This is a genomic window from Bradyrhizobium sp. Rc3b (genome assembly GCF_900114915.1).
Taxonomy (GTDB): Bacteria; Pseudomonadota; Alphaproteobacteria; order Rhizobiales; family Xanthobacteraceae; genus Bradyrhizobium.
Genome location: NZ_FOUS01000016.1, coordinates 1 through 56,966 on the forward strand (window position 1 = coordinate 1; position 56,966 = coordinate 56,966).

Below are 56,966 nucleotides of genomic sequence, written 5' to 3' on the forward strand. Positions count from 1 at the left end.
AGCCCCGCATCGCGTTCCGTCCCAACAGACATCATCCGGAACTGCCGCCAAGGCTCAAACGCTACAACCGCCTCATCGCACGCCGGCGAGCCCAGGTCGAGACCACCTTCGCCACTCTCAAACGCCGCATGCGACTGACTTGCATCCGCTACGTCGGTCTGATGAAGGCAAGCGGGCAGGTCCTGCTCGCCTCGATCGCCTTCAACATGAGGCGGTGGGCCACGATCGCGGCCTGAACCGCCCGCCGAGGGCGAACACTAGAGACCTCGCTGGCAATTGCCGTGACCGCGCCCCTCTCTCCTCATGTCCTCAGCCTCCAAGACCGATAACGCAACAGGCCCACAAGGGGAGAAGGGAGAAAGCAATCACACCGTCGCGCCTTGCGCCTTCGGCCTTCGCAGATGCTCGTCCAGCCGCGGCATGATCTCGACAAAATTGCAGGGCCGCGTGCGGTAGTCGAGCTGAGCGGCAAGGATGCCGTCCCAGCCGTCGCGGCAGGCGCCGGGGGAGCCTGGCAGGCAGAAGATGTAGGTCGCACCCGCGACGCCGGCGGTGGCGCGGCTCTGGATCGTCGACGTCCCGATCTTGGCGTGGCTCAGCAGGTGGAACGCGATCGAGAAACCGTCCATGCGCTTTTCGAACAGCGGCTCGATCGCCTCCGGCGTGACGTCGCGCCCGGTGAAGCCCGTGCCGCCGGTGGTGATGACGACGTCGATGCCCGCATCCGCGATCCAGCGGCGAACGACGGCGCGGATCGCCTCGACATCGTCGGTGACGATCTCGCGGGCGGCGAGGCGATGGCCCGCTGCGGCAAGGCGGTCGGCGAGCGTCTGGCCGGACTTGTCATCCGCGAGCGCACGGGTGTCGGACACGGTGAGCACCGCGATGTCGAGCGGGATGAATTGTTTTGCTTCGTCGATGGAGGCCACGACTTCACTCCTGTTTCCTGCCCACCGCCGTCATCCTGAGGTGCGCGCCGTGCGGTGCAAGGGCACCGCAGGGCGAGCCTCGAAGGATGGGCCGCAGGCTCCGCCATCCTTCGGGGCTCGCCAAGTGGCGAGCACCTCAGGATGACGCCACTAATAGCTTACTACTGCCCGCCGCCGAACGTGTTGCAGGCCTGGACCGTGCCCTGCTGATAGCCGGTCATGAACCACTGCTTGCGCTGCGCGGCCGAGCCGTGGGTGAAGGAATCGGGCACGACGCGTCCCGTGGCCTGGCGCTGCAGCGTGTCGTCGCCGATCGCGCTCGCCGTGGTCAGCGCGGCGTCGATGTCGCCGGGCTCGAGGAAGTTCGGACGCTTCTTCGACTCGCGATTGACCCAGACGCCGGACAGGCAATCGGCCTGCAATTCGACCTTCACCTGGAGCGCGTTGGCCTCCGCCTTCGAGCCCGCCTGCTGCTGCAGCCGCGTCACGCGCGGAATGATGCCGAGCAGGTTCTGGATGTGATGGCCGGCTTCGTGCGCGATGATGTAGGCGGTGGTGAAATTGCAGGCGGACTTGCCGGAGCAGCCGCGGAAGCGCGTCTCGACCTCGCGGAAGAACGAGGTGTCGAGGAAGATGGTGCGATCCGGCGGACAATAGAACGGCCCCATCGCCGACTCTGCCCGGCCGCAGCGGCCGCCATTGGTGACGTTGCGGAACAGCACGACCTTCGGACCGGTGTAGGACTGGCCGGAGGCCTGGAAGATTTCGCTCCAGCGATCGTCGATCTCGCCGAGAATGCCGGAGATCATGCTCCCCATCTCGTCCGTCGGCGCCCCGCGCTTGCCTGACGAGGCCTGGCGATCGGTCTGATAGCTCGGCGCCTGGCCGCCGCCGGTGAGAATCTCGGCGCCGCCGATCAGGATGCGCGGATCGATGCCGAAGGCATAGCCGACGAGGCCGAGCACGATGATGGTGCCGATGCCGAGCCCGCCGCCGCCCATCGGCAGGCCGAACCCACCGCCTCCACCGCCGCCACCCTCGTCGCGACGATCCTCGATGTCGTCGCTGCGGCGGAAGTCATCGTAACGCATGGCGGCCTTCCCTTTGGAGCCCCCGATTCCCGGACCCCCGATTCAGTTTCGTCGGCGCGCAGGAGCGCGAAAGCTCAACGCGCCACACACGTAAAATTTCCCTTGCCTTTATCAATATCGTGGCCGGCAAAAATTGCCTAGTGCGGCAACATGGCGATGCCAGCAATTTTTTCCGAGGGTCGAGCAATTTTTTCCGAGAGAAATTTGGGGCTTTTTTGGCGCCGGGACTGCTCCCGCAACGCGAAGAATTGCGAAATACACTGTAAAACACGACGAATGCGCACGACGACCAGCGCGCCGGACGCGGTGCGGGGACTGCTCACGAAAGCGGCGGGTTAAGTCGATTTTTACTTTGCCGCTTCAATGTAACGGTCAGTCGGTTGTTTGGTCCCGCGTCGCCGACAGCGTCGCCTGAGTCAGAGTTCTTGAGTCATGGTAGAGTCGCGTCGCGGGGCGTCTGCAAGGGCGCCCCGCACAAATTTTGAGTCCGCCTCGCATCGCATCATTCTCGGTGATTGCGTCGCCGAGATGTCGAAGCTTCAGGCTGGTTCGGTCGATCTCGTGTTCGCCGATCCGCCCTACAATCTCCAGCTCAAGGGCGATCTCAAGCGCCCCGACGAATCCCATGTCGACGCGGTCGACGACGACTGGGACAAGTTCGATTCGTTCTCCGCCTATGACGATTTCACCCGCGCATGGCTGCTTGCCGCGCGCCGCGCGATGAAGCCGTCGGCGACGATCTGGGTGATCGGCTCCTATCACAACATCTTCCGCGTCGGCGCGATCATGCAGGACCTCGGCTTCTGGCTCCTGAACGACATCGTCTGGCGCAAGTCGAACCCGATGCCGAATTTCCGCGGCCGCCGCTTCACCAACGCGCACGAGACCATGATCTGGGCCGCGCGCGACGAAAAGGCCAAGGGCTACACGTTCAACTACGAGGTGCTGAAGGCCGCGAACGAGGACGTGCAGGCACGTTCCGACTGGCTGATCCCGCTCTGCACCGGCGAGGAGCGCCTCAAGGGCGCCGACGGGAAGAAAGTGCATCCGACGCAGAAGCCGGAAGGCCTGCTCGCACGCGTGCTGCTGTCCTCATCCAAGCCCGGCGATCTCGTGATCGATCCCTTCAACGGCACCGGCACCACCGGCGCGGTCGCAAAACGCCTCGGCCGCTCCTATATCGGCTTCGAGCGCGACAAGACCTATGCGAAGGCCGCGGAAGCCCGCATCGCCAAGGTCGAGCCGCTGCCGGAGGAGAGCCTCGCCCCGTTCATGACTGCGCGCGAAGCACCGCGGGTCGCATTCTCCGAGCTGATCGAGCGCGGCATGATCATGCCCGGCACGAAGCTGTTCGACGCCAAGAAGAAGCTCGGCGCATTGGTGCGTGCCGACGGCGCCATCATGTTCGGCGACAAGGTCGGCTCGATCCACCGCATCGGCGCGGTGGCGCAGGGCGCGCAAGCCTGCAACGGCTGGACCTTCTGGCACGTCGAGACCAAGAAGGGTCTCAAGCTGATCGACGAGCTCCGCGCCGAAATCCGCGCCGGCATGGCGGCGGAGTAGCCGCTTCCCACGATCTTGTAGGGTGGGCAAAGCGAAGCGTGCCCACGTCCTGCCCAATTGACGCGAAGACGTGGGCACGGCGCAAACGCGCCCTTGCCCACCCTGCGGCGCCTTGAATGGGGCGGCAGTCGGGACTAGATTTGCCCGGTCAGCTCCCGTCCTGACCGGTGGGCCCCATGCGACGACAGTCCGAGACATTGCTGTTGGTGCCGCTGCTGCCGATCTTCCTGCTCGGCATGTTTCCGATGTTCCTGATCGCCCTGCTGGGATTCTTCGGCCTCGCGCTGTTCGGCGTGCTCGTGATCTGCGTCGGGCTCGCCAGCAGCAACGAGGCTCACGACAATTTCAATCACGACGTCATCGTTCACGGCTATGCGCGCGGATCGGAGCGCGCGGCGCGGGCCTCCGACATGCATCTGGCCACGCGGCTCGGGCTGCGGCTGGAAGCGGTCGGCGCCGCGATGGTCATTACGGCGGCAATCGGCCTTTGTTACGCCGGCTGATCTGCGTGGCGCGCAGATACCGCCCGGCAAACTCGCCGGTTGCCCTCCCGCAACGGGTTCAGGCAAGACAGGCGGCGCGGCCATGACGCTGCGTTCGCGCCTTGCAACAACCATTGGGGAGATCGATGCTCAAATTCTATTTCAACGGATCGCCGAACCCGACCAAGGTTGCGCTCTATCTCGAAGAGTCCGGCCTGCCCTTCGAGCCGGTGAAGGTCGACACCCGCAAGGGCGAGCAGTTCACGCCGGAATTCCTCAAGATCAATCCGAATGCCAAGGTCCCGGCGATCGACGATGGCGGCACCATCGTGTTCGACAGCAACGCCATCCTGCTTTATCTCGCCGAGAAGACCGGCAAGTTCCTGCCCGCCGCGAGCGTGCGCGGCGAGACGCTGTCATGGCTGATGTTCATCGCCACCGGCGTCGGGCCGTATTCGGGGCAGGCCGTGCACTTCAAGCATTTTGCGCCGAAGGACCAGAACCACGACTACGCCCATAACCGCTACCAGTACGAGACCGACCGCCACTACAAGATTCTCGACGCTCACCTCAAAGGGCGCAGCTACATGGTCGGCGACAGCTATTCGATCGTCGACATGGCGCTGTGGGGCTGGGCACGGATGCTGCCGTTCAAGCTCGGCGACGACGCCTTTGCGCGCTACCCGAACGTGAAGCGGCTGGTCGACGAGATCTCGGCCCGCCCGGCGGCTGCGCGCGCGATCGCCCTGAAGGACAAGTTCACCTTCAAGGCCGAGATGGACGACGAGGCGCGCGCCAACATGTTCAGGCACATGGCGACCAAGGTCGCCTGAGCGCACCGCGCCGCTCTTCGAGGCCACGCGCATGCGCGTGGCCTTTTGCGTTTGGGATTCAGGCGGCGTGGACCGAGTTCAGGAACTTGGCCACTTCGAGCTTGAGGCGGTTGCTGTCGGCCGACAGCGAGCGCGCTGCCGACAGCACCTGCGATGAGGCCGAACCGGTTTCGGAGGCGCCGCGCTGCACGTCGCCGATGTTGGACGACACCCTCTGCGTGCCATGAGCCGCCTGCTGGACGTTGCGGGAAATCTCCTGCGTCGCCGCGCCCTGCTGCTCCACGGCGGCCGCGACCGTCGACGAAATCTCCGACAGCCGCTCGATGGTGCCGCTGATCTCCCTGATGGAGCCGACCGATTCCTCCGTCGCGGCCTGGATGCCGGACACCTGCTGGGCGATCTCGCCGGTGGCCTTCGCAGTCTGCTCGGCGAGCGCCTTGACCTCGGAGGCGACGACGGCAAAGCCGCGGCCGGCTTCACCTGCGCGCGCCGCCTCGATGGTGGCGTTCAGCGCCAACAGATTGGTCTGGCCGGCGATGGTGCTGATCAGTTCGACCACGTCGCCGATCCGCGCGGCGGCCTTGGAGAGCGCGCCGACCCGGTCATTGGTCCTGCTCGCCTGACCAACGGCCTCGACCGCGATGCGGGCGGATTCCTGCACCTGGCGGGCAATCTCGGACACCGAGGAGGACAGCTCCTCGGTCGCCGAGGCAACCGCCTGCACATTGGCCGAGGCCTCCTGCGAGGCGCTGGCGACCTCCGTCGACAAATCCTGGGCCCGCGAGGCGGTCGTGGTCAAGGTGCCGGCGGAGGCTTCGAGCTCGTTCGATGCCGACGACACGGTGTTCACGATCTCGCCGACCGCCTGCTCGAACTGATCAGCGAGCCTGACCATGTCCTTCTTGCGGCTTTCGGCCTGCCGCGCCTCGACCTCGGTCTGCTCGGCGCGCAGGCGCTCGGTCTCGACCATGTTGTCCTTGAACACCTGGATCGCCTTGGCCATGTCGCCGATCTCGTCGGCCTTGCCGCGCCCGGGAATCTCGACCTCGAGATTGCCGCCGGCAAGCCGCCCCATTGCGCTCGTCATCGAGGCCAGCGGACCGACGATGCTGCGGGCGATCAGGAAGGCGACGATGCCGCCGAACAGGATGGCGAGGCCGCCGGCGATCTCCTGAACGGTCGTCGTGCCGGCGATCACGGCTTCGGCGGTCGCACGCGAGTCCTGATAGTCCTTCTTCAGGGTCGTTTCCGCGGCCTTGAGCCTGCCGACGCTATCGACGATGAGAGGCGCGAGGTTCTTGTGGTAGATCTCGTCGGCCTGAAGCATCGCGGCGGACGTCGTCTCGAACGCCGATTTGTAGATGCCGAGCGAGGTCTTCACCGGCGCGAGCGTGGATCGCAATTCCACTGCCTGCGGGCTCTTTTCGAGAGCCGCGAGCCGTTGCGCCGCCCGGTCTACGCTCGCCCTGAAATTCGCGGGTCCCTGCGCGTCGCGCAAGGCCAGGAAACGCCAGTTTGCGACCCGAACAAGGAGGATCCTGGATTCGAGGTCGGCGACGAGGGCCGCGGTGTCTTCGTCGACGGCTGCGCGCGCCGCATCGACCAGCTTGCCCATCTTGACGGCCAGCTCTTCGCCGCTCGGCAGCAACGTGGCCTTGCCCGTTCTCGCCTCGTTGACGGCGTCGCCGAGGTTGTCACGCAAGCGTCGCATCTTGGCAATGTCGTCGATGAGGCCGTTGTAGAGCGCTCGCCGATCCTCCGAGAGCGTCCCCTTGGCGCCGACCCGCAACAGCTCGATCGCAGCGGTTTCCCGCTCTTGCGCCTCTTTCATCGCGGGCTCGTTGGCGTCGTAGACGTAACGCAGATTGGCCCGCTGGATCGCCTGAAGATGGGTCGATATTTCCAAAACCCGCGCCGTGCTGTCCGAAAGTGCGGATTGTCTCGCGACCTGATCCTGCACCGCCCGCAAATTCCAGACGGCAACCACCGCCATCGCGAGACCGACCGCCACCAAGGCCATGAAGCCTGCGTACAGGCGTCCCCTGATCCGCAAACGAAACTTCGGCATTCCCACTGTCCACCCAGATGCATTTCACTTCGAGCGGCCGAACAAGTCCGGCAAATCGTCACGACCACCCTGGCAGCCGCGCGTCTTTGCGACCCACGCTGCACCGCGACACAATGGGGGACACTCGTTAATTGAACCTTCCCATTTTTCGCGCGCACCAAAGCGGCGCGCACAATATCTGCTGATTTTATAGCCAGTTGCGCTACGCCCTTGGCGCAAGGCGTGCGACCCATGCAGATAGATACCTGCATGGGGCGCCCGGATGCATGCCTGCCTACGCGGTGGCCTGCTGCAATTGCCGCCCTGAATCCCTCCGTTCTCTCGATATTTTCAATTCCGCCGGAAGGGCTTCTTCAGCTCGTACTCAATCTCCGAACGAGACATCCCGCAGTCCAGAAGCTCCCGCTCGCTCATCATGACGAGCTGACGGCGCGCCGAAGACCGCTCGCGCCTGATACGGACGATCTCCGCCAGTCTTTGCCAGACCGACGCGACCATCGCCCACGGTGACGGACGTCGCCGGCGGGCGGACCAGATCATGCTCAAGTCGGTCAGCCCGCGGCTCTGACGCCCCCTTGGGGAAAAGAACCGAGCGCCCGCTCGGTCAGGATCGAGTCGCAGTACTCGCGGATCTCCTTGATCTTGCCGTCCTCGAGACGAAACACCAGGCAATAGTCATTGTCGTAGCGCACGCCTTCGGGCGTGACATTGTCGCCCTTGGCCTCCACGACGACCACATCTCCGTCGGCGATGAAGCGGTGGGCGACCGTGCGCGTGCGGTCGCGCAGGCGGGTGCGCACATAGGCGTGCAGATCGTTGAGGATCGACTCCTTGCCCGAGAAGGTGCGCGACCAGGAATACTGGCCGGTCACGACCCATCTGGCATCCTCGGCAAGACTTGCGGCGAACAGGGCGCGATCGCGCGCGGCCGGATCGGGATTGGCGGCGGCGGCGAAAATATCCTGCATCAGTTTCTTGTTGGCGCTCGCGTTCATGGCGGCATCTCCGTTTGGTGGGAACGCGGAGATCATCGCCGCAGCATCAAAATTCCTCAAATCGATAGAGAATATGATATCTATTCGCCTGATGAATTTGAATTCGCTTGACCTCAACCTGCTGACCGCGCTCGACGCCCTGCTGCGCGAGGCCAGCGTCAGCCGCGCCGCGCTCCGGATGGGCCTGTCGCAGCCGGCGGCCAGCCACGCGCTGCAGCGCCTGCGCGACATACTTGGCGATCCGCTGCTGGTGCGCACCGGTGCACGGATGGAGCTGACGCCGCGGGCGCAGGCCCTGCGCGCGCCGCTGGCGCAGGCGCTCGATCAGGTGCGCGGCCTGTTCGTGCCCGATGACTTCGATGCCGCACGCAGCGAACGGCAATTCCGCCTGATGATGCCGGATCTCGCAGTCGAGCTGCTGATGCCGCCGCTGATGGAGAAGGTGACGCGGGCCGCGCCCAACGTCCGCATCGACATCGTGCCATGGCGGGGATCGGCGATCTTCCATGCCGAATTCGCCCGCACCATCGACCTCGTGATCTCGATCGGCAACGCCTTCAAGGGTTTTCACCGCCAGCTGCTCTACGTCGACAGCGACGCGCTGGCGGTGCGGCGCGGCCACCCCTTGGCCGCGAAGCTGAAGCGTCGCGAGACGTTCCTGGCCGCGCGCCATGTCGGCGTGATCATCCGAGGCAGCAACGAGGATCTGATCGACACCTGGCTCAGGGCCAAGGGCATCGAGCGGCACATCTCGCTGGTCGTGTCAGGCTATCTCGAAGCGCTGCACGTCGCTGCCCGCACCGATCTCGTCGCCTTCGTGCCACGCCGGCTGATCGCGGCACTGTCGAAACAGCTCGGCCTCGTCACAGTGACCCCGCCGCTCGACCCCGGGATCGACGAGCAGTTCATGTTCTACCCGACCCGCGCGCAGATGGACCCCGGCTCGATCTGGCTGCGGCGGCTGATGCTGGAGACGGGGCGGGAATTGGAGAAGCGGAAGGCCGGGTAGCTCCCGTAGGGTGGGCAAAGCGGAGCGTGCGCACCACCTGTCGCCGCCGGAAAATGATCGTGGGCACGGCGCTTTGCGCCTTTGCCCACCCTACAAGAGCCGGGCTCTTACGCCTTCTGCGCGGCCATCACCTTTGCTACGGCGGGGCGGTCAGACATGCGCTTGAAATGATCGGCGATCTTCGGCGTCGCGTTGATGTCGACGCTGTCGCCTTCGAGCCAGGTCGAGAGCGTGTAGAGATAGGGATCGCAGATCGTGAACTGATCGCCCATCACCCAGGGCCCCCGAAACATCTTCTGCTCAATCAGGGCGAAGCAGGCGCCCATGGTCTTCGGGACCATCGCCTTCATGTCGGCGAACGAGCTCTCCTGCGTCGCCCAGCGCGGACCGCGCATCTTGTGGGCATGATTGATGTGCACGGTCGAGCAGAGGTAGGAGTTGAACGACTGCACCTGGGCGAAGTCGAAGGGATCATCGAGCGGCGCGAGCTTCGCCTTCGGGAAGGTCTGCGCGAGATAGGCCAGCATCGCCGGCGTCTCGGTGAGGACGCCGCGATCGGTCACCAGCGCCGGCACGCGGCCCTTCGGGTTGATCTTGAGATAGTCCGGGCTGTTCTGCTGGTTGTCCTTGAAGCTCAGCCGTTCAGCCGTGTAGTCGGCACCCGCCTCCTCCAGGGTGATGTAGGTTGCGAGCGCGCAGGTGCCGGTGGCGTAGTAGAGCTTGAGCATGTCGGACCTCATGGGGGAAAACCCGAGGTTAACGGCCCTCCGCCGCCCCGTCCATAGGGACCTCTTCGCAGTTGCCCACGGCCGCCCGGCCGTGCGAAGACGCCGTCAATCGGAGGGGATTTAGACATGACCGTACTCATCGCCGGTGGCGGCATCGGCGGGCTGACGCTTGCGCTCAGCCTGCACCAGATCGGCGTTCCCGCAAAAGTCTTCGAAAGCGTCGCGGAGCTGAAGCCGCTCGGCGTCGGCATCAACGTGCTGCCGCATGCAGTGCGCGAGCTGATCGAGCTCGGGCTGATGGACAGATTGGACGCCAGCGGAGTGCGGACGCGCGAGCTCGCCTATTTCTCCAAGCACGGCAAGCCGATCTGGAGCGAGCCGCGCGGGCTGGAGGCCGGCTACAAATGGCCGCAATTCTCGATCCATCGCGGCACGCTGCAACAGCTCCTGCTCGACACCGCGATCGAGCGGCTCGGCCGTGACAACATCCTCACCAGCCACCATCTGACCGGCTGGGCCGAGACGGCCGACGGCGTGCGCGCCGACTTCATCGATCGGGCGACCGGCAAGGCCGCCGGGAGTTACGACGGCGCGATCCTGATCGCCGCCGACGGCATTCATTCCGCCGCGCGCGAAAAGCTCTATCCCAATGAAGGCCCGCCGATCTGGAACGGCCGCATCCTCTGGCGTGGCGTCACGCCTTCCAAGGCCTTCCTGACCGGCCGCACCATGATCATGGCCGGCCACGAGATCCTGAAATTCGTCTGCTATCCGATCAGCAAGACGCCGGACGCGGCGGGCAACCATCTGATCAACTGGGTCGCCGAGCGCCACATGCCGCCGACCTATCAGTGGCGGCGCGAGGACTATAATCGCGCCGCGCGGCTGGAGGAGTTTCTGCCCTGGTTCGAGAGCTGGCAGTTCGACTGGCTCGACGTGCCCGGCCTGATCAAGAACTGCCCGCACGCCTATGAATATCCGCTGGTGGACCGCGATCCGGTCTCGCAATGGACCTTTGGCAAGGTCACGCTGATGGGCGATGCCGCGCATCCGATGTACCCGATCGGCTCGAACGGCGCCTCGCAGGCCATCCTCGATGCCCGCACCATCACCCGCGAGATTCTCGCGCATGGACCGACGACCGCGGCGCTGCTCGCCTATGAGGCCGAGCGCCGGCCCGCGACCACCGACCTCGTTCTGCTCAACCGCAAGAACGGCCCCGAGCAGGTCATGCAACTGGTCGAGGAGCGCGCGCCCGACGGCTTTGAGGTCGTCACCGACGTGCTGTCGCAGCAGGAACTGGAAGACATCGCCGCCAACTACAAGCGCGTTGCGGGCTTCCAGGTCGAGGCGCTGAACGCGAAGCCGCCGATCGTCAGGGGAGATGCGAAGCGCGAGCGCCTGAAGGCGGTGCGGTAAGAGTTGTCCAACCGCCCCGCGTCCGTCACGGCCCATCAATATCCATACTGTCCGGAACACACCCAATTGCCATAGGCATCGTAGCAACGGTTGTTGTAGTAGCCGTATGCACCTGCCGCCGCCGCTCCGACTCCGACTGCCGCGGCTCCGTATGCGGCTCCCCGGTAGACGCCTCTACGCGCCGCAGTACGTGCTACGGGGTACCCTGCTATCGGCCGGGAGACGTGAGCGCGGCCGTAGCGACCAGCGTGAACGGCACCGCCTCTGTAGTGCGCGCCTCCTCCGTGAAATCCCCCTCCCCGATAGGCGACACCTCCTCCGCGGCCGCCGCGGGCGAGTGCGTCATCGGGAACAAGGCTTGCGCCGACAAGAGCGGCTGCGGCCAAGCCAACCAGAGCATATCGAAACATGGGCGTCCTCCCGTCATTGGAGTGCCGGTTCTATCCGCAGGGTGATGCCGTCAACGGGACAGGCACTTGCCCCATCATTTGGCGCGCCCTGCATGTCCAATTGACCTAGATCAACGCCCGTCTGTTTCAAAGACCCGAATTGGTCCAGCGCTTTCAGGCCGAGGCTGAAGACCATGAGCGGCCGCAACCGCCCGCTGGTGCGCTTCGATCTAAGCCAATCCTTGGATGCGAGAGAAATTTGTCCATTCGATAGACGCGAATAACCGAGGCTGCGATCATGAAGTTCCGGGCGGGGTTGCTTGCGGCGGCTATCTTGCTGACCGAAATGCACGCAAGTCATGCGGCGATACGGATCGCCGGCGATCGTGGCGGGCTAATCGACGCCTATGTTGACAGATATGAGCGCCTGCGCACTTCCGGAGAGACCGTCATCATCGATGGACTCTGTGCCTCATCGTGCACCATCGTTCTCGGTGCAGTTGCCGCTGACAAAATCTGTGTGACCTCGAAGGCCGCTCTCGGCTTCCACGCTGCTTGGGATTTCGGTCGGAAGGACGATTACCGACCATGACGCCACCAATTACCTATACTCCATGTATCCCGGGCCGGTGCAGCGTTGGATCGCGGCACGCGGCGGGTTGAGGCCGCAACTCATCTTGCTGCGCGGCAAAGCACTTCAGGCGCTGTATAAGCCTTGCGCGCAGCACTCCGCGACACGGCCCCGACGGTAACGACTACCGCACCACCCTCGCCGCTTCCAGCAACCGCTCGGTCGCGCTTGCCGTTGCCAGCACCGTGCCGTTCTCCGCCATCAGCTTGGCCTCGACAAACGCGATCGTCTTGCCGAGCTGCGTCACCGTCGCCTCCCCGATGATCGGACCGGGCTTGGCGGGGCTGAGGAAATTCACGGTCATGCTGATGGTGGTGGTATAGAGCCGGCCCTCGCTCATCACCAGCACCGCCGGGCCCATGGTGTCGTCGAGCATGGCCGAGAGCATGCCGCCCTGGATGAAGCCTGCCGGATTGCAGAACTCCGGCTTGCCCTCGAAGCCGAGCTTGATCCAGCCCTCCTCGGGACGGGCATCGAACAGGCGCCATCCCAACAGCTCCGCACAGGGTGGCCTTGGAAAATTGTCGAGCGCGGTCTTGACCATTGGCAGCCTCCGTTTCGCACCCGATAGCTTAGCGCTGCTGCCAGCGTGCTGTCAGGAGGACGAGCCCGCTGAAAGGTTGAGCGCGTGCGCGATGACCTTGCGCATGACATTGGGCAGCGCCTCGTCCCTAAGGGTGGCGAGCGGCACCCAGCGCATGCCCTCGGGCGCGCGGGTGCGGGCTGCGGCTTTCGCCGTGTAGACCACCAGTTCGAGCGGAAAATGCGTGAAGACGTGGGTGATGACGCCCATTTTGCGGTGCCAGCGCGACAGCCCCTTCAGCGCCGGCGCCTGCAGCTTCGCCGCCGCGTCGTCCTGGCCGGCGAGCCAGTCCGAGCCGGGCACTTCGGTCATGCCGCCGAGCAGGCCCTTTTCGGGCCGGCTGCGGACCAGCAGCTCCTCGCCGCGTGTGACGACGAAGGCCGCTCCGCGCCTGAGCGTTCCGCTCTTCTTCGGCGCCTTGCGCGGAAAGGTCTCCTGCGTGCCTTGCGCGCGCGCGATGCAATCCTCGTTCAGCGGACACAACGAGCAGGCCGGCTTTTTCGGCGTGCAGATCGAGGCGCCCAAATCCATCAACGCCTGCGCGCTGTCGCCGGCGCGGGAGTTTGCAAGCAGCGTCGCCGCCAATTGCTGGATCAGAGGTTTCGCCTGTGGGAGCTCATCTTCAACTGCAAAGAGCCGCGACACCACCCGCTCGATATTGCCGTCGACCGGCATCGTGTGGCGATCGAAGGCGATCGCCGCGATCGCCGCCGCCGTGTACGGCCCGATGCCCGGTAGCGCACGCAGCCCCTCCTCGGTGTCGGGAAAGATGCCGCCATGCTCGCGTGTCACCGCGACCGCGCAGGCGTACAGGTTGCGCGCGCGCGAGTAATAGCCGAGCCCGGCCCACATCCGCAGCACATCATCCTGCGAGGCCCGTCCGAGCGCAGTGACATCCGGCCAGCGCGCGACGAATTTTTCGAAATAGGGCCCGACCGCCTTCACCGTGGTCTGCTGCAGCATGATCTCCGACAGCCAGACGCGGTATGGATCCGACGTCTCGCCGGGCGCGGCCCGCCACGGCAACCGGCGCCGGTGGCGGTCGTACCACTGGAGCAGGAGCGTCGGACGCGATGAGACTTTCGACTGAACTGGTTCCGGCTTGGCCTTGAGGGCAGATCTAGGGCTCATGCCTTCACTCTAGCTGCAACGCATCAGTCTCTCCACGTCATGCCCGCGCCTGTCGCGGGCATCCACGTCTTTCTTCGTGGCGAGACGTGGATGGCCGGGACAAAGCCCGGCCATGACGGCGTCAGTTCCTGACACGTCGCGCATGGTGCTATAAGGACCCATGTCCAAATTCCCTCCCAAACCCGGTCCCCTCAGCGCCAAGCCGCTGGGCATCCTGCTCAACGACGTCTTTGCCGAGGCCTATGCCAAGCAGGGGTTTGCGGCGCGCGAATTGGTGACGCGGTGGGCGCAGATTGCAGGTCCGGAGATCGCGGCCCATGCCGAGCCGCTGAAGATGCAATGGCCGCGCCCGGTGGAGGGCCAGCCGCAGGAGCCGGCGACCCTGGTGCTGCGGGTGGAGGGGCCGATGGCGCTGGAGACCCAGCATTCCGCCGACGTGATCCTGGAGCGCGTGAACCGCTTCTTCGGCTGGAGCGCGGTCGGCAAGCTCGCCTTCCGCCAGGCTCCGCTGTCGCGCCCCCGGCGGCCGGTGCGGCCCGGCCCGCCCGATCCCAAATCGGTGGCCAAGGTGGCGGAGAGCCTTGGCGACATCGAAGATGAACAACTGAAGACGGCGCTGGCGCGGCTGGGGGCCGCCATCAAGCGAAATTGAGCCTTATTTCGCGGTCAATCTGGACCCGTCTCTACCGCTCGCCATTGCCTCAAGCTACGTTTCAAGCTAGCGACAGGCCGCCCGGGCGGGAACTTCATGGACCCCTGGGGCGAGATTTTTGCCAATTCGGGAGCCGACCTTGATCATCACCCGCCGCGCCTTCACTACGATGCTGTCGCTGACCGGGCTTGCCGCGCTCGCCGGGCTCTCGCCGCTGCAGTTCGTCTCCGAGGCCATGGCGCAGTCGGCCGCCGACGTCGCCAAGCCCGTATCGCTGCCCGACATGGCGCTCGGCCCGAACGACGCCGCCGTCACCATCACCGAATACGCCTCGATGACCTGCCCGCATTGTGCCGCCTTCAACGAGCAGGTGTTCCCGAAGATCAAGAAGGAATACATCGACACCGGCAAGGTGCGTTACATCTTCCGCGAGTTCCCGCTCGACATCAAAGCCGCCGCCGGCTCGATGTTGTCCCGCTGCATCGCCAATGGCGACGGGCCGAAATACTTCGCGGTCACCGACATGCTGTTCCGCCAGCAGAACGACTGGGTGGTGAAGAACACCACCGAGACCCTGACGCGGATCGGCAAGCAGGCCGGCCTCACCCAGCAGCAGGTCGAGGCCTGCCTGAAGGATCAGGCGCTGCTCGACAAGATTGCCGCCGACCAGAAATATGCCAGCGACGTTCTGAAGGTGGATTCGACGCCGACCTTCTTCATCAACGGCGAGAAGATCAAGGGCGAGACCTCGTTCGAGGAGTTCGCCAAGAAGATCAATCCGCTGCTGAAGAGCTGATTCGCTCGTCAATATCCTGATTCGCATCTCGAAAGCCGTATCTTTCCCGGCATAAATCCCTTGGGAAAAGCGGCTTTCGCCGGTTGCCCTCGCGGCGCACCGCGGCCATTGTCCAGCCGCATGAGGCGCCTCGCGCGACTCGCCCGGATAGCGACACTGCCTTCCATGGTAGTGTCCCGGCAGGGGGATTCGCGCCTGCCAACAGAGATGCGTGCTTATGAAAATCACCCGCCTGCGCCTTCACGGCTTCAAGTCCTTCGTTGAGCCCACGGACTTCGTCATCGAGCCCGGCCTGACCGGCGTGGTTGGGCCCAACGGTTGCGGCAAGTCGAATCTCGTCGAAGCGCTGCGCTGGGCGATGGGTGAGACCTCGTATAAGTCGCTGCGCGCCGCCGACATGGACGCGGTGATCTTCGCCGGCTCCGGCAACCGTCCCGCGCGCAACCACGCCGAAGTGACGATGACGATCGACAATGCCGATCGCACCGCGCCGGCGGCGATGAACGACAGCCAGCTGCTCGAAATCTCCCGCCGCATCGAGCGCGAGGCGGGGTCGGTCTACCGCATCAACGGCCGCGACGTACGCGCCCGCGACGTGCAGATCCTGTTTGCGGATGCCGCCACCGGCGCGCGTTCGCCGGCCCTCGTCCACCAGGGCAAGATCGGCGAGATCATCCAGGCCAAGCCCGAGCAGCGCCGCCGCGTGCTGGAAGACGCTGCCGGCGTCGCCGGTCTGCACGCCCGCCGCCACGAGGCCGAGCTGCGGCTGAAGGCGGCCGAAACCAACCTGACCCGCGTCGAGGACGTGATCGGCCAGCTCGCAGGACAAATGGAAGGCCTGAAGAAGCAGGCCCGCCAGGCCGTGCGCTACCGCGAGGTCGCGGCCAAGGTCCGCAAGGCCGAAGCTACGCTGTTTCATCTGCGCTGGATCGGCGCGCATGCCGACGTCAACGAATCCGGCCAGACCCATGACATCGCCGTCCGCGAGATGGCCGAGCGCACCCAGCACCAGGCCGAAGCCGCCCGCATCCAGGCGATCCGCGCCGCCGAAATGCCGGCGCTGCGCGATGCCGAGGCGCGCGCCGCTGCAGGCTTGCAGCGCCTGACCAATGCCCGCGAGCTGCTCGACCGCGAGGAAGAGCGCGCCAAGGAGCGCGTCGCCGAGCTCGAGCGTCGTCTCGCCCAGTTCGAAGGCGATATCTCGCGCGCCCAGCAGCAGACCATGGACGCCGACGTCGCGCTGCAGCGGCTCGACACCGAAGACTCCGAACTGAAGGAAGAGATCAAGTCGCGCGTCGAGAAGCGCTCCGGTGTCGACGAGCGCGTCGGCGAAGCCGAGGCGGTGCTGACCGAAACCGAGCAGCAGTTCGCCGAGCTCACCACCGCGCTCGCCGACCTCACCGCCAAGCGCAACCAGCTCGAGGCCAACGTCCGCACCCACCGCGACAAGCTCGCCCGGCTCGACCAGGAGATCGCGAACGTCGCAGCGGAAGAGCAGAAGCTTGCCGCCGAGACCGGCGGCTTCGGCGATCTCGACGAGCTGACCGCGACGGTCGAGACCGCGGAGCAGACGCTGGCCGCCTCGGAAGCCGCAGCGCAAGCGAGCGAAGCCGCCCACGTCGCGGCACGCCAGACGCTGGAATCCTCGCGCTCGCCGCTGGTCGAGGCCGACAAGCGCGCACAGCGGCTCGAAACCGAGGCGCGCACGATTTCCAAGATCCTCAACGGCGAGACCAAGAATCTGTGGCCGCCGATCATCGACGGCATCACCGTCGACAAGGGTTTTGAAAAGGCGATCGGCGCCGCGCTCGGCGACGATCTCGATGCCCCGATCGACCCGTCGGCGCCGATGCGCTGGACCAATGTCGGCCAGACCGACGGCGATCCGGAGCTGCCCGAAGGCGCCGTGCCGCTCGCCAATCATGTGCAGGCGCCGGCCGAGCTGACGCGCCGTCTGGCCCAGATCGGCGTGGTGCCGCGCGAGCGCGGTGCCGAGCTGGTCTCTCAGCTCAAGACCGGCCAGCGGCTGGTTTCGCCCGAGGGCGACGTCTGGCGCTGGGACGGTTTTGTCGCGGCCGCTCACGCCCCGACCGGCGCAGCGAGGCGCCTGGCCGAGCGCGCCCGCCTCGTCGACATCGAGAACGAGCTGGAGCAGGCCCGCATCGACGCGCAGATCAAGCGTCAGGCGCTGGAGAACGCCGAGTCCGAGCTGCAGATGGCGGCCAGCACCGAAGGCGCCAGCCGCGAAGCCTGGCGCGCCGCGCAGCGCGAGCTCAACGTCGCGCGCGAGCGTCATGCCACCGCCGAGCGCGAGATCAGCCGCCATGCCGCGCGCAAGGCAACACTGTCGGAAGCGCACAGCCGTCTCGCCGCCGACCGCGCCGAGGCCGAAGCTGCGTATGAATATGCCGAAGCCGGCATTTCCGAGCTGCCGTCGAGCGAGGACACCGAAACCCGTCTCGCCGCGGTCCGCAGCGACATCGAAGGCCATCGCCGCATGGCCGCCCAGGTCCGCGCCGAGGCGCAGGCGCTGGCGCGCGAGGCCGAGCTCGCCGACCGCCGCGTGCAGGCGATCCTGGCCGAGCGCACCGAGTGGCAGAACCGCAAGGAGAGTGCGGCCTCCCACATCGACACCATCCAGGCCCGCATCGCCGAGCTCACGATCGAGCGCAGCGAGCTCGAAAACGCGCCGCAAGTGTTCGCCGAGAAGCGCAGCGCGCTGATCACCGAGATCGAATATGCGGAAAACGACCGCCGCATGGCCGCCGACGCGCTCGCCACCGCGGAGACCGCGATGGCCGAGACCGATCGCGTCGCCAAGCTGACCTTGGAGGCGCTCTCCAGCTCGCGCGAGGCCACCGCCCGCGCCGAGGAGCGCATGGAAGGCGCCCGGCGCCGGCTCGAGGACATCGAGCGCGAGATCCGCGACATGCTGGAAGTCGAGCCGCAAGCCGTCGCCGGCCTTGCCGAACTTGAGCCCGGTGCGGAGCTGCCGCCGCTGCACGACATCGAGGAAGACCTCGAGAAGATGCGCCGCGACCGCGAGCGCCTCGGCGCCGTCAATCTGCGCGCCGAGGAGGAGCTGCGCGAGGTCGAGACCCAGCACACCGGCCTCGTCACCGAACGCGACGACCTCGTCGAAGCCATCAAGCGGCTGCGCCAGGGCATCCAGAGCCTCAACAAGGAAGCGCGCGAGCGCCTCTTGACCTCGTTCGAGGTCGTCAACAACCACTTCAAGCGCCTGTTCGTCGAGCTGTTCGGCGGCGGCGAAGCGGCGCTGCACCTGATCGAGAGCGACGACCCGCTGGAAGCCGGCCTCGAAATCATTGCGAAACCGCCGGGCAAGAAGCCGCAGACGCTGTCGCTGCTCTCGGGCGGCGAGCAGGCGTTGACCGCGATGGCGTTGATCTTCGCGGTGTTCCTCACCAACCCTTCGCCGATCTGCGTGCTGGACGAAGTCGACGCGCCGCTCGACGACCACAACGTCGAACGGTACTGCAACCTGCTGCACGAGATGACCGGCTCGACCGACACGCGCTTCATCATCATCACGCACAATCCGATCACGATGGCGCGGATGAACCGCCTGTTCGGCGTCACCATGGCCGAGCGCGGCGTCTCGCAGCTGGTGTCGGTCAGCCTGTCCGAAGCGGTGGACATCCTCGACCAGAACGTGGCGTGACGCTGCGGTCGTTCCACACCCATTGACGTCATCATCCGCGAAGGCGGATGATCCAGTACGCTGCGGCTTCTCGGTTGACGGCACTGTCTCGGAGTACTGGATGCCCCGCCTTCGCGGGGCATGACTGCGGATGATGATAGCCCCCACCCTCCCCGCCGAACTCAAGGCCGCCCTCGACGGCAAGCTGCAGGGCTTCTCCCGCACCGACGCTGCACAACGGTCGCAGAAAATCTCGACCGCCTACCGCGCCGGCGGCGGCTCCGGCACCATCAAGACGGACTCCGATGCGCTCGCCTATGCGCTCGCGCGCATGCCGGCGACCTACGCGGCCGTGGCCGCCAGCCTCAATGCGCTCACCGAGATTGCGCCCGATCTCGCCCCGGAAACGTTGCTCGATGTCGGCGCAGGTCCGGGCACCGCGAGCTGGGCCGCTGCGGAAGCCTTTCCATCGCTGCAGGATTTTACCCTGCTCGACGCCAACGCCACCTTGAGCCGGCTTGCACTCGAACTGGCGCGCGACAGCTCACGATTGGCGGAGTGCCGCTATCTGCCCGGCGATGCCGGCGGCAACCTCACTGAAGTCTCGCCAGCCGATCTCGTCGTCGCCAGCTACGTCATCGGCGAGCTGGGCGAAAGCGACCAGCGCAAGCTCGCGGACGCGATGTGGGCAAAAGCGCGCCACGCGCTGGTCGTGATCGAGCCCGGCACGCCCGCCGGCACCGCGCGCATCCTCGCCCTGCGGCAGCAGCTGATCGCGGCTGGCGCTTACGTCGCCGCCCCCTGCCCGCACGAAAAGCCCTGCCCGCTCACCGCGCCCGACTGGTGCCATTTCAACCAGCGCCTGCCGCGCTCGCAGGCGCACCGCCAGATCAAGGGCGCCGAGATGCCGTTCGAGGACGAGCGTCTTATCTACGTCGCGCTGACCCGAACGCCGCCGACTACCCGTGCCGCGCGCGTGCTGGCGCCCCCGGATGTCGGCAAGGCCGAGATCACGGCCAAGCTCTGCACCGAGGACGGCGTCGCCATCACGAGGGTGCCTCGCCGCGACAAGGCCGCCTATGCTGGGGCACGCCGCTGGCGCTGGGGCGACGCTATTCTGTCCGAAAGTTAACCTCGTTCCGGACTTTTGCCTTGAACGCGGGCGGCTCCACATTCGACCAAGTCTTACCTCCCCTCTGCGCCGGGCTCTCATCCTGCGCCAATTTGGTCTAGGCTAGCGCCTGCCTTCTTCCCCCTTCAGGAGTTCTCCATGTCGACCGGCTGGATCGTTCTCGGCGTCATCGTCGTCCTCGCGCTGTTCGCCTTCAGCGCCTACAACCGCCTGGTGGCGCTGAGCCAGCGCGTCGGCCAGGCCTTTGCCGATATCGACGTGCAGCTCAAGCAGCGCCACGACCTGATTCCGAACCTGGTCGAGACGGTGAAGGGCTACGCCTCGCATGAGCGCGGCACGCTCGACGATGTCATCAAGGCACGCAATTCGGCGATGTCGGCGCAGGGGCCGGCGCAGGTTTCTGCGGCCGAGAACCAGCTGTCCGGCGCGCTCGGCCGGCTGATCGCGCTGTCGGAGGCCTATCCCGACCTCAAGGCCAACGCCAATTTCCAGCAACTCGCATCCGAGCTTTCCGACCTCGAGAACAAGATCGCGGCGAGCCGCCGCTTCTTCAACAACGCGGTCCAGGAATACAACACCGGCATCCAGCAGCTGCCCGCCGCCTTGTTCGCAGGCATGTTCGGCTTCACCAGGAAGGACTTCTTCGATCTCGGCGCCAGCCGCACCGAGGTCGAGGCCGCGCCGCAGGTGAAGTTCTGATCTTGAGCCGATAGGCCGGCAGGGCACCCGCGTCATGGCCGCGTATGGACTCTACACGCACATCGCCTCGAACAAGCTTCGTTCGATGCTGCTGCTCGCCGGCCTGTTCATGCTGGTCTACGTGCTGGTCTATGCTGGCGCGCTGGTCGCCGAAGTCGTCATCAACGGCAATGAGACCGTCGTCTATTACCTGAGGCGCGCCCTCCACGATCTGATCGTGGCCGCGCCGGTTGCGACGATCGTGGCGGCGGCCTGGGTCGTGATCGCCTATTTCTTCCACCAGTCGATGATCGACGCGGTGACCGGCGGCCACGACGTCACGAGGCAGGAGGAGCCGCGGCTCTACAATCTGCTGGAAAACCTCTGCATCTCGCGCGGCATCACCATGCCGAAGCTGAAGATCATGGAGAGCCCGGCGCTGAACGCGTTCGCGACCGGCCTCAATCCGCGGCAATATTCGATCACCGTCACCACGGGTCTCCTCGATGCCCTGAACGACAAGGAGATCGAGGCGGTGCTGGGCCACGAGCTGACCCACATCAAGAACGGCGATGTGCAGCTGATGGTGGTCGCCGTCATCATCGCCGGCGTGGTCGGCTTCTTCGGCGAATTGTTCTTCCGCCTGTTCACCAATTTCAACTGGAGCTCCGGCTCCGGCGGCTCATGGTCCTCGGGCTCCTCCTCGTCGTCGCGGTCGTCCTCCTCCTCGAGCGACAACAAGAGTTCCGGCGGCGGCGCGGTAATCGTGATCATCATCGCGATCGTGCTGATCGTGGTGGCCTGGCTGCTGTCCCAGGTGGTCAAGCTCGCACTGTCACGTTCGCGCGAATATCTCGCCGACGCCGGCTCCGTCGAGCTGACGAAAGACCCTGATGCGATGATCTCGGCGCTGCGCAAGATCGAGAATCGCGGCGAGCTGCCCGGCGCGACCTCGGCCGTGATGGAGCTCTGCGTCGACAATCCCCGCGAGGGCTTTGCCGATCTGTTCGCGACCCACCCATCCGTGCAGTCCCGGGTCGACGCGCTGGTCAAGTTTGCCGGCGGCCACGATCCTGGCCCGCGGCCGCTGGCCGAGGAAACGGAGGAGCCCGAGGCGCAAGCCGACCTGCAGGACGCCCCACCGCCGCTGCGTCATGGCCCGTGGGACGACGCCAGCGGCCCGGCCGCTCCTCCGCCGCCCCTGCCCGCACCCGGCCCCTCGGAGACCGCGAGCAGCAAGCCTACAGGCAATCTCATGGGTCCCTGGGGCCGTCATTAAGCACGCGATGTCCTGCCATGCGCGGCGGGTTTCGCCGCGATTGGGAAAAACTTCGGGAATTGCCGTATCGACATGCCGAGGATTTGAATTCTCCCTTGTTTCTGCCATGTTCGCGCCCAACAGCAGACTTGGGACATCCTTGGGACATCGATTTGGGGCCCGGCCGATTGCGACCTCGCGATCGGGGGCGCGTTAGGGGACAGCAATGGCAAAGCCGGCAGTGGTTGTGGTGGGCGCGGACAAGGGCGGGGTCGGCAAGACCACGGTGTCGCGGACCTTGCTCGATTATTTTTCCGCCAACAACGTGCCGACGCGCGCCTTCGACACGGAATCGCCGCGCGGAACCCTGAAGCGCTTCCACCCCGACATCACCGAGATCGTCGACATGACGACGACATCGGACCAGATGAAGATCTTCGACACACTTAACGCGGTGAGCCCGTCGGTGACCGTGATCGACGTTCGCGCGGGCCTGCTCTCGCCTGCGCTGGCTTCGCTGCGCGACATCGGCTTCCTCGACGCCGCCAAGGCCGGCCAGATCACCTTCGCGGTGTTCCACATCCTCGGACCCTCGATCGCCTCGCTGGAGGAGATCGCCGAGACCGCCGGCTTCATGACCGGCGCAAAATATTTCCTGGTGAAGAACTTCATCAACGACACCCAGTTCTTCCAATGGGACCAGGCGACCTACAATTCCTACTTCCACCGCATTAAGGACGCGACCGAGCTGACCATCCCCAAGCTCAACGAAATGGCCTATGAGCAGGTCGAAGTGTCCTCCGTCCCGTTCCTGAAATTCGTCGCCAACAAGGGCATCAGCGACGAGGCCGCGAACTATTCCTTCGTGCTGCGCGGCTATGTCCGGCACTGGCTGGCGAATGTCTGGAGCGAGTTCGACCGGATCCGGCTGACTGACATCGTGGGTTCGAAGCCCGTCACCCGAAACAGCGAAAAATAGTTGCGCAAGCAGGGCTGATACGGCTGGATTGGTCGCCAGGTTCGACTGATATAGCTGCCGATGCCCGCAACGCCCGTCTACATCATCTGCTCGCCCCGCCCGCAGGTCGGCAAGACACTGCTGGCGCGGCTGCTTGCCGAATTTCTGCTGCTCAAGAACGGCAATGTCGCGGCCTTCGACGTCAATCTGAAGGAACCGTCGCTGCTCGACTACCTGCCAAAGATCACGGAGACCGCCGACGTGATCGATACCTACGGCAAGATGCAGCTGATGGACCGCGTCATCGTCGATGACGGCATGGCCAAGGTGATCGACCTCGGCTTCCACGCCTTCGACGAGTTCTTCAAGATGACCGACGAAATCGGCCTCTTGAAGGAGGCCGCCCGCCGCCACGTCGCACCACAGATCCTGTTCGTCGCCGACACCGACCGCGCCTCGGCCCGCGCCCACGAGATGCTGCGCGGGCAGATCCCGCGGATGAACCTGATCACCGTGGACAATGAATATGTCGTGCGCGGCGAGCTGCCGGCCGCGATGGCCGGCGGCCGCCTGTTCCGCCTGCCTGCCTTGCCCGGCTTCCTCAAGACCTATGTCGACCGGCTGAACTTCTCCTTCACCGGCTATCTGCGCCAAGAGAAGGACGCGTCGACCGAGCTGCACCAATGGACCCGGCGGAATTACTTTGCTTTCCGCGAGCTCGAGCTCAGCCTGATCCTGCAGCGATCCTAGATAATTTCACCCGGATAATATTGACTGCGGGTTGAAGCGGGCTTATTGAGGCGGACATCGGTATCCCCTCAGCAAGGCCTGTCACCGTGAGCATCGACCGGAAAGCAGCGATCGCCGCCTACAAGGAGCGAAAGACCATCGCGGGCGTCTATGTCGTCCGCTGTGCGGCCTCCGGCGAGGCCTGGGTCGGCCAGGCACCGAACCTCGAGACGATCCAGAACCGCATCTGGTTCTCGCTACGCCAAGGCAGCCACACCTGCCGCAGCCTCCAGGCTGCCTGGAATGCGCATGGCGAGGCCGGCCTGACCTTTGGCGAATGCGAGCGCCTGGAGGATGAGGAAACCGCCTATGTCAGGAACGCACTCCTGAAGGAGCGCCTGCTGCATTGGCGGGATGAACTGAAGGCCGAGGCGATCTGAAGATCGCGGCGACCTCTCAGTGTCCCTCGAACGTCATCAGCGTTCGCACGGGCACGTCCATGGCGCGCAGCTTGGCGGCGCCGCCGAGCTCGGGCAAGTCGATGATGAAGCAGGCGGCGACGACGTTGGCGCCGATCTGGCGCAGCAGCTTCACCGCGCCCTCCGCGGTGCCGCCGGTGGCGATGAGGTCGTCGACCAGGATGACGCGCTCGCCGGGCTGGATCGCGTCGACATGCATCTCCATCTCGTCGATGCCGTATTCGAGCGAGTAGGCGATGCGCACGGTGGTGTGCGGCAGCTTGCCTTTCTTGCGGATCGGCACGAAGCCGGCCGAGAGCTGGTGCGCCACTGCGCCGCCGATGATGAAGCCACGCGCCTCCATGCCTGCGACCTTGTCGATCTTGTTGCCGGCCCAGGGATTGACGAGCTCGTCCACCGCGCGGCGGAACGCGCGCGCGTCAGCGAGCAGGGTCGTGATGTCGCGGAACATGATCCCCGGCTTGGGATAGTCGGGGATGGTCCGGACGCTCGCCTTGATATCGTGGTCAAAGGTCATTGGTGCCTCTCAATCGACACGCGCATCCAACCGGAACGCGTTTTCAACAATACGCAAGCCCACCTCATTGCTGAGCGACATCAGCGATTCCGGGTGGAATTGCACGCCGGCGACCGGCAGCGTCTTGTGCTCCAGCGCCATGGCGACACCGTCCTCGGTGCTGGCTGTGACGGACAACACCTCCGGCATGCTGTCGCGCTCGAAATAAAGCGAGTGATAGCGGCCGATGACGATCTCGTTCGGCAGATTGCGCATCAATCGCCCGCCGCGCACCTGCACCCGCGAGGGCCGGCCATGGGCGGGATGGGTGAGTTGGCCGAGCTCGCCGCCGAAATATTCGCCGATCGCCTGCACGCCCAAGCAGACGCCGAACACCGGCAGCTTCCTCTCCAGCGCCGCGTCGATCGTCTTCTTGATCCCGAAATCTTCCGGCCTGCCGGGACCGGGCGACAGCACCAGCAAATCCCATGTCTTCCGCTTGAGCATGTCGAGCGCATGCACATGGCGGACCACGGTAACGTCGGCGCCGACCTGGCGGAAATAATCAGCGAGCATGTGCACGAAGCTATCGTCGTGATCGATCAACAGCACCCGCTTGCCCGAGCCGGTCGCATCGGGCGCAAAGGTCGACAGCGGCTTCGGCGGATCGCCGCGCAGCGCCTGGAACAGCGCGGCGGCCTTGACCTGGCATTCGCGGTCTTCAGCGGCCGGATCGGAATCGAACAGGCAGGTGGCGCCGACGCGCACTTCGGCGAGACCATCCTTCATGCGGATGGTGCGGATGGTCAGGCCGGTGTTGATGCTGCCGTCGAAGTTCACCGCACCGATCGCGCCGGCATACCAGCGGCGCGGCGAGCGCTCGTGATCCTCGACGAACTGCATCGCCCAGAGCTTGGGTGCGCCGGTCACCGTCACCGCCCAGGCGTGGGTGAGGAAGGCATCGAGCGCGTCGAAGCCGGGGCGCAGCATGCCCTCGACATGATCGACGGTGTGGAAGAGCTTTGAATAGGTCTCGATCTGGCGCCGCGCCAGCACCTTGATCGTGCCGGGCACGCAGACGCGCGCCTTGTCGTTACGGTCGACGTCGGTGCACATGTTGAGCTCGAACTCGTCCTTCTCCGAGTTCAGGAGCTGGCGGATCTGCTCGGCGTCGCCGATCGCATCGCTGCCGCGCGCGATCGTGCCCGAGATCGGGCAGGTCTCGACCCGGCGCCCGTCCGACCGCACGAACATTTCCGGCGAGGCCGACACCAGAAATTCGCCCTCACCCAGATTCATCAGCGCGCCGTAGGGCGACGGGTTGATGACGCAGAGGCGCTGGAAGACTTCGGCCGGCGAACGATCGCAAGGCTCGGCGAACAGCTGCCCAGGCACCGCTTCAAAGAGATCACCGCGGGCGAAGGCCGCACGCGCGGTCTCGACCGTTGCCTGATATTCGCCGGGCGCGTGATCGGCAAAACCCTGCCGCGGCGTCTTCAGATACGGACTCTCGGCAGTCTCGCGGGGCAGGCCCTCGGTGGATTTGCCCTTCCAGGCAAAGTCGTACGAGAGCACCACGCCGCGGCCGGTGGCGCGGTCATAGGCCAGCAGGCGATCGGGGACGTAGAGCACGATGTCGCGCTGGTCCTGCTCGCGCGCGCGCTTCTGCACGAGGTCCTCGATCTGGAACACCAGGTCGTAGGCGAAGGCGCCGAACAGGCCGAGCAGTCCGTCGTCATTGGCGGAGAAGGCGGCGACGAGATCGCGCACCAGCGACATCACGCTGGCGCGCCGCGTACGCTGGTCTTCCTCGACCGGCGCATCGCCGCGGATGATGTGGCCGGCAAGCCGCGTCGCCGTCTTCTCGGAGATGACGACGCAGGGCTCGCGCAGCACATCGACCAGGAAGGCGATCAGCACCTGCCCACGCTCGTTCAGCGCTTCCAGCTTGAAATTGACGCCAGTGGTCTCGAGCTTGAGCGGCGGATCGGAGAAGCCGAGGTCAAAGCTCTCATAGCGGCCGGGCACGGTCGTGCCCGAGGACAGCACCACGCCGCGACGGCGGTCGAGCAGGCTCACGAGATCGTCGAGCCTGTTGGCGCCGCCGGTGAACTGCTCCGCCACGCGCGTGATCGCGAGACCCGCGCGGGTCGCGTACTCACTTCTGGCCGGGAGGGCAAAGACTGTCCTGTTCATGTGATCCTCTTGGGGTCCTCTTACGAGACTTGCCGAGGAAACGCCACACAGGACAAACGATCAGGCCGCCGCACTGCGTTGGCGACCTCAGACGATTTGGGAAAGGAAAATCGCACCGGCCACCTCGTTAGGAGGTGCGCCACCAAAAACGGGCTGGGCGAACGGCGGTGCTCATGGGGGCGATACTCACCATGGCGCGGGGGCGGCGTCAAGGGTGGCCGGGCAGTAGCCCGGATGGAGCGCAGCGCAATCCGGGGTTCGTGCCACAAGGGAAAGTCCCCGGATTACGCTGCGCTCCATCCGGGCTACAGGCTGGGTCAGGCTGCGCTGTTACCGCCGAGATGATTGGCGAAGAACTTGATTGCCCTGCCCCAGGCGAGCTCGGCGGCCTCGCGGTCATGCACGGCCTGGCGCTGCTCGTTGACGAAAGCGTGCTCGGCGTCATAGCGGAACAGCTCCAGCGACTTCCCGGCGGCCTTCATGGCCTTCTCGAAGCCGCCCACCAGCTCCGGCGTGCACCAATCGTCCTTGTTGGCGAAATGGGCCTGGAGCGGGATCTTGACGTCGGCGGGCTTGGCCGCCTGCTCCGGCGGGATGCCGTAGAACACGACGCCGGCCGCGAGCTCCGGTACATGCACCGAGCCGATGATGGTGACGGCGCCGCCGAGACAGAAGCCGGTCAGCCCGACCTTGGCACCGTTACGCGACAGATATTGCGCGGCGCCGCGTACCGTCTGCGTGGTGGCGTCCATGAAGTCGAGCGAGTTCATCTCCTTGTTGGCGCTGTCCGTGTCGTGATACGGCACCACCTTGCCCTTGTAGAGATCGGGCGCCAGCGCGTCGAAACCGGCCAGCGCGAAGCGGTCGCACAGGCCTTTGATCTGGTCCGACAGGCCCCACCATTCCTGGATCACGACCACGCCCGGCGCGTTGCCGCGCGCGGCATTGGCGAGATAGCCCGAGGCCTCCTTGCCGTCCGGACGCTTGAAGGTGATGGCGGTTCCCATGGTGTCCTCCGATGAGTTCTTGGGGGAGCGGTTGGTGGCATCTTGGCGGGTGCATGCGAATGACGCAATCACCGCGCAAACAAACTCTCGTGCCCCGGATGCTGCGCAGCGCGTTGCCCCTTGCGGCGTGATGCGCTGCCGATCCGGGGCCCCTACGAGCATTCTGGGTCCCGGCTCGCGCTTCGCGCGTCCGGGACACGGACCCAACAAAAAAGCCCCCTTGCGGGGGCTTCTTCATTTTCTCGTCGCATCAGAGCGCTCAGTGCGAGCTGGCCCAGACCTTCTTCTTGGTGAAGTACATCAGGCCCGCGAACAGGATCAGGAACACGAAGACCTGGAATCCGAGGCGCTTGCGCGCTTCCATGTGCGGCTCCGCGGTCCACATCAGGAAGGTGGTGACGTCCTTGGAGTACTGCGCGACCGTGGTCGGCGAGCCGTCGTCATAGGTCACCTGGCCGTCGCTGAGCGGCTTCGGCATCTTGATGGCGTGGCCCGGGAAGTACTTGTTGTAGTACGAGCCCTCCGGGATGGTGACGCCTTCCGGCACCTTGTCCTCGAAGCCTTGCAGCAATGCCGAGACGTAGTCCGGGCCCTGCTCCTGGAACTGGGTGAAGAAGTCGAAGATGAACCAGGGGAAGCCGCGCTTATAGGAGCGCGCCTTGGTGATCAGGGAGAGGTCGGGCGGCGCCGCGCCACCGTTCGCCGCGCGAGCGGCCTGCTCGTTCGGGAACGGCGAGGGGAAATAGTCCGCCGGACGCCCCGCACGCTCGAACATGTCGCCGGCATCGTTCGGACCGTCCTTGACCTTGTAGTCCGACGCGAAGGCCGCCGCCTGCGCCACCGAATAGCCGGGCCCACCGGGCTCGGCGAGGTTGCGGAAGGCCACATAGGACAGGCCGTGGCAGCTGGCGCAGACCTCCTTGTAGACCTTCAGGCCGCGCTGCAGCGCGCCGCGGTCGAACTTACCGAAAGGGCCGGAGAACGACCATTTGTTGCCCGGAGGCGTATCGCTGCCTTCAGACGCCTTCGCGCTGTCGACCGAGCCTGCGAACAACGAACCGGCGAGCGCCAGCATGATCGCGGTCGAAACCATCGGCGTCGATCGGCTGCCGGTCTTGGCTAGCACCGCATCCGAGATCGAGTTCGGCACCGGCCGCGGCTTCTCGATGCGCGAGAGCAGCGGCAGCACGATCAGGAAGTAGGCGAAGTAGCAGACCGTCAGGACCCGGCCGGCAATGACGTAGATGCCTTCCGGCGGCTGCGCCCCGAGATAGCCGAGCAGGATGCAGACCACGACGAAGATCCAGAAGAACTGCTTGGCCAGCGGGCGATACTTCGACGACCTCGTCTTCGCGGCGTCCAGCCAGGGCAGGAAACACAGGATGATGATCGCACCGAACATCCCGATGACGCCGGCGAGCTTGTTCGGGATCGAGCGCAGGATCGCGTAGAACGGCAGGTAATACCATTCCGGCACGATGTGCGGCGGCGTCACGCCCGGGTTCGCCGGAATGTAGTTGTCGGCGTCGCCGAGATAGTTCGGCATGTAGAAGATGAACCAGGCGTAGAGCAGCAGGAAGCAGGCGACGCCGAACATGTCCTTGATGGTCGCATGCGGCGTGAACGGCACCGTGTCCTTTTCCGTCTTCGGCTCGACGCCGTCAGGATTGTTCTGGCCGGCGACGTGCAGCGCCCAGACGTGGAGCACGACGACGCCCGCGATCAGGAACGGCAGCAGGTAATGCAGCGAGAAGAAGCGGTTGAGCGTCGGATTGCCGACCGAATAGCCGCCCCACAGCAGCGTCACGATGCTCTCGCCGACATAGGGAATGGCGGAGAACAGGTTGGTGATGACCGTGGCGCCCCAGAAACTCATCTGGCCCCAGGGCAGCACGTAGCCCATGAAGCCGGTCGCCATCATCAAGAGGTAGATGATGACGCCGAGGATCCACAGCACCTCGCGCGGCTCCTTGTAGGACCCGTAATAGAGGCCGCGGAACATGTGAACGTAGACGGCGACAAAGAACATCGATGCGCCGACCGCATGCATGTTGCGCAGCAGCCAGCCGTAGTTCACGTCACGGACGATCAGCTCGACCGATTTGAAGGCGAGATCGGCATGCGGCGTATAATGCATCGCCAGGATCACGCCGGTCAGGATCTGCATCCCCAGCATGAAGGAAAGGATGGCGCCGAAGGTCCACCAATAGTTCAGGTTACGCGGGGTGGGATAGGCAACGAACGAGGAGTGCATGAGGCCGAGGATCGGCAGGCGCCGCTCGATCCATTGCAGGGCCGGATTGCTCGGCTGGTAGTCGGATGGTCCGCTCATGATGCGATCCTGAGGAAATAGTACGACGAGACGGCGCGAAGCTTCGGACGAGGATCCGAGGCTCAGCCGATCTGGATTTTGGTGTCGGAAACGAACTGGTACGGCGGCACCGGCAGGTTCGCGGGCGCGGGCCCCTGGCGGATGCGGCCGGACGAATCGTACTGCGAACCATGGCAGGGGCAGAAGAAGCCGTCGTAGCTGCCTTCATGAGCGATCGGGATGCAGCCGAGATGGGTGCAGATGCCGATCACGACCAGCCATTGCTCGTGGCCGGACTTGACCCGGGCCTCGTCGGACTGCGGATCGGGCAGGCTCGCCACGTTGACGGCGCGCGCCTCGTCGATCTGCTTCTTGGTGCGGTGGCTGATGTAGATCGGCTTGCCGCGCCAGAACACCTTGATGTCCTGGCCTTCGGCGACCGGACTGAGATCGACCTCGATCGGCGCACCGGCGGCGATGGTCGAGGCGTCAGGATTCATTTGGGAAATGAAGGGCCAGAGCGCAGCTGCGCCCCCTACTGCTGCAGCTGCCCCCGTTGCAACGAATAAGAAATCACGGCGTGTCGGATGGTCCGCCGAAGACGCTGTCGTCACGATTCCAACCCTTTCTTCTTGTGCAACCGGTGGAACCGCTCCAGGGGGCGCCCATGAGGTCCCCGGAAAGGCTGCCGGCGCCCGCGGCCCCCCGCGGCGGCAGAACTTCGCATGTTCACCTCTAAACGGGCAAAACAGCAGTCCAGAATCGTTCTATTGGCACCCTTGCCGGGCGAGCGCAAGCCCGCTATCGGCGCGGGAGCGTGCAATGCACGAATTCCCGGGCAGGCGATGTTTTATTGAGACATTTCCGCCCCGCATCTCCCCCGAGACAGCCCTCGCACAGCCCATGCAGATAGCGCTTTTCCAACCCGACATCGCCCAGAACACCGGCACGATTCTCAGGCTTTGCGCTTGCCTGGGCATCGCCGCCCATATCATCGAACCGGCGGGCTTCCCCGTCTCAGACCGCCTGTTCCGCCGGGCGGGAATGGACTACCTCGATCATGTCAGCCTTATCAGGCACGACTCCTGGGCCAAATTCGAGGACTGGCGCACCGCCCATGGCTACCGCTTGCTGCTGTTCACCACGAAAGCTGCCACCGACTACCGCGATTTCCGTTACCAGACGTCGGACATCCTGCTATTCGGGCGCGAGAGCGCCGGTGTCACCGACGCGGTGGTCGAGGCAGCGGATGCGCGGCTGGTGATCCCGATCAAGGCGGGGCTGCGGTCGCTCAATGTCGCCATGACCGCGGCCATGGCCGCCGGCGAGGCGCTGCGGCAGATCCGGAACCCGCAAGCCTGACAGATTGAGGAGAGACGATTGAGTTACGCGGTCAAGGAGATCTTCCTGACCTTGCAAGGCGAAGGCGCCCATGCTGGGCGCGCGTCCGTGTTCTGCCGTTTTGCCGGCTGCAATCTCTGGAGCGGCCGCGAGGCGGACCGCCTTGAGGCCACCTGCAAGTTCTGCGACACGGATTTCGTCGGAACCGACGGCACCCTCGGCGGCCGCTACGGCTCGGCCGCGGAGCTCGCCGACACCATCGCCGCGCAATGGACTGCGGCTGCCGCCAACCGCTACGTGGTGCTGACCGGCGGCGAGCCGCTGCTCCAGGTCGACGCCGCGCTGATCGGGGCGCTCCACGCCCGCGGCTTCGAGATCGGCGTCGAGACCAACGGCACCATCGCAGCGCCGGACGGGCTCGACTGGATCTGCGTCAGCCCCAAGGGCGGCAGCGAATTGGTGCTGCGCCAGGGCCACGAGCTGAAGCTGGTCTATCCGCAGGCCCTCGCCGCGCCCGAGACGTTCGAGCACCTCGCCTTCGAGCGCTTCTCGCTGCAGCCGATGGACGGACCCGAGGTCATCGAGAACACCGCGCGCGCGATCGACTACTGCCTGCGTCATCCGCAATGGCGGCTCAGCGTGCAGACGCACAAATCGCTCGGCATCCGATAGGGACAGATTTGTAGAGTGGGCAAAGCGGAGCGTGCCCACCATTCAAGATGACGGTAGAAGACGTGGGCACGGCGCAAGGGCGCCTTTGCCTACCCTACGGCACACTCCGCGTGGTAAGCGACCGGGAATGAAGATGGACATGTCGACGATCGAAGACCGCAAGGGCCGCGCCCGCGCCTGGTTCGAGGCCTTGCGTGACGACATCTGCGCGAGCTTCGAGCGGCTCGAGGACGACGCCCCGCAAAGCCTCTATCCAGGCGAAGCAGGCCGCTTCAAGCGCACGCCCTGGCAACGCACCGACCATACCGGAGCGGCCGGTGGCGGTGGCGTGATGTCGATGATGCATGGCCGCCTGTTCGAAAAGGTCGGCGTGCACTGCTCGACCGTGCATGGCGAATTCGCGCCCGAGTTTCGCGCGCAGATTCCCGGCGCCGCGGACGATCCAAAATTCTGGGCCTCCGGCATTTCGCTGATCGCCCATATGCGCAATCCGAACGTGCCCGCCGTGCACATGAACACCCGCTTCGTCGTCACCACGAAAGCCTGGTTCGGCGGCGGCGCCGATCTCACGCCGGTGCTCGACCGACGGCGCACCCAGGACGATGCCGACAGCATCGCTTTCCACGCCGCGATGAAGCAAGCCTGCAACCAGCCGAACGGCGTTGCCGACTACGACAAATACAAGAAATGGTGCGACGAATATTTCTACCTGCCGCACCGCAAAGAGGCGCGCGGCATCGGCGGCATCTTCTACGACTGGCACGACAGCGGCGACTGGGACGCCGACCTCGCCTTCACCAAAGACGTCGGCCGCGCTTTCCTGAAGATCTATCCCGACATCGTCAGGCGCAATTTCGCGGCGGGCTGGACCGCCGCAGACCGCGAGGAGCAATTGATCCGGCGCGGCCGCTATGTCGAATTCAACCTGCTCTACGATCGCGGCACCATCTTCGGGCTGAAGACCGGCGGCAATGTGGATTCGATCCTGTCGTCGATGCCGCCGGAGGTGAAGTGGCCATGACTGTCTCGAGGCCGCTGCCGCGCGCCATGCTGATCGATATGGACGACACCATCCTGTCGGCCTATGGCCGGCCCGAGATCGCCTGGAACACGATCGCGAACGAGTTTGCCGAGGAGCTGGCGCCGCTGCCGCCGCCGCAGGTCGCCACCGCAGTGCTCGCCTTTGCGCGGCAGTTCTGGTCGACTGCGGAGCCGATCTGGCGGATGAAGCTCGGCGAGGCGCGGCGGCTCACGGTGCGCGGCGGCTTCGCCGCGCTCGCCGCAAACGGCCATCGCGCCCTGCCCGACGATCTCGCCGATCGCATCGCCGACCGCTTCACCACCTATCGCGAGGAAGCCATCTTCGTCTTCCCCGGCGCGCACGATGCCATCGACGCGTTCAGGGCACGCGGCATCAAGCTCGCGCTGGTCACCAACGGCGCCGCCGACGTGCAGCGCGCCAAGGTCGAGCGGTTCGAGCTGACCCATCGCTTCGACCACATCCAGATCGAAGGCGAGCACGGCTTCGGCAAGCCGGAGGAGCGCGCCTATCTGCACGCCATGGAGGCACTCGGCGTCTCCGCCGAGGATACCTGGATGATCGGCGACAATCTGGAATGGGAAGTGGTGACGCCGCAGCGCCTCGGCATCTATTCGATCTGGATCGACGTGCACGGCGATGGCCTGCCCGAAGGCTCGACGGTCAGGCCCGACCGCATCATCCGCTCGCTGACCGAGCTGGTGCCGGGCTAGCCCTGAGCAGGGCACACAACAAAATATCGAAAAACAACCCCATGCACAGTAGCGGCCCCCTGCAAGATCAATGGCTTGCGGATTTCACGAAACGACTTTGATCCGTCGGCCAAAACAGGGGTATGATGTCATCGTCGAAACTTGCGATGGACTGGTTTCCCCGCCCGCGTTTCCGCGTTCGTCGCGAGAAGATCACCGCCCTACGGCAGCTCGGGTGCGGGAAATTTCTTCGCCTGCTGACGTAACGCCCCATCAAGCCAGCACGTAGATGTCCCCTGCGGGCGCTTTTGCCCCGAGGGAGGGCGCGGCATCGTGAGTGGGGAATTGAGCATCCGTAGAGCTGAGGCGGGCGATTACGCTGCGGTTCGGAGCCTTGCGGAAGCGTTGGCGGCCCATATCGAAGAGCCGCCACCGCCTCTGACGCTCGAGCGCTATCTCGCCTTCTATGTCCACGAGCATGCGCCCGTGCACCTCTTCGTCGCACTGCTGGAAGATCGCGTTGCGGGCCTGATCGCCTGGATCCTGACCCACGAGCTCTATAGCGCCCAGGCGGGCATGTACATCAGTGACATCGTGGTGCATGCCGAGGCGCGCAGGAAGGGCGTCGGCAGAGCGCTGATGACGAAGGCCAAGGAATGGGCTGCCGATCACGGCGTCACGAAGCTCGGCTGGGATGTCTGGAAACACAACGCGTCAGCGATGCAATTCTACGCTCGCCTGGGCGCGACCGTCGACACCGAGGCCCTGCCGCATCTCCTGCTGCTGACGAACCGCTAGCTTCATCATGGCCGATTGGTGACTGCGGGCGTCGCACGCGATCCTCATCCTGAGGGCTCGCCAACGGCGGGCGTCTCGAAGGATGGCCACGGAGGAAGCCGCTGCCATATGCGATTGCCCAGCGTGTCGACCGGGATCGCCACCCGCCGCTGGAATTTCCCGGCACGGCCGGCCGGCGTGATCGGCCTGTCATGACCGCTTGCTAGGCTCCCGTCCGGATCGATCGCGCGAAAGGACAATCCATGGACTTGAAAGCCGGTGATGTCGTGATGCTGAAATCCGGCGGCCAACCGCTGACGGTCGCGGAAGTGAGGCAGGACGAGGTGCTCTGCCTCTGGATGGGCATGGAAGGCGACCTGTTCCGCGAGACGCTGCCGCTGGCCACGCTCGTGCAGGTGGAAGAGGAGGAAGAGGATGATGAGGACGAGGAAGAGGACGAAGAGTAGGCCCGCCTACACCGCATCCTATCTGGATCGGGTGTGCCTCAGCTCCAGCACGTCGGATCTCCCTCTCAGAACAGAAATGAAGGATCGGGCCGAGGACTCGGCCCCGATCTATCAGGTCGCGTTCGATGGCGACTTGCGCACGATGCGATTTCGTTCGCCCTACTGGATAAAGGCGATTTCGAAATGCATGCCATCGGGCCGGCTTCCAAAGTGCCCGCCCCAATAAAATCCATGTTTGTTGGCGATCGGGACCAACTCCCGGACCGCTCCGCGCGTGCCCACGAGCTTGGGCCGAGCCCCCAACGGATTCTCGTCGGCGTTGACGTCGAACGCGCTTCCGAAAGCGTGGTTGCTCAATTGCGTCGTCGATCCCCTGATGAAGCGAGGCACGAAAGCTCCGTCAAATGACAGGATCCTATCCAGCAGACTCGCGCTCTCCCACTCCTCCCAAAGCGCCTTGAGCTGTGCCGCCGCGAGCTTATGGAATTGCATGGAGGCAGGAGCATGCGGTCCCAAAGCCTTCCGCAGTTGGGGAATGGGAACGCTCACGATGTTGTCCCTGGTCCAAGTCCCGAGGATCCGGATGTTCTCGCGGTTATCCGGACGAGGCTCCGAGACGAAGTTGAACGCGCCAAAAACCGCCCGTCTCGCGGCCGTATTTTCGAGCGGCGGAAAATCCGGCCGTGGCGGGAAGTTTGAACCCGTCATGTCAGCGGCCGGCTCTTCAATGAGCTCAAATCCGAGCTGCATGGCTTTCATCATCGTTTCGCGACCTGCCACGCCGTCGCTCGTCAGTCCGTTTGCCGCCTGAAACGCACTCGTCGCCGCCTGGGTCTTGTCGCCGAACTCTCCGTCGAGGCCACCCGGATCGAAATGCTGTCCCTGCAGGAAGCTTTGCCAAGCTTTCACGAGTGGTCCCTGCGAACCGAGCCGAAGCGCACGCAAAGCAACGGGCCTGGTCGACTCACTCGTCAATGGAGCGGATATCTCTGCGATTGGCGCGATCTCCGCAGAAGCGTCCGCAACGCCACTCGACAGCATTGCATTGGTCGCGGCCCGTGATGCGCTGAAGCCGCGAGATTGAGGCTGAATCCTGGGGCTTTCGATCTGTGTATCGGTCAATGCAACCTCCTCTGAGCTGGTGATAAAACTCTTTGCGACGTTCAATGCGTTATTCCACCGGTTGACCAGGCCCTTCCAAAACTTGCTCGTCTCACTGCGTTTCGCGACATCCCGCTCGTACTGTTCGCGCGCAGCGCGCAGGTCTTGCAGAAGCTCCAACGTGTCGTCCTCGCGGGCCGCTACGAGCGCTCGTCCGGCGTCATCGATCACGCCACTGTCAGGAACATGCAATGCTCTTTGGAGTATTCGCGCAGCACCGCGAGGACCGCGGTTGAAGCAGCAATCTCGCAAGTAACATTCGATCGCCGGCTTTCTCGACCAACTCGACACACCATCAGTGTAAGTGGCTATGATTTCGCAGGCCGCCCGTTCCGCCTCTTGAAAGTGGCCCCCTCGATCAAATCGGCCAGCATCCGTGCTTCTTCGGGATGGAAACGTTCGTTGATGCCCGCGACTTCATATGCTCCTCCACCGTCGTCAGCCGGCAGCCTGTAGATCGTCAGGCGTCCCTGTTTATCGCGCCGGGCTTCGAAGCTGAGAATGGAGGCTGCCATCCGGTGACGATCCGCCGACGTGCTCATGCAAGGCCTCTGCAATATGTAATGTTAGGCGGCGCAGCTTCTGGCGGCTTTCATAGCTCGGGCATGGTCGTGAACTGGCCAGCGCCGACCACGCCGAGGAGCCCGCCGCATCCGCAACACGCCTCAATGACGCTGAGCTTACGCCACGCGCTGAAGCTGTGTTGTGAAGTGCTTCACAACCCGGTTGCGATTCGATGACGCATTGCCGCGCGAACTGCGGGGATCGGAATCCTTCCCGCGTTCGTTTGCCGGTATGGATTAAACGTCAGGGTCAGGGCCGTCTGCGCTTCAGCTCGGAAGCGGGCGCGCGATCAATTCGGCCTTCGCGATTGCCAGCCGATCTATGCAATGTGCGCTGCCCCTCTGCGCTGCTGATGTTGCTCACGCCGATCTACCCGACGAGCTGCTTCGCCGCCGCCGAGATCATCACCAGCCCGCCGGTGATCACCGCGACATCAAGGATCGCGGTGTGGATGTGCAGCGGCATACGCTCGACGAAGGCCTTTGCGAGGAACGCGCCGGGGATGGCGATCGCTCCGATCAGCAGCGCGAAGGCGAGCACCTGCGCGGTCACGGCGCCGGCGAGGCCGAACACCGAGATCTTGATGAGGCCGGTGCCGAGCGAGATCATCGCGTCTGTTGCGATCACGGCGGCGCCTTCGAGGCCGGCGGCCATCAGCAGCGATAGCAGGATCACGCCGGAGCCCGAGGTGCCGCCGACCAGCACGCCGTAGCCGACTGAGCCAGCGGCAAGGCCGCTGTCGCCGATCTTGACCTTTCGGCGGCGGAGCACGCGGCGCAGCGGCACGCTCAGGATCAGCATGGAGCCGATCACGAGCGCCGCGCCGGCATTAGTGAGACGCGTGTAACCGTAGGCGCCGAGTGCGGTCGTCAGCGCGGCGCAGGCGAGCACGATCAGCGCGCGGCGGCGGTCGGCGTAGCGCAAGTAAGCAATCGCTCGGCTGGAATTGGTGAAGAGTGCGGAGATCGCGATGATCGGCACCACGGGCTCGGCGCCGACCAGCGGCACCAGCACCAGCGGCATCAGGGCGCCGGTGCCGTAGCCGGCGAGACCACCGATGATCGAAGCAAACAACGCCATCAACGCGACCAGCAGGAGCTGAAAGATCGAGATGTCGGCGAAGCCTGAGACGATGGTCACGTTCTCTCGTCGCGGCTGATTCGTGCCGCAGCTTGATCGGCGATGGAAGCGAGTGCGGCTTCCTCTAGGGGAAAATCCGCCGCAAGCCAAGCGTCCTCGGCGAGCGTCAACACATGTCCGAGCGCGGGTCCTTCGGCCAGACCGCGGGCGATGAAGTCGGCGGCCTTCAGCGGAAATTTCGGCGCAGTCCAGCGCTGCGGCAGTTCGGCGAGAGCGCGCCAGCGCATCGAGGTGACGTCGCCGCCGGCCCGCGCCCAGCCGAGCAACACACGATCGTGATAACGCTCGGGGCCGAGCCGATAGAGCAGACGCCGCGCATTGGCCTCGTCCTTGGTCGTGAAGCGCCACCAGCGATGGCCCATCGAATCCAGTGCCTTGGTCTCGGCATTGGAGAGCCGCAGGCGCGCGGCGACGCGCTTGGCGTCTTCGGTCACTGCAACGGTCAGCGCGGCTAGGCGCCGCGTGCTGCTTGCAGCGAGGCCGAGTTCGCGCTCGATCGCGATCATCGTTTCCAGCGGGCCGGTATAGGCGACACCGCCGATCAGCGCCTGCAGCAATCCGCCATCGGCCATGGCCAGCACGGCCGCGGAGGCGCGAGCTGCCACCAGCAGCTTCAGCATCTCCATGCGCACGCGCTCGGCCGAGAGGCTGGCAAGACCCGCGCGTCCGCGGATGCAGGCGAGATAGCCGTCGCGGTCGGGATCGCCGGCACCAAAGGCGGCGTGGATGCGGAAGAAGCGCAGGATGCGCAAATAATCTTCGGCGATGCGCTGGTCGGGATCGCCGATGAAGCGCACGCGACGCGCCTTGGCATCCGCGATGCCGCCGACATGGTCGTAGACCACGCCTGCCGCATCGACCGACAGGCCGTTCATCGTGAAGTCGCGCCGTTCGGCGTCCTTGACCCAGTCGCGGCCGAATGCGACCTTGGCCTTGCGGCCGAAGGTTTCGGTGTCCTCGCGCAGGGTCGTGACTTCATAGGGGTGGCTGTCGATCACCAGCGTGACGGTGCCGTGGTCGATGCCGGTCGGTACACTCTTGATGCCGGCAGCCTTGGCGCGCCGGATCACCTCCTCCGGCCGCGCGGTGGTCGCGATATCGATGTCGCCGGGCTGAAGACCGAGCAGCGTGTTGCGTACGGCGCCGCCGACCACGCGCGCTTCCTCGCCGCCAGAGTTGAGCAATTGCAGGACGCGCGCGGTCCCGCCTGCGGTCAGCCAGGGCGCATCGGCAAGAATTGGCGCAAGTATCGGCTCCGCGCTCATCGTGCGGCCCCTATTTTTCCACGCCCGGCACCAGCCGGCCATTCTCGATATGGGCGGGAACGTAGGTCGAATCCGGGGCGGCGCCGGAGAAATGCGCAAGTCCGATCAGGCCCGCGATCACCAGCACGATCGCCGCCAGCGCAAGGCGCGCGACGACCGCAACCGGCCAGGAGGAACGCGCGAACAGGCCGGACCGCGTCGCGGCCAGGAACAACGCGTAGACGGCAAAGGGAATGAGGAAGATTCCGATCTCGGTCAGAACCGTCCGGATCATGATGAATAGATCCGCTCATACAGCACACGCAGCATGCCCGCCGTCGCACCCCAGATGTAGCGTTCCGCGAACGGCATCGCGTAGTAGAACCGCTCCATGCCGCGGAATTCCTTGCTGTGCACCTGATGGTTCACCGGGTTCATCAGGAAGGATAGCGGCACCTCGAACGCGTCATCAACCTCGGAATGATTGATGGTGAGCTCGAAGCCGGGCCTGACCCTGGCGACCGTCGGCAGGATTCGGAAGCCGAAGGCGGTGCCGTAGAGATCGAGATAGCCGATCGGCTCGACGAAATCTCTGGACAGCCCGACCTCCTCCTCGGCCTCGCGCAGCGCCGCATCCAGCGGCGAGGCGTCGGTGGCGTCGATCTTGCCGCCGGGGAAAGCGATCTGGCCGGCATGGTCGTTGAGATGCGCCGAGCGCTGCGTCAGCAAGATGGTCGGCTCGGGATGATCGACCACCGCGATCAGGACCGCCGCGGGGCGCACCGGCTGCTCGCGCGCGACGATCTCGAGCATCTTGTCGGTGCCGGGATCGCCCGAGGCGGGAATGATGTTCGGATCGTAGAGGCCGAGCGGAACGTCGAAGCCGAGCTTCGCCCTGGAACGGGCGAAGAAATCCGCCGCGCCGAGCGGGACGGGACCGGTCGTTAGAATAGGCTTGTTCAAAGCGCGGCCCTCACCTGCTCCGCATCGGCCATGGGGAAGAATTCGCCTGATGATTCGACGCCGAACATCGGCTGGCCATCGACCATCCGCTCCTCACCCATGTCAACCAGATCGTAATAGAGCGCCCTTGTGACCTTGGCCCAGAGCTCGGCGCGAACATGCAGATAGGGCGTCAGCCCGCCGTCTTTGGCCTGCTCGAAACGCAGCCGGTGCGCGGCATCGCAGGTGACCCAGTCATCGACATTGGTGCGGAAGCGCAGCACGCGATGGTTGCTCTCGCCGTCCTTCTGCATCTCGACCGCCATGAAGGGCGCGTCGTCGACGCGGATGCCGACCTTCTCCACCGGCGTGACCAGGAAATGCTTGTCGCCCTCGCGCTTGAGGATGGTCGAGAACAGCCGCACCAGCGCGGGGCGCCCGATTGGCGTCCCCAAGTAGAACCAAGTACCATCGGAGGCGATTCGGATGTCGAGATCGCCGCAAAACGGCGGATTCCACAGATGCACCGGAGGCAGGCCTTTCTTGGCGCCTTCGGCATTGGCAGCACTTTTGGCGGCGACAGTCAGTCCCTCGAGACCGCGATCCGCGCTCTGCCCTTGGTTCGCCATGGTTTGCCCTGACTTTGTCCTTGGCACGATTGGTGCAGGTCTACGTTGTTCTCGGGTGCACGGTTCCACCCCGGATTAGTCCGGTGGGGTAGGTCGCCACTTCGTGATGCCGTACATAACCCGAAGCCGATAAGGTGGGGATAGGTTAATTCAACGAATACATGGCCTTCCTGCAAGTCTAGCATAGGGCCCATGATCTAGCGTGATGGCCTGGCGTGATGCGATGACATCGCGACGCAAGCCGCATGGCGCGCTGAAGGAGCTAAACGAATGGCGGAGAGTGTCGAGAAACTCGAGGACGGGATCGTCCGTTCGGCCGAGCAGGTGTCGAGCCAGATTCGCGCAGCGAAGGAGGCGATCGCATCCGTCATCTTCGGCCAGGATCGCGTGATCGAGAACACACTGGTCACCATCCTCTCCGGCGGCCACGCACTGCTGATCGGCGTGCCCGGCCTTGCCAAGACCAAGCTGGTCGAGACGCTCGGCGTGACGCTCGGCCTCGATGCCAAGCGCATCCAGTTCACGCCGGACCTGATGCCGTCGGACATTCTCGGCGCCGAGGTGCTGGATGAGAGCACCGCGGGGAGGCGCGCCTTCCGCTTCATCGCAGGTCCGGTGTTCGCGCAACTCTTGATGGCCGACGAGATCAACCGCGCCAGCCCGCGCACGCAATCGGCGCTGCTGCAGGCGATGCAGGAGCAGCACATCACCGTCGCCGGCGCGCGCCACGATCTGCCGAAGCCGTTCCACGTGCTCGCGACGCAGAACCCGCTGGAGCAGGAAGGCACCTATCCGCTGCCCGAAGCGCAGCTCGACCGCTTCCTGATGGAGATCGACGTCGACTATCCCGATCGCGACGCCGAACGCCGTATCCTGTTCGAAACCACCGGCGCCGAGGAAACGCTGGCGAGGGGTTCGATGACCGCCGACGCGCTGATCACGGCGCAGCGGCTGATCCGGCGCCTGCCGGTCGGCGATTCCGTGGTGGAGGCGATCCTGTCGCTGGTGCGCTCGGCCCGTCCAGGTCCTGACGCCGGCGAAGCCGGCAAGTTCATCGCCTGGGGCCCCGGCCCGCGCGCCAGCCAATCGCTGATGCTGGCGGTGCGTGCCCGTGCGCTGATCGACGGACGGCTGGCGCCCTCGGTGGACGACGTGCTCGACCTGGCCGAGCCCGTGCTGAAGCACCGCATGGCGCTGACGTTCCAGGCGCGCGCCGAAGGCCGCACGATTCCGGACGTGATCCGGCAATTGAAGACACGGATCGGTTGATGGCAGCGGAGAACGGGCACACAGCGAAGGAGATCATTGCGATCCGACGTGCCGATGGCGAAAGCCGCACGCTCGCTGCTTCCTTGCCGCGCCTGGTGCTCGAAGCCCGCCGCATCGCCGCCAACGTCATCCACGGCCTTCACGGCCGCCGCCGCGCCGGCTCCGGCGAGAATTTCTGGCAATACCGCCGCTTCGTTTCCGGCGAGCCGGCGCAGAACGTCGACTGGCGCCGCTCGGCGCGCGACGACCATCTCTATGTCCGCGAGCTCGAATGGGAAGCCTCGCACACGGTGTGGATCTGGCCGGATCGCTCGCCGTCGATGGCGTTCGCCTCGAAAACCGCGCGCGAGTCCAAGCTCGAGCGCACGCTGATCGTCGCCTTCGCGCTGGCCGAGCTGCTGGTGTCCGGCGGCGAGCGCGTCGGCATTCCCGGCCTGATGGCGCCGACCGCGAGCCGCAGCGTGATCGACAAGATGGCGCAGGCGATGCTGCATGACGATGCCGACCGCCTCAGCCTGCCGCCGTCCTTCGTGCCGGCGGCGTTGGCGGAGATCATCGTGCTGTCGGATTTCTGGTCGCCGATCACGGAGATCAAGACGACGCTCACAGGCCTCTCCGGCTCCGGCGCGCATGGCACCATGGTGCAAATCGTCGATCCCGCCGAGGAATCGTTCCCCTATTCCGGCCGCGTCGAGTTCGTCGAGCCCGAAGGCTTCGGCGTGATCACCGCCGGCCGCGCCGAGAGCTGGGCGCAGGATTACACCGCGCGGCTCGCGCTGCACCGCGACCAGATCCGCGCAGAGACCAACACGCTGGACTGGCTGTTCACCACGCACGCCACCGACCGCTCCGCCGCCGAGCTCTTGCTGTTCCTGCATGCCGGCATGCAGGTGAGCAAGTCGGGCGCCCGCACCACGACGATCAAGGTGGGGCCGGCCGCATGATGGGACTGCCGCTCGCCTTCACCGAACCGCTGCTCCTGATCGGCCTCGTCAGCCTGCCCGTGCTGTGGTGGCTGCTGCGCGTGATGCCGCCGCGGCCGCGCCGCGTCGAGTTTCCGCCGACGCGCCTGTTGTTCGACATCGCGCCGCGGGAGGAGACGCCCTCGCGGACGCCGTGGTGGCTGACCGCATTGCGTCTCCTGGCTGCGGCTCTCGTCATTTTCGCGGCTGCCGGCCCGATCTGGAATCCGCAAACAGGCGCAGCCGACAGCAAGGCGCCGCTGATGATCATGCTCGACGACGGCTGGAGCGCGGCGTCACACTGGGACGTCAGGATCAGGGCCGCCGACGAGCTGATCGCCAATGCCGACAACGACCGCCGCGCCATCGCGCTGGTGCCGCTGTCCGAGCCGAACCGCGACATCACCCTGATGCCGGCGGGCGCCGCGCGCGTCGCGCTGCGGCAGCTCGCGCCAAAGCCCTATTCGATCGACCGCGTCGAGACGCTGACCGCGGTCGACCGCTTCCTGAAGGCCACCGGCGACTGCGAGATCGCCTGGCTGTCCGACGGCGTCGACACCGGCCGCGGCGAGGACTTCGTAGCTGGCCTCGGCAAGACCATCGGTGATCGCAGCCTGACCGTGTTCGAAGGCGGTACCTCCGCGCCGCTGGCGCTGGTCGCGGCCGAGAACGCCGCGGCGAAGATGACGGTGAAGGTGCTGCGCACCGACAGCGGCATCGCCATGGGCACCGTGCGCGCGCTGGACCAGAAGGCCTCGCCGATCGGAGAAGCCCGCTACACGTTCGGCCCGCAGGACAAGGAGACCGACGCCGCGTTCGATCTGCCGGTCGAGCTGCGCAACGACATCACGCGGCTCGAGATATCGGGCGAGCGCTCCGCCGGCGCGGTGCAGCTGCTCGACAAGCGCTGGCGCCGCCGTGCCATCGGCATCGTCTCGGGTGCGACCAGCGAGACCGCGCAGCCGCTGCTGGCGCCGACCTTCTATCTCACCCGCGCCCTGGCGCCGTTCGCCGACGTCAGGCTCGCCGACAAGGGTTCGCCGCAGCAGGGCATCACACAATTCCTGGACCAGAAGCTGCCGATGATCATCCTCGCCGATGTCGGCACCATCGCGCCGGAGCTGCGCGAGCGCCTCAATGCCTGGGTCGACCAGGGCGGCGTGCTGGTGCGCTTCGCCGGTCCCCGGCTGGCGCAGGCCGAGGACGATCTCGTGCCGGTCAAGCTGCGCAAGGGCGGCCGCACGCTCGGCGGCAGCCTGACCTGGGAGAAGCCGCAGCATCTTGCGACCTTCGCGGCCGACGGCCCGTTTGCCGGCGTCGCCGTCCCCAAGGACGTCACCGTGAGCCGCCAGGTGCTGGCCGAGCCCGATGCGGTGCTCGCCACCAAGAGCTGGGCCTCGCTGGAAGACGGCACGCCGCTGGTCACCGGCGAGCATCGCGGCAAGGGCCTCGTCAGCCTGTTCCACGTCAGCGCCGACATGCGCTGGTCTGACTTACCGATGTCGGGCACCTTCGTCGAAATGCTGCGGCGGGTCGTCGACATGTCCGGCTACACGTCCAAGCCCGGCGCAGGCGTTGCCGGCGAAGCGACCACCGAGACGGTGGCCCCGTTGCACATCCTCGACGGCTTCGGCGCCTTCGGGCCGCCGCCGGCCACGGCAAAGCCGTTGCCCGCGGATTACCGCGACCGGGCCACATCAGATCATCCGCCGGGCTTCTATGGTCCGGCCGAAGGACCGCTCGCCGTGAACACGCTTGCCAGCGCCGACCGCATCGCCGCGCTGAACACCGCGAGCCTGCGCGCCCGGCATGCCACCTACACCAATGCCGAGCCGCGGGACCTGCGCGGCTGGCTGCTGTCGACCGCGCTCGCGCTGTTCCTGGTCGATGCCATCATCGTCGCGGTGCTCGGCGGCGGGATCGCCGCGCTGCTGCGCCGCCGCGCCGCGCCCGCGATGATCGTGCTTGGCCTGCTGTTCGCCTCGCTCTCGCCCGCGCCGTCACGCGCCGACAGCGCCGCGGACGATTTCGCGATGAAGGCGACGTCGCAGACCCGCCTCGCCTATGTCGTGACGGGCAATGCCGACGTCGATTCCATCGTAAAAGCGGGGATGAACGGACTGACGCTGTTTTTGGCGCAGCGCACCGCGCTCGAGGCCGGCGATCCCGTCGGCATCGACCCCGCGCGCGACGAGCTCGCCTTCTTCCCGCTGATCTACTGGCCGATCGTGCCGGGCGCGCCGAAGCCGCCGCAGGATGCCATCAACAAGATCGACGCCTACATGAAGCAGGGTGGCACCGTGCTGTTCGACACCCGCGACGCGATCGAGGCGCCACCCGGCGCCAACGGCGCGGCGCAGACCCCGGGCATGCAGACGCTGCGCGAGATCCTGTCCTCGCTCGACGTGCCCGAGCTCGAGCCGGTGCCGCGCGAGCACGTGCTGACCAAGACCTTCTACCTGCTGCGCGACTTCCCCGGTCGATTCGTCACCGGCCAGACCTGGGTCGAGACCCTGCCGCGCGACGAGGACGAGGACAGCGCGCAGCGGCCGGCGCGCGGTGGCGACGGCGTCTCGCCGATCATCATCACCTCGAACGATCTTGCCGGCGCCTGGGCGGTGCGGCCCGACGGCCAGGCCATGCTGCCGGTGACCGGCGGCGACACCCGCCAGCGCGAATTCGCCTACCGCGCCGGCGCCAACATCGTGATGTACACGCTGACCGGCAATTACAAGGCCGACCAGGTGCACGCACCGGCCCTGATCGAACGGCTGGGGCAATAGGACCGATATGAATTACGGCATCGCATTCACGCCGCTTGTTCCCGCGATCGTGCTGTGGCTCGCGCTCGCCGCGATCGTCGTCATCGCGCTTCTGCTGCTGGTTGCGCGCGCGCGCGGCGCCGCTGTGCGCGTGGCCGCGCTGGCGCTGTTCCTGCTCGCGCTCGCCAATCCCTCCTTCACCCGCGAGGACCGCGATCCCCTCACCTCGGTCGCGGCCGTCGTCGTCGACAAGAGCCCGAGCCAGAATTTCGGCAACCGCAATCGCGAGGCTGCGCAAGCGCAGGAGGCGCTGGTCGATGGCCTGAAGAAGGTCAAGGGACTGGAGGTCCGTGTCGTCGAAGCCGGACAGGCCGACGGCGAGACCGACGGCACCAAGCTGTTCGGCGCCCTCGCCTCGGCCTTGTCGGACGTGCCGGTCGACCGTGTCGCCGGCGCGTTCCTGATCACCGACGGCCGCGTCCACGACATTCCGGCCAGCGCCACGGCGCTCGGCTTCCAGGCGCCGGTGCATGCGCTGATCACCGGCCAGAAGGACGAGCGCGACCGCCGCATCGCGATCACGGCGGCGCCGCGCTTCGGCATCGTCGGCCAGACCCAGACCATCAGCTATCGCCTCGACGACCAGGGCGTCTCCGGCGAGCGCGCCAAGGTCACGATCCGCAGGGACGGCGAGGTCATCAACGAGCGCACGCTCTCGAGCGGCCAGGCCGCGAGCGTCGACGTCGACATCAAGCATGCCGGCCCGAACATCGTCGAGATCGAGGCCTCGCCGCTCGAGAGAGAGCTGACGCCGGTGAACAACCGCGCCGTCGTTGCCATCGACGGCGTGCGCGACAAGCTGCGCGTGCTGCTGGTCTCGGGCGAGCCGCATTCGGGCGAGCGCACCTGGCGCAATCTGCTCAAGTCCGACGCCAGCGTCGACCTCGTGCACTTCACCATTCTGCGTCCGCCGGAGAAGCAGGACGGCACGCCGATCAACGAATTGTCGCTGATCGCGTTTCCGACCCGCGAGCTGTTCCAGCAGAAGATCAACGAATTCCAGCTGATCATCTTCGATCGCTACGCCCGCCAGGGCGTGCTGCCGATCGCCTATTTCGACAACATCGCGCGCTATGTCCGCGGCGGCGGCGCGGTGCTGGTCTCGGCCGGCCCCGACTACGCCTCCAACACCAGCATCTGGCGCACGCCACTGGATTCAGTGCTGCCGGCAGAGCCCGTGGGCGTGACGGAAAAGCCGTTCTATGCGCACCTGTCCGACATCGGCAAGCGCCACCCCGTCACGCGCGCCCTGGAGGGCTCCGCCAGCGAGCCGCCGCGCTGGAGCCGTTTCTTCAGGACCGTCGACACCCGCAATTCCGTCAACCCGCCGGTGATGACGGGAGCCGACGGCAAGCCGCTTCTGTTCCTGTCGCGCTTCGGCGAGGGCCGCGTCGCGCTTCTGCTCTCCGACCACATCTGGTTGTGGGCGCGCGGCTATGAGGGCGGCGGCCCGCATCTGGACCTGCTCAGGCGGATGTCGCACTGGCTGATGAAGCAGCCGGACCTCGACGAGGAGGCGCTGCGTCTGCAGGTGCAGGGCAAGAACCTCGTCGTGGTGCGTCAGACCATGGCCGACAGCGTCCAGCCGGTGAGCGTGACCTCGCCGTCCGGCGCGTCGCAGGATCTGACGCTGAGCCCCGGCGATCCCGGCGAATGGCGCGCCAGCCTTCCCGCAAGCGAGCTCGGCCTGTGGCAGGCCACCGACGGCACGCTGAAGGCGCTGATCAATGTCGGCCCGACCAATCCGAAGGAGTTTTCGGAGGTCACCTCCACCGTCGAGACACTGAAGCCGCTGACGCAGGCGACCGGCGGCAACGCCGTGCGCGTGGCGAGCGGCGCCGACGTCGAGCTGCCGCGCATCCTGCCGGTGCGTTCGGCCAGCGTCTTCGCCGGCGACGGCTGGATGGGGGTGCGGATGCGCGACGCCAGCGTCGTCAAGGGCGTCGGCGTGCTGCCGATCTTTGCCGGGTTGATTGGCCTCCTGCTGCTACTCGGCGCGTTTGCCGCGACCTGGGTCCGCGAGGGGCGGTAGGTAGTTGCCCGAAGCTTGATTGGACGAGACTCGCGTAGCGCCGCGACGGCGGTGCGTTCCCTCCCCCCTTGTGGGGGAGGGCCAGGGAGGGGGGTAGCGCAGGAAAAGGGGCCGGTTGTTGACGATGCATCGGGCCTGTGCGCGACGGTAAGAGTCCGTGTGGCACCCCCCTCCCTGCCCCTCCCCCACAAGGGGAGAGGGAACGGAGAGAGCAACGCTCTCCGCTGAACTGGACTTGAATCCATCGTGTCTAGTTGCCCGAACGACACATCGGGCCGGCTGCCTGCACAGACAGGCCTGAGGCGCCGTTGACATCCACCGACCTGTCGCGCGATGTTACATTGTAACGTCGCAACGTCAGGGAATTGATGTGCCGCGACGTGGGGTGGCTTTCCAGATGAAGTGGTTCCGGTCGAATATCAGGCACGGCGCCCGGCTCGCGTTGTTCGCGATGCTGGTACAGTTCGCGCTGACGTTCGGGCACAGCCACTGGTTCGCGCAGGCCGCGCCGCTTGCCCAGGCCTCGCTCCAGCAGACCGACAGCGCCAAAGGTGCCGCGATCGACCGCGCCGCGGTCCAGAAGCAATCGCCCGCCGCTCCCGACCGCGAGCATCAGGGCGAGGACAATTGCGCGATCTGCGCCGTCGTCGCGATGGCGGGCACCGTCATAGCGGCAGCGCCGCCCGTGCTGCTGCTGCCGCAGGCGATCGAGCTGCTCCACCGCACCACTGATGCCGAATTTCTCCATCTGAAATCGGCCGGCACGGCGTTCCAGCCGCGCGCCCCTCCCGCGTCCTGACTCTCAACATCGCTTGATCACGCCCGGGCTCGCCGCGCATCGGCAAATACCCGGGAGAAGTTGAAGTCGAATTCCGTCGCGCCGCGACGGCAGGCCGCCTCCCGATCAAAAGACCATCACGCGGACGGCGCCTGAATGGAATCAGGACCCATGTCATTCAAATTGCGACGCGCGCAGCGTCTTGGCGGAGCAAGCCTGCTCCTGCTCGGCGCTGCCGCCACGCCTGCTTTCGCCCAAACGCCTGCGCAAGACAAATCGTCGACCGAGATCCCCGCCGTCACCGTGACGGCGCCGAGCCCCATCGTGCGCAGAGCGGTGGTGCCGTCGCGCAATCCGGGCCGCGGCACGCGGACCGCGCGAGTGCGCAGCCGCCAACAAGCGGCGGAAGCAGAGCCGGCGGCCGCCGTGCCCGCCGCGCCTCAGCAGGGCGTGCTGCCTATCGTGACCAACCAGTTCGCGACGGTCACGGTGGTGCCGAACGAGGAGATCCGCCGCGAGGGCGGCGGCCAGCTTGGCGATCTCCTGTTCTCCAAGCCGGGCATCACCGGCTCGAGCTTCGCGCCCGGCGCCTCCAGCCGGCCGATCATCCGGGGTCTCGACGTCAACCGCGTCGGCATCGTCGAGAACGGCACCAATTCGAGCGGCGCGTCCGATCTCGGCGAGGATCATTTCGTCCCGATCGATCCGCTCGCGACCAACCAGATCGAAGTGGTGCGCGGGCCCGCCGCGCTGCGCTACGGCTCGACCTCGATCGGCGGCGTCGTCAGTGCCACCAACAACCGGATTCCGGATGCGGTGCCGAACTGCGCGCCGTCATTCCAGGCTTACGGCCTGCCGACCAAGGCGCCGCTCGCGACCGCCGCGACCTCGCCTTGCGTCACTGCCGAGACCCGCACCGCGTTCTCTTCGGTCGATCGCGGCGTCGAAAGCGGCGTGCTGCTCGACACCGGCGGCGGCAATTTCGCGTTCCACGCCGACGCCTATGGCCGCACGACCTCGGACTACTCCATCCCGAGCTATCCCTATCTGAACGATCAGTCGCGCCCCGTGAACGGCCGCCAGCCGAACTCGGCGACGCGCTCGGACGGCGCCTCGATCGGCGGGTCCTATTTCTTCCAGGGCGGCTATATCGGCGCATCGATCACGCAGAACGACTCGCTCTACCACATCCCCGGCATCGACGGCGCCGACCACCGCACGCGGATCGACGGCCATCAGACCAAGATCAACGTCAAGGGCGAGTATCATCCCGACGCCGCCGCGATCGACGCCGTCCGCTTCTGGGCCGGCGCGACCGACTACCGCCACAACGAGATCGGCCTTGCCGATCCCGCCGACCTCAACAGCGACGGCATCAGGCAGACCTTCACCAACAAGGAGCAGGAAATCCGCACCGAGGTGCAGCTGATGCCGTTCAACGCGCGCTTCGCCGAAGTGACGACGGCGCTGGGCTTCCAGGTCGGGCATCAGGAATTGAGCGCGCCGAGCCCGGACAATCCCGGCACGCTGTTCAACGGGCTGTGGGACCCCAACAACAGCACGCGCGTTGCCGGTTACGCCTTCAACGAGTTCAAGTTCACGGAGGCGACGCGGGCGCAGATCGCCGGCCGCATCGAGCATGTCGAGCTGCACGGCACGACGCCGGACTTCCCGGCCGACTATTTGCCCGACGGCACGCCGCAGGCGGCGATCGCGCGCAATCCGTCCTTCACGCCCAAGAGCGGCAGCATCGGCCTGCTGCAGGATCTGCCGGGCGGCATGGTCGGCAGCATCACCGCGCAATATGTCGAGCGCGCGCCGAAGGCGGCCGAGCTGTTTTCACGCGGCGGCCATGACGCGACTGCGACCTTCGACATCGGCAATCCCAACCTCACCATCGAGACCGCCAAATCGGTCGAGCTCGGCGTGCGCAAGGCGACGGGGCCGTTCCGCTTCGAAGCGACCGTCTACTACACGCATTTCGACAATTTCATCTATCGCCGCCTCACCGGCGTGTCCTGCGATGACGACTTTGCCTCCTGCGGCACGCCGGGCGCCGAGCTGAACCAGGCGGTGTATTCGCAGCGCAATGCCAATTTCCGCGGCGGCGAATTCCAGTCGCAGCTCGACGTCGGCGCGTTCCAGGGCGGCATCTGGGGCATCGAGAACCAGCTCGACGTGGTCCGCGCCACCTTCAGCGACGGCACCAACGTGCCGCGCATTCCGCCGGTGCGGATGGGCGGCGGCGTGTTCTGGCGCGACGACAACTGGCTGATGCGCGTCAACCTCTTGCACGCCTTCGCGCAGAACAACATCGCCGTGATCGCCGAGACGCCGACGGCGGGCTACAATCTGCTGAAAGCCGAGGTGAGCTACAAGACCAAGCTCGACCGCAACTGGTTCGGCGCGCGCGAGATGATGGCCGGCATCGTCGGCAACAATCTCCTCAACGAGAACATCCGCAACTCCGTGTCCTACACCAAGGACGAGGTGCTGATGCCCGGTATCGGCGTGCGGGCGTTCGCGAACTTCAAGTTCTGACGGTGATCAAGCCGGGGCCCGCGGGCCCCGGCAACGACGGGGTGTCAGGCGCGGCCGCGCGCGTCATTGACAGCATCGTAGCCCGGATTGCGCTGCGTTCCATCCGGGCTACGAACTACGCGTCAGCCGTTTCTCGAAGCGCCACTGATCCACAGGGAAAGGCCCCTTCGAGGTTTCCGACATCATCACGAAGGTGCCGGCGTTGCGCCAGCCGCTCTTCTCGTAGAACCGGGCGGCGCGCATGTTGCCGACCGCGCAGGCGAGCCACGCCAGCTCCACACCACGCGCGGCGAGCCGTGCTTCCGCATCGGCGATCAGTGCCGCAGCCACGCCTGTCCCGTGGGCGGTTGGCGACACGAAGAGCTGATACAGTTCATCGCCCTTGAGGGCGCAGAAGCCAAGCGGCGTACCGGAGGGGCCGACGGCGCAGATGTCGGCAAGCATGACTGCGAGGCGATCGCGAAAGCTCGCCAGCGTGCGGAGGCGGACCAGCTCGGGCGGCGCAAGATGCGCATGCGACCCGTGCCAGGCATCGTGCCACAGCTGCGCGAGGTGGTCGATCTCACTGGAATCGGCTGGACGCACCTGCATTGGCGATACTCCGTATGAGCCTCGTAGCCCGGATGAACGAAGCGACATCCGGGGGCGGTGCATCTGCATCGACAGGTTTCCCGGATATCGCTTCGTTCATCCGGGCTACAGGCTACGAACCTGACGCCCTACCCTGCCCGCGCCTTGCTCCAGTCCGGGCCGACCGGGCCCGACACGCCTTCGAAGGCGCCATCGACGAGCTCGAACACCAGGATGCGGGCGGCGTCGACGGGACCCGGCATGGTAACGCGGCCCTTCGGGACCGGCTTGAAGCCGACACGGCTGTAATAGGGCTCGTCGCCGACCAGCAGCACCAGGCGGTGACCTTTCGCCTTCGCGTCCTTTAGCGCGCGCTCCATCAGCAGACGGCCGACACCGCGGCCGCGGAACGGCGGCTCGACCGTCAGCGGGCCAAGCAACAGCGCCGGCGTCTCGCCGACCAGCACCGGCAATTGCCTGACCGAGCCGACCAGCAGCGTGCCGATGCGCGCGGTGAAGGACAATTCGAGCAGATGGTCGACGTGCTCGCGGATCCGGTAGGCGCTGAGCACGAAGCGGCCGGGACCGAAGGTACGTTCGTGCAGCCGCTCGATCGACTGGGCATCGCCGGCGGCTTCGGGGAGGATGGTCAGTGAGAGATCGGTCATGTCAATTCGCGGGATAGCACCTGAACGCAGCGCGGTCCATCGGGCAGCGGCCGCGCTCAGCTCCTTTTCGAGGTCGAGGGGAGGTGTTCCGAAACCCTCGGCTTGCATTCGTTCAACGACATCTCCTGATGCATCAGCACAGGCCGACCTCAGCGCCACGTCGCAATCATTGGCCGGCCGTCCAGCACTTCCGCGATCCGCAGCCGCGTCCCTCGCGTGGTGCCGTCGGGCAGCGCCGTGAGCGCGAAGAACCCGCACTCGACGATCTCGCGGTTGGGCTCGGGCTGGCGGTCCTGCCTGAACTGCCTGACGACGTAGACCGCGACGTGGTCGCGGCGGGAAACATGGCTGTTGAGGAAGATGCCGTGCAGCACGGCCTCGCCGGTGAGGTCGATATCGCCCTCCTCCTTGAGCTCGCGCCGCATCGCCTGCTCCATGCTCTCGCCGTGATCGACGCCGCCGCCGGGCAGGTACCAGCCGCTGACATAGCTGTGCCTGACCAGAAACACCCGATTCTCGGCATCCAGCACCACGGCGCGGACGCCGAGCGTCATGCCGCGGACGATGAGGAAATAGGCGTGGAAGACTCGCCGCAGCAGCGGCTCGAATTTTCGTCGAATGCGGTCCAGACGATCTCCCATCAGGCTTCCTTGAGGCCGCTGTCCCGGCGCCGCTTGCACAGTCCCCGCGACCTTGCCATTACAACGGAGCAATAGCGAGGCAATCGCACGCCATGACTCCCAACACGCTGGCCCCCTTCACGCTCGCCCATCTGTCCGATCCGCATCTAGCGCCGTTGCCGAAACCGCGGCTGATCGAGCTCGCCGGCAAGCGCGTGCTCGGCTACGTCAACTGGACGCGTAACCGCCACAAGTACCAGCGCCGCGAGGTGCTCGATGCGCTGGTCGCCGACATGAAGGCGCAGGCGCCCGACCACATCGCGGTGACGGGCGATCTCGTCAACCTCGCGCTGGAAGCCGAGTTCGCCCCTGCCCGCGCCTGGCTCGAAGGCGTCGGCCCGCCCGACCGCGTCACCACGATTCCCGGCAATCACGACGCTTATGTACGCGCCACCTCGCATCGCTTCGGCGAGACGTTTGCGCCCTATCTCGCCGGTGACGACGGCGGCATCGGCTTTCCATCCGTGCGCCGGCGCGGGCCGCTCGCGCTGATCAGCCTGTCCACGGCGGTGCCGACCCTGCCGCTGATGGCGACGGGCACGCTCGGGCGCGATCAGCTCGACTCGCTTGCAGCAATGCTCGAACGGCTCGCGGCCGAGGACGTCTTTCGCGTGCTGCTGGTGCATCATCCCCTGAAGTCCGATGCGCGGCAGAAGCGGATGACCGATTCGGCCGCGCTGCTGACGCTGCTCAAGCGCCACGGCGTCGAGCTGATCCTGCACGGGCACGACCACATTCATTCGACGATGTGGTTCGAGGGTCCCAACGGCAACATTCCCGCGCTCGGCGTGCCCTCCGCCTCCGCGCTCGCGCACGGGCGCTACCCGGCGGCGGCCTACAACCTTTTCAGAATCGAGAAGGACAATGCCGGCTGGCGCTGCGAGCAGACGGTGCGGAGCCTCGGCGCGGGATTTCAGATGGGGCAGATCAAGCATGTGAGGCTGATCTAGTTCGATGTCATTGCGGGGCGCGCGATGCGCGAGCCCGGAATCCATCGGGCCGCAGAATTGGTGGATGAATGGATTCCGGGCTCGCGCCTTTGGCGCGCCCCGGAATGACGGCGGAGAATACCTCACCAGCTCCGCAGGGCCGCCAACAGGGCGAGGCCGAACAAGGCGGCGGCGCCGAGCACGAAGCCGAACACGAACGGCCACAGGCGCGAGCGGCGCGGCGGCGGCGCGACTGCGGGCTTCGGTTCGGGCGGGACCACCATCGCGTGCTCGCGCTCGACCATGCGGCGCGCGACATAATCGGTGACGGCCTCGACGATCACAGCGGTGTCGTGCGATTCGGCGAGCACGATGCGGCCGAAGCGGGTGTCCTGGACGAAGCGGTACATCCGCTTGTCACGCCCCATCACGATGTGGGCGACAACATCGATCCAGAGTCTGGGCGTATCGCCCTGGCTGATGCCGCGGTCAAACAGATCGATTCTGTCAGGCACCTGCGCGAACAGGGGATCGAGCGCATCGTTGAGGATCTCGAGCCGCGCCACCTCGGCATCCCTGAGATCGACGACGACGCCGGTCCTGTCGGCCGCCTCGATCCGCGCGCGCAGCAGCGCATCGCGCAGCCGCACCGGGCGTGGCTGGCCGGGATGGGTCCCGCTGGTTTCGGGCTCTGACATTGTCGGCCTCGTCCTCGACTTTCCTCCATTAACCTATCAGCAACCTTGAGGCCCGCAAAGGGTCCATAATTCCAGATACTTACGGCACCCACAGGCGATTGACCTGTGCCAAAAACAGACGATCCCACCCAGGCAGAGCCTGGATGGGACCATCCGTCCTTGGACGTCTTCTTAATTCAGGTCGGCACCAGGCCCTTTAGGCCGAGACGCGCGACGGCTCTTCCACGATGGAGAAGCGGACGCCGGCCTTGTGGCGGTTCTCTTCCGAGACCGTGCGCCAGGCATCCTCGGCCTCCTTGCGGGTCTTGAACGGACCCTGCACCTGGGCCGAGCCTTCCACGAGCTTGTGGAAGTTCATCGAACCGAACTCGCCGCCGATCACCCAGAAATTGCTGCCTTTGGTCATTGTCAGTCTCCTGTCCAATAGCGTGCTGTGTTAGCCGAACTGGTTCATGGTGTTGTGGACGCCGCCCGCCTTCAGGGCAGCCTCGCCGGCGAAATATTCCTTGTGGTCGTCGCCGATGTCGGAGCCGGCCATGTTCTGGTGCTTGGCGCAGGCGATGCCCTGACGGATCTCGGCGCGCTGGACGTTCTTGACGTAGCCGAGCATGCCCTGGTCGCCGAAATATTCCTTCGCCAGATTGTCGGTCGAGAGCGCCGCCGTGTGATAGGTCGGCAACGTGATCAGGTGATGGAAGATGCCGGCACGCTTGGCCGAATCCGCCTGGAAGGTGCGGATGCGCTCGTCGGCTTCCTGCGCCAGCGGCGTATCATCGTATTCCGGCTTCATCAGCTCGGCACGGTTGTACTTGCTGACGTCCTTGCCGGCTTCCTTCATCGCGTCGTAGACCTGCCAACGGAAGTTCAGCGTCCAGTTGAAGGACGGCGAGTTGTTGTAGGCGAGCTTCGCGTTCGGGACCACCTTGCGGATGCGATCGACCATCTTGGCGATCTGCTCGATATGCGGCTTCTCGGTCTCGATCCAGAGCAGGTCCGCGCCGTTCTGCAGCGAAGTGATGCTGTCGAGCACGCAGCGGTCTTCGCCGGTACCCGGGCGGAACTGGTAGAGGTTCGAGGGCAGCCGCTTCGGACGCATCATCTTGCCGTTGCGGTTGATGATGACGTCGCCGTTGCGGGCGTTCTCCGCGGTGATTTCCTCGCAATCCAGGAAGCTGTTGTACTGGTCGCCGATGTCACCGGGCTTGTGGCTGACGGCGATCTGCTGCGTCAGGCCGGCGCCGAGCGAATCGGTGCGGGTCACGATGACGCCGTCTTCGACGCCGAGCTCGAGGAAGGCGTGGCGGCAGGCGCGGATCTTCGCGATGAACACTTCGTGCGGCACGGTGACCTTGCCGTCCTGGTGGCCGCACTGCTTCTCGTCCGAGACCTGGTTCTCGATCTGCAGCGCGCAGGCGCCCGCTTCGATCATCTTCTTGGCGAGCAGATAGGTCGCCTCGGCGTTACCGAAGCCGGCGTCGATGTCCGCGATGACGGGGACGACATGGGTCTGGAAGTTGTCGATCTTCTCGATCAGCTCCTTCTCGCGGGTCTTGTCGCCTTCCTTGCGCGCCTTGTCGAGGAGACGGAAGATGTCGTTGAGCTCGCGCGAGTCGGCCTGGCGCAGGAAGGTGTAGAGCTCCTCGATCAGCGCCGGCACCGAAGTCTTCTCGTGCATCGACTGGTCGGGCAGCGGGCCGAACTCGGAGCGCAGCGCCGCGATCATCCAGCCCGAAAGATAGAGATAGGTGCGATCGGTCTTGCCGCCGAAGTGCTTCTTGACCGAGATCAGCTTCTGCTGGGCGATGAAGCCGTGCCAGCAGCCGAGCGACTGGGTGTACTTGGTGGGGTCGTTGTCATAGGCGGCCATGTCGGCCCGCATCAAGGCGGCGGTGTAGCGGGCGACGTCGAGACCGGTCCTGAAGCGGTTCTGCAGGCGCATGCGTGCGACGGCCTCGGCCGTCACCCCGTTCCAGGTCGGCTGGGTCTTGAGGAGCGCCTGGGCCGCCTCGACCTCGTTCTGATACGAACCCGGGCCCTGAAGGGTGCTGATGCCGCGCGGCTGGTAGTTCATGTGCCTGATCCTTTCGCTGACGATGGCGATGGCTGGCCATCGACATTCTTGACAGTGCATTGCGAGATGCCTGT

The 56,966-nt window shown here is 65.7% G+C and carries 54 protein-coding genes and 1 pseudogene; 29 read left to right on the forward strand and 26 right to left on the reverse strand.

Annotated elements, in window-relative coordinates:
- The coding region (locus tag BM190_RS31235; RefSeq protein ID WP_143109109.1) for a transposase at positions 1–236 on the forward strand (236 nt) is incomplete at its 5' end.
- A 129-nt stretch (positions 237–365) separates the two neighbouring features.
- Here the strand turns inward: BM190_RS31235 and moaB are convergent.
- Complete coding sequence (gene moaB, locus BM190_RS31240; protein ID WP_092261518.1) at positions 366–929, reverse strand: molybdenum cofactor biosynthesis protein B; 564 nt, start codon at positions 927–929, stop codon at positions 366–368.
- Between the two features lie 161 nt (positions 930–1,090).
- Positions 1,091–2,020, reverse strand: a complete 930-nt coding sequence (ypfJ, locus tag BM190_RS31245) for a KPN_02809 family neutral zinc metallopeptidase (RefSeq protein ID WP_092261519.1) — start codon at positions 2,018–2,020, stop codon at positions 1,091–1,093.
- A 432-nt stretch (positions 2,021–2,452) separates the two neighbouring features.
- Here ypfJ and BM190_RS31250 point away from each other — a divergent pair, with 432 nt between their 5' ends.
- The 3 genes from BM190_RS31250 to BM190_RS31260 all read left to right on the forward strand — a co-directional run bounded on the left by BM190_RS31250 (position 2,453) and on the right by BM190_RS31260 (position 4,898).
- A complete protein-coding gene (locus tag BM190_RS31250) occupies positions 2,453–3,583 on the forward strand; it encodes a site-specific DNA-methyltransferase (RefSeq protein ID WP_091956066.1) in 1,131 nt (376 codons plus the stop codon).
- A 176-nt stretch (positions 3,584–3,759) separates the two neighbouring features.
- Positions 3,760–4,086 (forward strand): hypothetical protein, encoded by a 327-nt coding sequence (locus BM190_RS31255; protein ID WP_018323332.1) that lies wholly within the window; start codon positions 3,760–3,762, stop codon positions 4,084–4,086.
- 125 nt (positions 4,087–4,211) lie between these two features.
- Positions 4,212–4,898, forward strand: a complete 687-nt coding sequence (locus tag BM190_RS31260) for a glutathione S-transferase family protein (RefSeq protein ID WP_092261520.1) — start codon at positions 4,212–4,214, stop codon at positions 4,896–4,898.
- A gap of 58 nt (positions 4,899–4,956) precedes the next feature.
- Here the strand turns inward: BM190_RS31260 and BM190_RS31265 are convergent, their stop codons facing one another.
- The 3 genes from BM190_RS31265 to BM190_RS31275 form a co-directional block, all read right to left on the reverse strand.
- The gene (locus BM190_RS31265; RefSeq protein WP_177237404.1) at positions 4,957–6,966 is read right to left on the reverse strand and encodes a methyl-accepting chemotaxis protein; all 2,010 of its coding nucleotides are present in this window, start codon (positions 6,964–6,966) and stop codon (positions 4,957–4,959) included.
- A 330-nt stretch (positions 6,967–7,296) separates the two neighbouring features.
- A complete protein-coding gene (locus BM190_RS41655; protein WP_312012694.1) occupies positions 7,297–7,506 on the reverse strand; it encodes a DUF1127 domain-containing protein in 210 nt (69 codons plus the stop codon).
- A gap of 11 nt (positions 7,507–7,517) precedes the next feature.
- Positions 7,518–7,961 (reverse strand): nuclear transport factor 2 family protein, encoded by a 444-nt coding sequence (locus BM190_RS31275; RefSeq protein WP_177237405.1) that lies wholly within the window; start codon positions 7,959–7,961, stop codon positions 7,518–7,520.
- Positions 7,962–8,052: 91 nt separating this feature from the next.
- On the opposite strand from BM190_RS31275, the gene BM190_RS31280 reads away from it, so the two are divergent.
- A complete protein-coding gene (locus BM190_RS31280; protein WP_092261524.1) occupies positions 8,053–8,970 on the forward strand; it encodes a LysR family transcriptional regulator in 918 nt (305 codons plus the stop codon).
- 107 nt (positions 8,971–9,077) lie between these two features.
- On the opposite strand, the gene BM190_RS31285 is transcribed toward BM190_RS31280, so the two are convergent.
- Entirely contained in the window at positions 9,078–9,698 is a 621-nt protein-coding gene (locus tag BM190_RS31285) for a glutathione S-transferase family protein (protein WP_018323326.1), read from the reverse strand.
- Between the two features lie 126 nt (positions 9,699–9,824).
- Here BM190_RS31285 and BM190_RS31290 point away from each other — a divergent pair, with 126 nt between their 5' ends.
- Complete coding sequence (locus BM190_RS31290) at positions 9,825–11,117, forward strand: flavin-dependent oxidoreductase (RefSeq protein WP_092261525.1); 1,293 nt, start codon at positions 9,825–9,827, stop codon at positions 11,115–11,117.
- A 687-nt stretch (positions 11,118–11,804) separates the two neighbouring features.
- Positions 11,805–12,258 (forward strand): annotated as a pseudogene (locus BM190_RS31300) (Clp protease/crotonase-like domain-containing protein).
- A 3-nt stretch (positions 12,259–12,261) separates the two neighbouring features.
- Here the strand turns inward: BM190_RS31300 and BM190_RS31305 are convergent.
- Both BM190_RS31305 and mutY read right to left on the reverse strand, forming a co-directional pair.
- Positions 12,262–12,681 (reverse strand): PaaI family thioesterase, encoded by a 420-nt coding sequence (locus BM190_RS31305; RefSeq protein ID WP_092261527.1) that lies wholly within the window; start codon positions 12,679–12,681, stop codon positions 12,262–12,264.
- Positions 12,682–12,732: 51 nt separating this feature from the next.
- Positions 12,733–13,851 carry an A/G-specific adenine glycosylase gene (gene mutY, locus BM190_RS31310; RefSeq protein WP_092261528.1) on the reverse strand — a complete coding sequence of 373 codons (1,119 nt, stop codon included), beginning with the start codon at positions 13,849–13,851 and terminating at the stop codon, positions 12,733–12,735.
- Positions 13,852–14,011: 160 nt separating this feature from the next.
- Here mutY and BM190_RS31315 point away from each other — a divergent pair, with 160 nt between their 5' ends.
- From BM190_RS31315 to BM190_RS31355, 9 genes are all read left to right on the forward strand, one after another.
- Positions 14,012–14,503 (forward strand): DUF721 domain-containing protein, encoded by a 492-nt coding sequence (locus BM190_RS31315; protein ID WP_092261529.1) that lies wholly within the window; start codon positions 14,012–14,014, stop codon positions 14,501–14,503.
- 139 nt (positions 14,504–14,642) lie between these two features.
- The gene (locus tag BM190_RS31320; protein WP_092261530.1) at positions 14,643–15,299 is read left to right on the forward strand and encodes a DsbA family protein; all 657 of its coding nucleotides are present in this window, start codon (positions 14,643–14,645) and stop codon (positions 15,297–15,299) included.
- Positions 15,300–15,516: 217 nt separating this feature from the next.
- The gene (smc, locus tag BM190_RS31325) at positions 15,517–18,981 is read left to right on the forward strand and encodes a chromosome segregation protein SMC (RefSeq protein WP_092261531.1); all 3,465 of its coding nucleotides are present in this window, start codon (positions 15,517–15,519) and stop codon (positions 18,979–18,981) included.
- Positions 18,982–19,111: 130 nt separating this feature from the next.
- Positions 19,112–20,092, forward strand: coding sequence for a small ribosomal subunit Rsm22 family protein (locus BM190_RS31330; RefSeq protein WP_092261532.1), 981 nt, complete (start codon positions 19,112–19,114; stop codon positions 20,090–20,092).
- Positions 20,093–20,230: 138 nt separating this feature from the next.
- Positions 20,231–20,791 carry a LemA family protein gene (locus tag BM190_RS31335; RefSeq protein ID WP_018323315.1) on the forward strand — a complete coding sequence of 187 codons (561 nt, stop codon included), beginning with the start codon at positions 20,231–20,233 and terminating at the stop codon, positions 20,789–20,791.
- Positions 20,792–20,825: 34 nt separating this feature from the next.
- Complete coding sequence (locus BM190_RS31340) at positions 20,826–22,049, forward strand: M48 family metallopeptidase (RefSeq protein WP_092261533.1); 1,224 nt, start codon at positions 20,826–20,828, stop codon at positions 22,047–22,049.
- A 205-nt stretch (positions 22,050–22,254) separates the two neighbouring features.
- Positions 22,255–23,007 (forward strand): P-loop NTPase family protein, encoded by a 753-nt coding sequence (locus BM190_RS31345; protein WP_018323313.1) that lies wholly within the window; start codon positions 22,255–22,257, stop codon positions 23,005–23,007.
- 60 nt (positions 23,008–23,067) lie between these two features.
- Positions 23,068–23,736 (forward strand): P-loop NTPase family protein, encoded by a 669-nt coding sequence (locus BM190_RS31350; protein ID WP_028141698.1) that lies wholly within the window; start codon positions 23,068–23,070, stop codon positions 23,734–23,736.
- An 86-nt stretch (positions 23,737–23,822) separates the two neighbouring features.
- Positions 23,823–24,155 carry a GIY-YIG nuclease family protein gene (locus BM190_RS31355; RefSeq protein WP_092261534.1) on the forward strand — a complete coding sequence of 111 codons (333 nt, stop codon included), beginning with the start codon at positions 23,823–23,825 and terminating at the stop codon, positions 24,153–24,155.
- A 16-nt stretch (positions 24,156–24,171) separates the two neighbouring features.
- On the opposite strand, the gene BM190_RS31360 is transcribed toward BM190_RS31355, so the two are convergent.
- The 5 genes from BM190_RS31360 to petA form a co-directional block, all read right to left on the reverse strand.
- Complete coding sequence (locus tag BM190_RS31360; RefSeq protein ID WP_018323310.1) at positions 24,172–24,711, reverse strand: adenine phosphoribosyltransferase; 540 nt, start codon at positions 24,709–24,711, stop codon at positions 24,172–24,174.
- Positions 24,712–24,720: 9 nt separating this feature from the next.
- Positions 24,721–26,886, reverse strand: a complete 2,166-nt coding sequence (locus BM190_RS31365) for an anthranilate synthase component I (RefSeq protein WP_092261535.1) — start codon at positions 26,884–26,886, stop codon at positions 24,721–24,723.
- Positions 26,887–27,203: 317 nt separating this feature from the next.
- Complete coding sequence (locus tag BM190_RS31370) at positions 27,204–27,893, reverse strand: dienelactone hydrolase family protein (protein ID WP_018323308.1); 690 nt, start codon at positions 27,891–27,893, stop codon at positions 27,204–27,206.
- A 259-nt stretch (positions 27,894–28,152) separates the two neighbouring features.
- Entirely contained in the window at positions 28,153–30,225 is a 2,073-nt protein-coding gene (fbcH, locus tag BM190_RS31375) for a cytochrome b/c1 (RefSeq protein WP_092261536.1), read from the reverse strand.
- A gap of 62 nt (positions 30,226–30,287) precedes the next feature.
- The gene (petA, locus tag BM190_RS31380; protein ID WP_018323306.1) at positions 30,288–30,818 is read right to left on the reverse strand and encodes a ubiquinol-cytochrome c reductase iron-sulfur subunit; all 531 of its coding nucleotides are present in this window, start codon (positions 30,816–30,818) and stop codon (positions 30,288–30,290) included.
- Positions 30,819–31,107: 289 nt separating this feature from the next.
- Between petA and BM190_RS31385 the strand changes: the two genes are divergently transcribed.
- The 6 genes from BM190_RS31385 to BM190_RS31410 all read left to right on the forward strand — a co-directional run bounded on the left by BM190_RS31385 (position 31,108) and on the right by BM190_RS31410 (position 35,192).
- The gene (locus BM190_RS31385; protein ID WP_092261537.1) at positions 31,108–31,566 is read left to right on the forward strand and encodes a tRNA (cytidine(34)-2'-O)-methyltransferase; all 459 of its coding nucleotides are present in this window, start codon (positions 31,108–31,110) and stop codon (positions 31,564–31,566) included.
- A gap of 18 nt (positions 31,567–31,584) precedes the next feature.
- Complete coding sequence (gene queE, locus BM190_RS31390) at positions 31,585–32,217, forward strand: 7-carboxy-7-deazaguanine synthase (RefSeq protein ID WP_092261538.1); 633 nt, start codon at positions 31,585–31,587, stop codon at positions 32,215–32,217.
- A gap of 133 nt (positions 32,218–32,350) precedes the next feature.
- Entirely contained in the window at positions 32,351–33,238 is an 888-nt protein-coding gene (gene hemF / locus BM190_RS31395; protein WP_092261539.1) for an oxygen-dependent coproporphyrinogen oxidase, read from the forward strand.
- A complete protein-coding gene (locus BM190_RS31400; protein WP_177237406.1) occupies positions 33,235–33,969 on the forward strand; it encodes an HAD family hydrolase in 735 nt (244 codons plus the stop codon). Before hemF ends, BM190_RS31400 begins: the two co-directional genes overlap by 4 nt.
- Before the next feature lie 324 nt (positions 33,970–34,293).
- Positions 34,294–34,746 (forward strand): GNAT family N-acetyltransferase, encoded by a 453-nt coding sequence (locus BM190_RS31405; RefSeq protein WP_177237407.1) that lies wholly within the window; start codon positions 34,294–34,296, stop codon positions 34,744–34,746.
- 242 nt (positions 34,747–34,988) lie between these two features.
- A complete protein-coding gene (locus tag BM190_RS31410; RefSeq protein ID WP_092261542.1) occupies positions 34,989–35,192 on the forward strand; it encodes a DUF2158 domain-containing protein in 204 nt (67 codons plus the stop codon).
- Positions 35,193–35,351: 159 nt separating this feature from the next.
- Here BM190_RS31410 and BM190_RS31415 read toward each other — a convergent pair whose 3' ends face one another.
- The 7 genes from BM190_RS31415 to BM190_RS31445 all read right to left on the reverse strand — a co-directional run bounded on the left by BM190_RS31415 (position 35,352) and on the right by BM190_RS31445 (position 40,872).
- Positions 35,352–36,524, reverse strand: a complete 1,173-nt coding sequence (locus BM190_RS31415) for a M15 family metallopeptidase (RefSeq protein ID WP_244550777.1) — start codon at positions 36,522–36,524, stop codon at positions 35,352–35,354.
- 137 nt (positions 36,525–36,661) lie between these two features.
- Positions 36,662–36,895: a hypothetical protein gene (locus tag BM190_RS31420; protein WP_143109110.1), complete on the reverse strand. Its 234-nt coding sequence runs from the start codon at positions 36,893–36,895 to the stop codon at positions 36,662–36,664.
- Between the two features lie 391 nt (positions 36,896–37,286).
- A complete protein-coding gene (locus BM190_RS31425; protein ID WP_092261545.1) occupies positions 37,287–38,057 on the reverse strand; it encodes a sulfite exporter TauE/SafE family protein in 771 nt (256 codons plus the stop codon).
- Positions 38,054–39,322, reverse strand: a complete 1,269-nt coding sequence (locus tag BM190_RS31430; protein ID WP_092261546.1) for a CCA tRNA nucleotidyltransferase — start codon at positions 39,320–39,322, stop codon at positions 38,054–38,056. Before BM190_RS31430 ends, BM190_RS31425 begins: the two co-directional genes overlap by 4 nt.
- A gap of 10 nt (positions 39,323–39,332) precedes the next feature.
- A complete protein-coding gene (locus BM190_RS31435) occupies positions 39,333–39,596 on the reverse strand; it encodes a DUF6111 family protein (protein WP_018323296.1) in 264 nt (87 codons plus the stop codon).
- On the reverse strand, positions 39,593–40,264 hold the full coding sequence (locus BM190_RS31440; RefSeq protein ID WP_092261547.1) for a CoA pyrophosphatase: 672 nt from the start codon (positions 40,262–40,264) through the stop codon (positions 39,593–39,595). Before BM190_RS31440 ends, BM190_RS31435 begins: the two co-directional genes overlap by 4 nt.
- A complete protein-coding gene (locus BM190_RS31445; protein ID WP_092261548.1) occupies positions 40,261–40,872 on the reverse strand; it encodes a DUF1285 domain-containing protein in 612 nt (203 codons plus the stop codon). Before BM190_RS31445 ends, BM190_RS31440 begins: the two co-directional genes overlap by 4 nt.
- A gap of 270 nt (positions 40,873–41,142) precedes the next feature.
- On the opposite strand from BM190_RS31445, the gene BM190_RS31450 reads away from it, so the two are divergent.
- The 6 genes from BM190_RS31450 to BM190_RS31475 all read left to right on the forward strand — a co-directional run bounded on the left by BM190_RS31450 (position 41,143) and on the right by BM190_RS31475 (position 51,276).
- Positions 41,143–42,141, forward strand: coding sequence for an AAA family ATPase (locus BM190_RS31450; protein WP_092261549.1), 999 nt, complete (start codon positions 41,143–41,145; stop codon positions 42,139–42,141).
- A complete protein-coding gene (locus BM190_RS31455) occupies positions 42,141–43,085 on the forward strand; it encodes a DUF58 domain-containing protein (protein ID WP_092261550.1) in 945 nt (314 codons plus the stop codon). The genes BM190_RS31450 and BM190_RS31455 overlap by 1 nt, the downstream gene beginning before the upstream one ends.
- Entirely contained in the window at positions 43,082–45,886 is a 2,805-nt protein-coding gene (locus BM190_RS31460) for a DUF4159 domain-containing protein (RefSeq protein ID WP_092261551.1), read from the forward strand. Before BM190_RS31455 ends, BM190_RS31460 begins: the two co-directional genes overlap by 4 nt.
- A 7-nt stretch (positions 45,887–45,893) precedes the next feature.
- Positions 45,894–47,957, forward strand: coding sequence for a membrane protein (locus tag BM190_RS31465; RefSeq protein WP_018323290.1), 2,064 nt, complete (start codon positions 45,894–45,896; stop codon positions 47,955–47,957).
- A 397-nt stretch (positions 47,958–48,354) separates the two neighbouring features.
- Positions 48,355–48,756, forward strand: coding sequence for a DUF2946 family protein (locus BM190_RS31470; RefSeq protein WP_092261552.1), 402 nt, complete (start codon positions 48,355–48,357; stop codon positions 48,754–48,756).
- Positions 48,757–48,906: 150 nt separating this feature from the next.
- Positions 48,907–51,276, forward strand: coding sequence for a TonB-dependent receptor (locus BM190_RS31475; RefSeq protein ID WP_092261553.1), 2,370 nt, complete (start codon positions 48,907–48,909; stop codon positions 51,274–51,276).
- Between the two features lie 108 nt (positions 51,277–51,384).
- On the opposite strand, the gene BM190_RS31480 is transcribed toward BM190_RS31475, so the two are convergent.
- The 3 genes from BM190_RS31480 to BM190_RS31490 form a co-directional block, all read right to left on the reverse strand.
- Positions 51,385–51,867, reverse strand: coding sequence for a GNAT family N-acetyltransferase (locus tag BM190_RS31480; RefSeq protein ID WP_092261554.1), 483 nt, complete (start codon positions 51,865–51,867; stop codon positions 51,385–51,387).
- Positions 51,868–51,995: 128 nt separating this feature from the next.
- Positions 51,996–52,514: a GNAT family N-acetyltransferase gene (locus BM190_RS31485; RefSeq protein ID WP_018323286.1), complete on the reverse strand. Its 519-nt coding sequence runs from the start codon at positions 52,512–52,514 to the stop codon at positions 51,996–51,998.
- A gap of 149 nt (positions 52,515–52,663) precedes the next feature.
- Positions 52,664–53,155 (reverse strand): NUDIX domain-containing protein, encoded by a 492-nt coding sequence (locus tag BM190_RS31490; protein ID WP_092261555.1) that lies wholly within the window; start codon positions 53,153–53,155, stop codon positions 52,664–52,666.
- Positions 53,156–53,262: 107 nt separating this feature from the next.
- Between BM190_RS31490 and BM190_RS31495 the strand changes: the two genes are divergently transcribed.
- Positions 53,263–54,144: a metallophosphoesterase family protein gene (locus BM190_RS31495; RefSeq protein WP_092261623.1), complete on the forward strand. Its 882-nt coding sequence runs from the start codon at positions 53,263–53,265 to the stop codon at positions 54,142–54,144.
- Between the two features lie 122 nt (positions 54,145–54,266).
- On the opposite strand, the gene BM190_RS31500 is transcribed toward BM190_RS31495, so the two are convergent.
- The 3 genes from BM190_RS31500 to BM190_RS31510 all read right to left on the reverse strand — a co-directional run bounded on the left by BM190_RS31500 (position 54,267) and on the right by BM190_RS31510 (position 56,892).
- Positions 54,267–54,821: a hypothetical protein gene (locus tag BM190_RS31500; protein WP_018323283.1), complete on the reverse strand. Its 555-nt coding sequence runs from the start codon at positions 54,819–54,821 to the stop codon at positions 54,267–54,269.
- A gap of 196 nt (positions 54,822–55,017) precedes the next feature.
- Entirely contained in the window at positions 55,018–55,227 is a 210-nt protein-coding gene (locus tag BM190_RS31505) for a DUF4170 domain-containing protein (RefSeq protein ID WP_018323282.1), read from the reverse strand.
- A 30-nt stretch (positions 55,228–55,257) separates the two neighbouring features.
- On the reverse strand, positions 55,258–56,892 hold the full coding sequence (locus tag BM190_RS31510; RefSeq protein ID WP_026202905.1) for an isocitrate lyase: 1,635 nt from the start codon (positions 56,890–56,892) through the stop codon (positions 55,258–55,260).
- Positions 56,893–56,966 lie beyond the last annotated feature (74 nt).

Bases quoted from the DNA above. Each gene is read 5' to 3' on its own strand.
- BM190_RS31435 (WP_018323296.1), bottom strand. From the start codon at position 39,596: ATGATCCGGACGGTTCTGACCGAGATCGGAATCTTCCTCATTCCCTTT.
- ypfJ (WP_092261519.1), bottom strand. From the start codon at position 2,020: ATGCGTTACGATGACTTCCGCCGCAGCGACGACATCGAGGATCGTCGC.
- BM190_RS31330 (WP_092261532.1), top strand. From the start codon at position 19,112: ATGATGATAGCCCCCACCCTCCCCGCCGAACTCAAGGCCGCCCTCGAC.
- BM190_RS31475 (WP_092261553.1), top strand. From the start codon at position 48,907: ATGTCATTCAAATTGCGACGCGCGCAGCGTCTTGGCGGAGCAAGCCTG.
- BM190_RS31485 (WP_018323286.1), bottom strand. From the start codon at position 52,514: ATGACCGATCTCTCACTGACCATCCTCCCCGAAGCCGCCGGCGATGCC.
- BM190_RS31420 (WP_143109110.1), bottom strand. From the start codon at position 36,895: ATGAGCACGTCGGCGGATCGTCACCGGATGGCAGCCTCCATTCTCAGC.
- BM190_RS31505 (WP_018323282.1), bottom strand. From the start codon at position 55,227: ATGACCAAAGGCAGCAATTTCTGGGTGATCGGCGGCGAGTTCGGTTCG.
- BM190_RS31385 (WP_092261537.1), top strand. From the start codon at position 31,108: ATGCAGATAGCGCTTTTCCAACCCGACATCGCCCAGAACACCGGCACG.
- BM190_RS31250 (WP_091956066.1), top strand. From the start codon at position 2,453: ATGGTAGAGTCGCGTCGCGGGGCGTCTGCAAGGGCGCCCCGCACAAAT.
- BM190_RS31305 (WP_092261527.1), bottom strand. From the start codon at position 12,681: ATGGTCAAGACCGCGCTCGACAATTTTCCAAGGCCACCCTGTGCGGAG.
- BM190_RS31465 (WP_018323290.1), top strand. From the start codon at position 45,894: ATGAATTACGGCATCGCATTCACGCCGCTTGTTCCCGCGATCGTGCTG.
- BM190_RS31500 (WP_018323283.1), bottom strand. From the start codon at position 54,821: ATGTCAGAGCCCGAAACCAGCGGGACCCATCCCGGCCAGCCACGCCCG.
- BM190_RS31315 (WP_092261529.1), top strand. From the start codon at position 14,012: ATGTCCAAATTCCCTCCCAAACCCGGTCCCCTCAGCGCCAAGCCGCTG.
- BM190_RS31445 (WP_092261548.1), bottom strand. From the start codon at position 40,872: ATGGCGAACCAAGGGCAGAGCGCGGATCGCGGTCTCGAGGGACTGACT.
- BM190_RS31290 (WP_092261525.1), top strand. From the start codon at position 9,825: ATGACCGTACTCATCGCCGGTGGCGGCATCGGCGGGCTGACGCTTGCG.
- BM190_RS31470 (WP_092261552.1), top strand. From the start codon at position 48,355: ATGAAGTGGTTCCGGTCGAATATCAGGCACGGCGCCCGGCTCGCGTTG.
- BM190_RS31340 (WP_092261533.1), top strand. From the start codon at position 20,826: ATGGCCGCGTATGGACTCTACACGCACATCGCCTCGAACAAGCTTCGT.
- BM190_RS31280 (WP_092261524.1), top strand. From the start codon at position 8,053: ATGAATTTGAATTCGCTTGACCTCAACCTGCTGACCGCGCTCGACGCC.
- BM190_RS31335 (WP_018323315.1), top strand. From the start codon at position 20,231: ATGTCGACCGGCTGGATCGTTCTCGGCGTCATCGTCGTCCTCGCGCTG.
- BM190_RS31410 (WP_092261542.1), top strand. From the start codon at position 34,989: ATGGACTTGAAAGCCGGTGATGTCGTGATGCTGAAATCCGGCGGCCAA.
- BM190_RS31345 (WP_018323313.1), top strand. From the start codon at position 22,255: ATGGCAAAGCCGGCAGTGGTTGTGGTGGGCGCGGACAAGGGCGGGGTC.
- BM190_RS41655 (WP_312012694.1), bottom strand. From the start codon at position 7,506: ATGATCTGGTCCGCCCGCCGGCGACGTCCGTCACCGTGGGCGATGGTC.
- BM190_RS31255 (WP_018323332.1), top strand. From the start codon at position 3,760: ATGCGACGACAGTCCGAGACATTGCTGTTGGTGCCGCTGCTGCCGATC.
- BM190_RS31450 (WP_092261549.1), top strand. From the start codon at position 41,143: ATGGCGGAGAGTGTCGAGAAACTCGAGGACGGGATCGTCCGTTCGGCC.
- BM190_RS31275 (WP_177237405.1), bottom strand. From the start codon at position 7,961: ATGAACGCGAGCGCCAACAAGAAACTGATGCAGGATATTTTCGCCGCC.
- BM190_RS31285 (WP_018323326.1), bottom strand. From the start codon at position 9,698: ATGCTCAAGCTCTACTACGCCACCGGCACCTGCGCGCTCGCAACCTAC.
- BM190_RS31430 (WP_092261546.1), bottom strand. From the start codon at position 39,322: ATGAGCGCGGAGCCGATACTTGCGCCAATTCTTGCCGATGCGCCCTGG.
- BM190_RS31480 (WP_092261554.1), bottom strand. From the start codon at position 51,867: ATGCAGGTGCGTCCAGCCGATTCCAGTGAGATCGACCACCTCGCGCAG.
- BM190_RS31365 (WP_092261535.1), bottom strand. From the start codon at position 26,886: ATGAACAGGACAGTCTTTGCCCTCCCGGCCAGAAGTGAGTACGCGACC.
- BM190_RS31370 (WP_018323308.1), bottom strand. From the start codon at position 27,893: ATGGGAACCGCCATCACCTTCAAGCGTCCGGACGGCAAGGAGGCCTCG.
- smc (WP_092261531.1), top strand. From the start codon at position 15,517: ATGAAAATCACCCGCCTGCGCCTTCACGGCTTCAAGTCCTTCGTTGAG.
- BM190_RS31360 (WP_018323310.1), bottom strand. From the start codon at position 24,711: ATGACCTTTGACCACGATATCAAGGCGAGCGTCCGGACCATCCCCGAC.
- BM190_RS31510 (WP_026202905.1), bottom strand. From the start codon at position 56,892: ATGAACTACCAGCCGCGCGGCATCAGCACCCTTCAGGGCCCGGGTTCG.
- BM190_RS31460 (WP_092261551.1), top strand. From the start codon at position 43,082: ATGATGGGACTGCCGCTCGCCTTCACCGAACCGCTGCTCCTGATCGGC.
- hemF (WP_092261539.1), top strand. From the start codon at position 32,351: ATGGACATGTCGACGATCGAAGACCGCAAGGGCCGCGCCCGCGCCTGG.
- mutY (WP_092261528.1), bottom strand. From the start codon at position 13,851: ATGAGCCCTAGATCTGCCCTCAAGGCCAAGCCGGAACCAGTTCAGTCG.
- fbcH (WP_092261536.1), bottom strand. From the start codon at position 30,225: ATGAGCGGACCATCCGACTACCAGCCGAGCAATCCGGCCCTGCAATGG.
- BM190_RS31260 (WP_092261520.1), top strand. From the start codon at position 4,212: ATGCTCAAATTCTATTTCAACGGATCGCCGAACCCGACCAAGGTTGCG.
- BM190_RS31400 (WP_177237406.1), top strand. From the start codon at position 33,235: ATGACTGTCTCGAGGCCGCTGCCGCGCGCCATGCTGATCGATATGGAC.
- BM190_RS31490 (WP_092261555.1), bottom strand. From the start codon at position 53,155: ATGGGAGATCGTCTGGACCGCATTCGACGAAAATTCGAGCCGCTGCTG.
- BM190_RS31350 (WP_028141698.1), top strand. From the start codon at position 23,068: ATGCCCGCAACGCCCGTCTACATCATCTGCTCGCCCCGCCCGCAGGTC.
- BM190_RS31455 (WP_092261550.1), top strand. From the start codon at position 42,141: ATGGCAGCGGAGAACGGGCACACAGCGAAGGAGATCATTGCGATCCGA.
- BM190_RS31265 (WP_177237404.1), bottom strand. From the start codon at position 6,966: ATGCCGAAGTTTCGTTTGCGGATCAGGGGACGCCTGTACGCAGGCTTC.